Genomic DNA, 57,671 nt, shown 5'->3' on the forward strand with positions numbered 1-57,671 from the left:
ACGCCCTGGTGGGAAGCCATTGTGAAAAGTAAAGACCCATCAAATTTTTTGGTGTTGTTTGAAGATGGAGCCGCTGTTGCCGGCCTATTTATTGTGTTGATCTGTACGTTTTTAAACCATCATTATCATATGCCGGTGCTGGATGGTGTAGCCTCTATATTAGTAGGGTTGATATTAGTGGCTGTATCAGCTATCCTGGCACGTGAAAGCCGCAGCTTATTGATGGGCGAAGGTATTTCGCCCGAAACGAAAACCAGGATCTGTCAATTGGTTGAAAAAGACAAGGCCGTTACCAAGGTGATGCATATCCTGTCTACTTATCAATCGCCGGACGAGATCTTATTAATGCTGATCCTGAATTTTAATAATGATTTGGACACTGCCGAAATCAATAAAGCTATCGACCGGATTCGTGCAGATGTAAAGGCGCAATGGAATCTAGTTCGGTTTGTTATTATTCAACCGGAAACTATCGCGCATCAGGACACCTATATGGAATAAATTATTTTTAAAATTCTGTAAATATATCCATTATATACGACGTAATTGCTAATATTATTAGTAATTTTGATGGATATGGATGCAGAGAGGATTACGGAAAAGTTAAATATTTTAGCAGATGCGGCTAAATATGATGTTTCATGTTCATCAAGCGGCAGCAAGCGTAAAAATGAAAATAAAGGATTAGGTAATGTCAGTAATGGTATTTGCCATTCCTATACGGAAGACGGACGCTGTGTTTCGTTGCTTAAAATTTTGCTCACCAATCATTGCATTTTTGATTGCGCCTACTGTGTATCCCGAAAAACCAACGATATTAAAAGGGCTGCCTTCACTGTACAGGAAGTAGTTGATCTCACAATTAACTTTTATCGCCGCAATTATATCGAAGGGTTGTTTTTAAGCTCGGGTATTTTTAAAGACGCTGACTTTACAATGGAGCGGTTGGTACGGGTGGCAAAAAAACTCCGTACCGAGCACAACTTTAATGGCTATATTCATTTGAAATCTATCCCCGGTGCGAGTGATGAATTAATGAATGAAGCCGGGTTGTATGCCGACCGATTGAGCGTTAATTTAGAAATGCCTACAGAGGTTGGCTTAAAATTGCTGGCCCCGGATAAAAATCAGGCGGATATGATCAAGCCGATGGGTTACCTCAAAAATGCGATCCTTCAACGTACTGAAGAAAAAAAGCTCTTTAAAAAGGCGCCGATATTCGCGCCCGCCGGGCAAAGCACCCAGGTGATAATTGGTGCCACTCCTGAAAATGATAGTCAGGTATTGCAAGCCGCCAATTATTTCTATAAAAATTTTAATCTTAAAAGGGTTTATTACTCGGGTTATGTTCCTGTGTTGGCAGATAGCCGGCTGCCCGCGCTAAATACCGCAGTACCAATGGTGCGCGAGAACCGACTTTACCAGGCTGATTGGCTGATGCGTTTTTACGGTTTTAAAGTGAATGAAATTGTGAATAATCAGCAACCTTATCTGGATTTGGATATTGACCCTAAATTGGGTTGGGCCATCAGGAATATGCACGCCTTTCCGGTTGATATCAATAAAGCAGACTTGCAGATGATATTGCGTGTGCCGGGCGTGGGGTTACTATCTGCCCAAAAAATAGTAAGTGCCCGCAAATTTGGCAAACTTAATTGGGAGCAACTAAAAAAGATAGGAGTGAGCCTTAACCGTGCCAGATATTTTATAACCTGTAGCAGTAAAGAATTTGAACGCCGCGACCTCACCGGCAACAATATCAAACAATTTATACTGGCTACATCACAAAGCAAATATTTAAAAAACACCCAAACGCAGCTCAATTTATTTTAAATGATAACTACGCTGATTTATGATGGCACGTTCGAGGGGCTCCTGACGGCAGTGTTTGAGGTTTATGAGCATAAACTGGGGCTGGTGAACCTGGTCAAAACCGGCCATCACAATGCTGCGATGTTTGAGCAGGTTATTACAGTTGTTACCGAAGAAACACGTGCTGCCAGGGTTTTAAAAGGCTTAAAATTGAAATTATCTCCAATGGGGATACAGCGATTATATGCCGCGCATCTTTCGGAAATAGATGGAGAGGACAATAATTTGGTAGGGTATATTAGATACGCTTTTGATACAAATGAAAATATAGAAGAAGATTATGGAAACCGGTTGGTAATGCGCGTTTCTGAACTGGTGCGAATGATGAGACGTGAAAAGCACAGGATGGAAGCGTTTGTTAGGTTCCAGAAATTAAGTGACGGCAGCTTTTACGCGGCTGTTGAACCCGACTTTAATGTTCTGCCCTTACTTGTCAAGCATTTTAGAAGCCGTTATGCCGATCAACGCTGGATAATTTATGATCTTAAACGGAATTACGGAATTTACTACGATTTGCATAACACAGAATATATTACCCTGGATTTTGCAGAAAATAATAAACCGGGGCAGGCAATGGCTGCTTTTTGTGAAGACGAAGGCATTTATCAGCACCTTTGGAAAAATTATTTTAACAGTGTTAATATTAAATCGCGTAAAAATACTAAGCTGCACATACGTCACATTCCCAAAAGATATTGGCGGCATTTGACAGAAAAAATTTAATTTTTACAAATTGCGCGCTTTCAGGATTGCTGTTTGAGTTTTCTTAGTTTATAAATTGTTAATATCTCAATTGTTTATAAAGTGATTAAAGATTACTTTTTTATATCTGCATAAATGTAATTGGTGTGTTTATAACTATTAAATTGCTGTTAATAACGTGTTAAAAAGAAAACTCAAAAAGTACTTGACAGAAATGCATTTATGTTCCTATATTGTAATCAACAAGAACGACGTACTTTGACAGCCTTACAGGATAACAGAAACTTAATCGGGTGGACTTTCGGGCGAACTAAAGATAAGGGAAGTGCCTGAATTACATAAACAGAAACAAAATACGAAAGTAATTTACGAAGATGTTGTAATTAAAGAGGTATTATAAACGCTGCAAAATTCTATGGAAGAAGGCAGGTTTTATAATGACCTTGAAGCAATCGGCGTTAGCAAACAATGAGCAATCAGCATTCAATTGAATTTGATCAATCAGCGTTGCAAGGATAACGACAGAGTCGACTTCCCCTCGGGAGATCAACAATATCAGGTTCCGCAGATAACAATACTTAGTCAGTGTCCCGCAAGGGTAAGGATTAAGCAGCGTTGAACGGAATTGATGGAGTTACCTCCGCAAGGAGACAGGCAAAGTACGCAATTCATGTCAACATTTGGTTTCATCATTATTTAAATGAGTAAAGATCATCAGCGTTAGCAATTAACAAAGAAGAGATCAGGTCGGTTAATTTACACAAAACTTGTTAGCCTTTGAGTGGCTATGGTCAGTCAACAGGTCAGGAAACGGAAGTCAATTCGCAAGAGTAGGCTTCCGTTTTCCTATTTTAAGCCAATTTATAAAGATTTGTAAAGTACCACTTTACTGACTGACGGATAAATTACCCATCAACCTTTCCACACTCACCATTTTCCCAACATTTTTTATTACTCCCAATCAAAAAGCCTACTTTGTGTGCATGACTAAGGATACTGCAGATAAATTGGACCGGAAGAAAAAAATATTTGTACTGGATACCTCTGTTATCCTTTATGATCATAACGCTTTTGAAAACTTCCAGGAGCACGATGTGGCCATACCTATACAGGTATTGGAAGAATTGGATAACATGAAGAGCGGTAACGATACCCGTAACTTTGAGGCCCGCAGTTTTATCCGGTTGATGGATGATATGTCCAAAAACCGCCTTATCAATCAATGGATTCCGCTGAATGGGAAAAGTAAGGGAAGTTTCAAGGTGATTTTAGATGTCAAAAATAGCAGTGCCGATGCTGAACTGGTGTTCGGATCGGAGAAGTTAGATCACCGCATACTGAATGCTGCACTTGGGGTTCAGTTTGAAAATCCTGATAAAAAGGTGATTCTGGTATCTAAAGATATCTGTCTGCGCTTAAAAGCCAAGTCGTTAAACCTCAATGCCGAGGATTATGAAACGGGCAAAGTAAAAAACCTGGATGAACTTTACAGCGGCAAAACCGTGTTGAATAAAGTTACCGAAAAGCTGCTTGGCAAACTCAACAAAAACGATGTATTGCCGGGCAATGATTTTGAAATAGAACCCGGTGCAGGTAATCAATTTTACATATTAAACAGCAAGAGCGGCACCGCCGCTTCGGGGTTTTATAACTCGCAAAGCGGCCAGGTTGAAAAAGTTACCGATCAACCCGCACTAAATATTTACCCGCGCAACCCCGAGCAGGCTTTTGCTATCCACGCACTGCTGCATCCGGATATTAAGCTGGTTACCATACAGGGCAACGCCGGCACAGGTAAAACGTTACTGGCACTCGCAAGTGCATTGGAGCAGCGCAAGCATTACCGTCAAATATTTGTTACCCGGCCCATTGTGCCGTTAAGCAATAAAGATATTGGCTTTTTGCCGGGCGATGTAAAATCAAAAATAGATCCTTACATGGCGCCCATCTGGGATAACCTTAAGTTTATAAAAGACCAGTTTGCCGAAGACGAAAAAATGCAGGCCAAGATAGATGAGTTGGTAGCAAATGATAAAATATCGATCACGCCGCTTGCCTTTATTCGTGGCCGCACACTTAGTAAGATCTTTTTTATTGTAGATGAAGCACAAAATTTAACGCCACACGAAGTAAAGACGATCATTTCCCGAGCCGGGGAAAATAGCAAGTTTGTATTTACAGGCGATATTTATCAAATTGATACGCCATATTTGGATGCAGAGAGTAATGGCTTATCGTACCTGATAGATAAAGCCAAAGGGCACCCGCTTTATGCCCACATTACATTGCAAAAAGGCGAGCGAAGCGAACTGGCGAACCTCGCTAACGATTTGTTATAATACCGGTTATCTCATAGCATATTCTGTAACCTTGGCAATATCAATGCTGATCTTGTTGATAAAGCCAAGTTGCTCTTCCATCAGTATATCGTCTGCAGTCAACGGTATTTTTTCCGGTTCGGGTTTGATCGAATCCGTTTTTAAGTGCCCGGTTTGTGGAGGTTCCGGTAGGATTGATTCCCCTTTAAGTTTCTTGTTTGTATCACTTAAAACTGCAATGCTCCGTTTAACCAGTTTCAGTGTATCCATGTGTGGTTTTTGAGGGCCTGAGCGGATCAGTGCTGTAGCGATATTTGCAGTATAGGAAGACAGTATATGATTTAGCACAACAAATTTATGGATATCCTTAATATTTCGTTGTTTACTTTTCGGTTCAGATGTCATTCGCTCAAATGTGGCCGATAGGTTGGCCGAGTTTACGTACACATCTTTACGTGCAAGCTTGTAATCTGTTACGGTAACCTCTTTGCCGGCAATGCTTGCGGCTATCTTTTTTAAATAATTGATGTTGGCTGTTATAACTGACGACAATGTTTCTTTGATCTGCTCAAACTCCCAGGTTGGAAAGATGAGATAACTGGCAATAAACGCAATTGTCGACCCTATAAGCGTGTCAAGGATCCGCTCCTGAAAAATGTTGATCTGGCCCAAACCCAGGAATTTAAAGAGTATAAGCACGTAGGGCGTCATAAATATAACGCTCACGATATAATTAAGCCGCAAAAAGCTGTAAGTGCCGATCATCAATACAACCAGCAATACAAATTGTACCGTTTTATCTGGTATGAACGATAAGATAAAAATACCGATCACTCCGCCGCCAATTGTACCTATAAGCCGTTGATAGTTACGTTGTTTTGAAAGGCTAAAACCGGGTTTCAGAATTACAATTATAGTTAACAATACCCAATAGCTATGGCCGCCAAAGGATATGTATTTAGAAGTGATATAGCCCACCAAACATACCAACGAAACTCTGAACGCATGCTTAAATGTAGCAGACGCAAACGCCAGGTTGTCAAAAAAAATGTGAGGGGCATAATCCTGGTGGGTTACAAATTTTGAATACTCAACGTCGGCGCTATTGGTGTTCAATAAACTGTCGGATGCCTTAGAATGGTAGTATTTAAATAAATTGCTGATGCTTTTTGTCAAGTCTCGAAGGTTGATCAGGATCTTCTTTAACACAAGGTTGCTGGTCTCTTTGTCATCCAGCCCTATGGCATCTATTTTTAATTTTAATTGCTCAAGCCTAAATTCGAGATTACTCGTTTTTTCGGGACGTGAGTTGGCCAGTATTGCATAGCCGATGTTGTCCAATTCTGAAGCAACATGGTGCAGGTATTCAGCAATTTCTTCGAGTATACCTGTTTTTTCAAACCTTTCCCTTATCTGCGAATAATCGTAGTGAGTTGCCATGATCTGCTCAAACATATCAACCAGATCTATAAAGGTGAGCACTAAAATCCTGCTGGCTCCGGTAGATTCCTTTACCATCAAACGGCTTTTAAATAGCATCTCGCGTACGGCATCCTGATGGTTACTCACCTGAATTTGCTTCAATACAAGCTTGCGGTAGTTTTCGTCGATATCTACTTCATGCCGATAAAAATCAGCTTTTATCCGCAAAAATTTAGCTATATCCGCTACATTTTCACCAAGGGTTTGCTGCGCCGCCCTGTATGGCCGGATGCCAAAAAATATCAGGCTAAAGATCATGTACCAGATACCGCCAGCTAATATGGTTAAGCTATACTCCAATAACTCGGGTGGTGGTACTTCCTTGTCCATCATAAAGATCATCACCAAAACAGAACTTGTTCCAACAGAAGCTGCCCGGTTGCCATAGACATTGAACATGGAAAAGAGAAAGCTGAACAAAACGATCTCGAGACCCATTGTGTAAACATTAAGCCTGGCAAAACCGGTTATAACGGCAACCATAAACAATCCAAGATTACCAATAGCCATTGCATTGCGCTTATGCGACACCGGGCCCGGGCTGTCAATTGTACAGATACATAGCGCGCCAAGTGAAAGTGTTAAACCCAGGTTAAAATTACCCAATTGCAACATTACCAGCGAGGGGAGCAGAATGCCTGTAGAAATGCGTAAACCATCCGAAAAATATTGGCTGTAAAAAAAGCTTTTTATCTCTCGTTTATAGTTATTCATGCAGAAAGTAAGGTGGTGATTTGTAAGTGCAAATTTAAACAAATAAAGTTTGAAAGGGTTGTTATAACCAATATTGCATCAATATGGTTTAACTGTTATTAAATTTCCAGTTAAAAGCCTGATTTAAAATTTAGATAACTAAATTCACCGACTGAAGCCTGGTAAACGGGCCTTAAAATTGCTAAACCTGTATTTATTATGCCATCAACTCAAAGGCTTACTCAAAAAGAAACAACTTTTAACTATGAGGTTGTAAAACGTTTTGAATTATACAACAGCTTATTTCAAACTTTGCCCTTTTACCAGGTAAAGGATACCGGCATTCTGTTGCCATTTTTTAGTTCGCATTGCGAAAAAGAAGTGGCCGGTAACAACTCGCCGTCAGCTATAATCGAATCTTTTTTTAAGAAATACGCACCTGATATTGATCACCGTGAGCAATTAAATCGTTTATTTAGGTTCATCCAATACATTGAACGTCAGGTAGTTTTGTTTGACGCGATTGAAGATTCCTCATTTGGGAAAGTTGGCAGGTCGGATGATTCCGGCACACTCCAAAATCTTATCCAGCAGGCATCCGTAAGTGAACAGGCAAGGGCTAAAATTAGCGAGCAGTTAAAAGAGTTTTCCCTTAGGCTGGTGCTTACCGCACACCCAACCCAGTTTTATCCGGGCACGGTGTTAGGAATAATGACAGACCTTATTGAGGCGCTAAAAACTAACGACATTACCAGTATCGATGTTTTACTTCAACAGTTAGGTAAAACCCCGTTCTTTAATAAAACATCGCCAACACCTGTTGATGAGGCGGTAAGCCTTGTTTGGTTCCTGGAGAATATTTTTTACCATGCGCTATCGGGCATCCAGTCAAAATTGGAAGAAGAGTTTGAACTTGATGGCAGCCACCAGGTACTGGAATTAGGTTTTTGGCCGGGCGGCGACCGCGATGGCAACCCAAATGTTACAACCGAAACTACAAAAGAGATTGCAACATTGCTGAGGCAGACAATTTTCCGTTGCTACTACCGCGATTTCAGGGTGCTTAAAAGGCGCATTACTTTCAGAGGATTTGACGACGACCTGGCGACACTGGAGAAATTACTTTACGATAATGCATTCAATCCGCAAGAAAAGCCTAAAGACCTGCAGCCCGAATTGCTGAAATCGCTGCGATCAATGCGCGATACTTTACTTACCAGCCACGATGGCCTTTTTGTAAATATTGTAGATAACCTGATTCAAAAAGTACAACTATTCGGCTCATACTTTGCCACGTTAGATATCCGCCAGGACAGCCGCATCCTGCGTGATGTGTTTAAATATTGCACCACCAAGATCTACACAGGTGTACCTAAAGACTACCAAAATCAAACTGAAGAAGCCAAAATAAAAAGCCTTCCGTTTAATCAGGCGGATTATAAATGCCCGGAAACCGAAGACGATATGACCCGCGATACGCTGGACACCATCAGGCTGATGAAACAAATTCAGCATAACAACGGTGAAAAAGGAAGCCAGCGTTTTATAATTAGCAACTGCCAGCAAGCGACTGATATTTTGCAGCTTATTGATCTGTTTTTATGGAGCGGATGGGAAAAAGATAAGCTGAGCGTAGATTTTATGCCGCTTTTTGAAACCGTTAACGATCTTAAGCATGCAGGCGATGTGATGGAAAAGCTTTACACCCATTCGTTCTACAAATCACATTTAAAACGCCGTGGCAATAAACAAACCATTATGTTAGGCTTTAGTGACAGCACCAAAGATGGTGGCTACCTGATGGCTAATTGGAGTATTTATAAGGCCAAGGTTGAACTTACTGCCATGGCCCGCAAGTACGGAATTGCCCTTGCATTTTTCGATGGGAGGGGCGGACCGCCTGCCCGTGGCGGTGGTAAAACACACCGGTTCTATGCATCTATGGGTAAGGAGATTGCGAATGATAATATCCAGCTCACCATCCAGGGGCAAACCGTAAGTTCGCAGTATGGTTCCGTTGAAACAGCACGTTTCAATACAGAGCAGCTGATTAATGCGGGTATAACTTCAGCGCTGCACCCTAATCATCAGGATTTGTTAGACGACAGGCACAAGTCACTTATCTCTGAAATGGCTGAGGAAAGTCACCGTTTATTCCTGGCGTTAAGGGAAGATCCGCTATTTGTAGAGTATCTTGAAAAATTTAGTCCGCTTAAATTACTCTCACAGATCAATATCAGTAGCCGGCCAACCAAGCGAAACCCCGGCGCCAAGCTCAAACTGGAAGATCTGAGGGCTATTAGCTTTGTTACCTCATGGAGCCAGTTAAAACAGAGCATCCCGGGATTTTATGGCATGGGAACCGCCTTGAAAAAAATGAAAGACGGCGGGCACTGGCAGGAGGTAAAAGACCTGTATTACTCGTCGGGTTTTTTTAAAACCATGGTGGATAATTGTATGATGTCGATGTCTAAATCAGATTTTAGGGTAACGGGTTACCTGGAAGACGATGAACAGTTTGGAGAATTTTGGAAAGGCCTGCGTGATGAGTTTGAGCTTACCAAAAATTTATTATTAGAACTTACTGATACCGACTTGATAATGGAGGAATTCCCGGTTGAAAGAAGGTCTATAGCTATCCGTGAAAAAATAGTGCTGCCGCTGGTGATCATCCAGCATTACGCATTACAGCTTTTAAGTAAAACCGATGATGAAGAAATGACCGGCATTTACAATAAGCTGGTGATCCGTACGGTATATGGCATTATAAATGCTGGCCGCAACCTGGTCTGATAGTCAATCAATTTATAAAAAGCCGGACTGTTTATACAATCCGGCTTTTTGTGTTTAATAAGCGTTTGTTAACAATATCATTACATTGTAAAAATATAGTAAACCGTATGGTGTTAACTTTGTTGTAACACTATTATAAGCTTACTAATTACAAATGAAAAGATCATTCTGCATTGCTATAACATTGGTAGTATTGTTTGCGGCACAAGCCTGCAACGATACCCGTAAGGCTAAAAATTATAACGACAGGACACTGGTAGATGATACCGGCATCTCCCTGATAAAAGATGGCATAGAATCGGGCAACGCCGAAGTACAATTATCACAACTTGCTGAAAAGCAATCGCAAAACCCCAAGGTGCTGGAGTTTGCCAAAATGATGGTGAGCGATCATACTCAGGTAGGTAACGAGCTTAAAAAGTTAGCTACGGATAAAAGGGTAAACATAAGCGATTCATTAAATAACGATCACAAAACAATATTGGCCAGCCTTGCTTTAAAAACAGGAGTGGAGTTTGACAGGGCATATATGCAGGTGATGGTAGATGATCATCATAAGGCTATAGAAGTTTTCAAATCTGCTGCCAACAATACTGATAAGGCTGTGAATGACCTTGCAGGCAAAACAGTGCCGAAGTTGGAAGGTCACCTGGAAGAAGCGAATAAAATCTGCGCTGGTTTAAAATAATTTAAGCTGATGTTGTACAGGCGGTTTAGCTTTTCCAAAAACAGTCCGGCCGCCGTACATCCAAGATTCTGACCTTTCTTTTTCAACTACTTGATCAAAGTTGTCGTTTGATGTAAAACCCTGTTCGGCGGCCTGTGCAATATTGGTTAAGCGTTTAATGGCTTCCATTTTTTCAGCATTACCTAATTTCGCTTTATGAATAGCAGTTTGCAGTGTGCCAATTGTTTCATCATATACTTTAAGGGGAACAGGAAAGGGATGGCCATCCTTACCACCATGTGCAAAGGAAAACCTTGCCGGGTCCTTAAAACGTGATGGTGTGCCATGTATCACTTCACTTACCAGCGCCAAAGATTGTAAGGTTCGCGGCCCTAAACCTTGTAATAATATTAGTTCTTCAAAGTCTTTCGGTTGGGTTTCATGCGCCAGCCACAATACCGATCCTAACCGTTTTAAATCAATATCCTTAGCACGTACATCATGGTGATCGGGCATCACCAATTTTCTGATCTCTTTAAGCATTTTGTCCGGTTGTTCGGCAGCTATAGTCATTATTCCAGCACGGCTGTTTGAAGCCAGCTTATCAGCCATGTTTAAAATATATCCATTATTTTTACCGTAAATGCTGGTATGCGGGTCGTCTACAAAAGAGGTTAGCTGGTCGGAGTGCCAGTGGTAGCGTCTTGCCGTACTGCTCAGGTCGCTCATGCCTTGCTGAACTACCGCCCATTTACCGTTATCATTTACGATAAAGTTGTGCATGTACAACTGAAACCCGTCCTGTATTGCTGTATTATCTATTTTGGCGCTTAGCTTACTGCACTTTATCAGGTAGTTTCCGTTAAGTCCGGTTGCGTTGCATACGTTCATTAATTCTTCAGGTGTCCGTTTTGATGCCTTACCTTTACCGCCGCAAATGTAAATGCCTAATTCTCGGCTGCGTGGATTTACAGTTCGTTTCAACGCACCCATTACAGAGGTGGTGATGCCTGACGAATGCCAATCCATCCCCATCACAGCGCCCAAGCTTTGAAACCAAAAAGGGTCACTCAACCGGCGCAGCACTTCGTCCTGTCCATAATCCATTATGATGTTCTCAATTACAGCATTACCCAGCTTACCCATCCGTTCAGCAAGCCAAAGCGGTACATAGCCATGATGTAAAGGAAGATCGGCGCTGCCGGAACGTTTCATGCTAACAAATTTAGCAAATCTATTTCAAGAACAAAATCCGTATATCGGATGTTGACTAACCAACGTTATAGCCCTGATAAAGACGTTCATTAATTTATTTATGAAAAAAATACTTATCTCATTATTTGTAGCCGGTTTATTATTCGGCGCAACAACTACACAAGCGCAGTACCGCAAACAAAGCATGGAAGACCGCTTTTTTAACAAAGATATTTCCGGTGCAGCTTTATTGCAGGTTGGATACCGGCAAACGGATCTTAGCCAGTTAAACGGTTTTTTGGCTAATAACGGTATCCCCGCTATTTCTGACAATAATTACTGGATAAATGCAGCAATGCAAAAAACCTATAAAAAATGGGTAAACGAGCATGGCATCGGATTTAGCTTGCCAAATTCATCAGAAGCCAACGGCATAAAAGCGCGTTACTCTCAGGCGGCTTTGTTTGCCAGGACCGGTTACAACCTTTCTAACAGATCGGACATCCAGCTGTACCCGTTTGCAGGCATCAACCTTAACCTTGCCATGTTCAACATCAAGGATAAAACCGGTATTGAAAGCGTGTCGAACTTTTCGCAAGAGATTTTGAATAAAACGTCAAGTAAAACGTTTTATCAAACCAAATTTGGTATTGATCTGGGTATGGGTTTCGATTACCTGATTAAAGTAAAGTCTAAAGAACTTGAGCACGCTACTATCGAGCGCAGCATCCCGTTAGGTTTACGGCTGGGCTATCATATTGGCGTTGCACAAAGCGATTTTAAGGTTGATGGCCATGAGTTGGCTAATGGCCCAAGCGATAAAAACAGCGCTTTTTTTGCAACCGCAAGCTTTGGTTTGGGTTACCATATCGTAAAGAAATAATCTGTTAAGCGCCAAAAGCGAATTTAACATCGTTCCAAAATTCGTCCAGCAATATAATGCGGGGTTTAAAAAAGGAGATTAGCTGCGGCCAGTCTCCTTTTTGGTATATACTAACCGGCTGCAATTTGATGTAAATGCGGCTAATAGTTTTGCCATAATCATCACTATCATGTAATTGCCACTCCCATTGCTCATTAAGGGCGCTATTAAGTATGTTCTTATAAGCCTCGAATTGTTCAAAAAAAAGTTGCTGCAAGTCTAGATCGGGGTGGGCTATCTCTATGCCTATTGTGGCCTGCTTAGTATCTGCCTGCATCCGAAAGTACACGTGTTTTACACCAGTTTTATAGTTTACCCAATTGGTACGCATGCCTTCTGACGATAACACAGGTGCCATATACTGCCCGAATGCTGTCCAGAATTCTTGTTTTAATTGTGTTGCCTGGTCTTTACTATACATTAAGATACTGGTTGAAATTTACAGAGTAAGGTTAAAAGGCATAACAAGCTTTTCATCCTGTGAATTGCTGCCTAATACTAACCGATAGCTACCCGGGTAAGTTTTCCATTTGTGGGTCGCAAGGTCCCACTTTTGCAATTCGTTTACCGGTATTTTTATCGTGATGATTTGTTTACCACCCTTGACTACGTTAACACGTTTAAAAGCTTTCAATTCTGTTAAAGGCATGCGATCGCTTTGCGGATATTTGACGTAGGCTTGTACCACTTCATCGCCGTCCATGTTGCCGGTATTGTTAATATTTACGTTAACAGTGATGGTGTCACCAAGGTGGTAATCTGCTTTAAAACTTCCATCTGTACTGTACTTGAATGATGTGTAGCTGAGCCCGAATCCGAATGGGTATTGCACCGGACCGTTATAGTAGCGATAGGTACGGCCTTTCATATTATAGTCTTTATAGTCTGGCAGATTGTCGAGCGACTTGTAAAAAGTTAACGGCAAATGTCCCGATGGGGATACATCACCGAAGATCAGGTCTGCAAGTGCGTTACCGCCCTGCTCGCCCGGATACCACGCTAAAATTATGGCGTCGGCATATGGTGCTATGGCTTCTACATCTATATCGCTGCCTGCAGTTAATACCGCTATAATCGGTTTGTGTACCTCTTTTCTTAATTTTTTAAGATACTTGATATGGCTTTCAGGTAAGCTTAAATTCAGCCTGTCGCCGCCGCCTGCAGCAAGAAACGCATCACCTTCTTCACCTTCATTAACCGGCGACAGTCCCAAAACCGCCACGGTGACATCACTATTTTGCGCTGCCCATATCCCGCCAAAATGAGTAGTATCGCGGCTATCTGCACCCAGATCGTATTCTACCCGGGTGCCCGGGCCTACAGCCGCCGTAATTCCTTCTACAAAATTGATCACTTTGCTAACGCCGTGGTAATTGCCTAACATTGCATCGTACGATGTAGCGTTTGGCCCAACTACCATTATGCTGCTATACTTGTTTTTGTTTAAAGGGAGGATGCTGCCGTCGTTCTTCAGCATTACCATGCTTTGCTGCGCAACTTTACGCGCTAAGGCGATGTGACTAACGTTATTAACGCTATCAGCACCATACACATAGTAGGGTGTAGCAGTACGTTCGTCATAAAAACCTAATTTAAATTCGGTGCGAAGGATGGCAGATAATGCTTTATCTACCTCGGCCACCGTAAGCAACTTCATTTTAACGGCTTTCATCACTTCGGATTGCAACATTGTTGAGCAATCCAGATCTACGCCGGCTTTGATAGCGGCAGCTGCAACATGTACGGCATCAGGCATCACTTTGTGCCTTAAAAAAATATCGTCCAGTGCCCAGCAATCGGTTACCACATGGCCTTTAAACTGCCATTCTTTTAACAGGATGTTGCTGAGTAAGGTATTACTTGTACAGCATGGCTCTCCATTAACGCGGTTGTATGCGCACATTACACTTTCTACACCGCCATCAACAAGGTACTTAAAAGCGTAGAGGTATGTTTCGCGAAGGTCTTTTTCATCGATAATCGCATTGAACTCGTGCCGCCCTGCTTCCGGGCCGCTGTGGACGGCGTAGTGTTTTGCGGTGGCACTGGCTTTTAAATATTTTGGATCATCGCCTTGTAAACCCTTTACAAACGCTGCGCCCATGCGCGATGTCAGAAACGGATCTTCGCCATATGTTTCCTGCCCGCGGCCCCAACGTGGGTCGCGGAAAATGTTGATATTAGGTGTCCAGAAGGTAAGGCCCATATATTGCAGGTGCCTGTCTTGAGCTATAGCCAGGTTATATTTTGCCCTTGCTTCGGTTGATATAACCGTAGATACCTGCTTTATCAGCTCATCATTAAACGTTGCCGCCATACCGATTGCCTGCGGAAAGATGGTAGCTTCGCCGGCGCGCGCAACGCCGTGAAGGCCTTCGTTCCACCAGTTATAGGCGGGAATGCCAAGGCGGGGTACTGCCTTGCTGTTATAACCCAGCAGCGAGATTTTCTCTTCTAAAGTTAAGCGTGATACCAGGTCTTTAACACGTGTATTTAACGGCAACTTGTTGTTTTTATAAGCCGGAGCCTGTGCACACAGCAGGCCGGGCATTAATATCATTAACAGTGCGCAACGGATAATTTTCATAAGATGCTGATGGATGGTTAAACATAAAAAGAAAATTGCATTGTTGGTTTAAATAACGCGCCAATAAACTCAACCCGAATAATTACTTTAGCAAACCAATAGAACCGATTATGAAATATCTGCTGCTGTTTTTATTGCCGTTTATAGCTTTGTGTACCACTGCGCAACAAGCGCCCAAACCTTATGGGCCTGTACCTACAAAGGCACAGCTTGGCTGGCACGAAACAGAAATGTATTGCCTCATACACTGGGGGCCGGATACTTATACCGACAAAGAATGGGGGTATGGCGATGAAGATCCTCAACTGGTTAACCCAACCAGATTTAGTGCTCTGCAAATTGTTGGTGCAGCCAAGGCCGGCGGGTTCAAAGGAGTTATCGTTGTAGCCAAACACCACGATGGTTTTTGCCTGTGGCCTACAAAAACTACTGAACACAACATTTCAAAAAGCCCGTATAAAAAGGGCAAAGGGGATATTTTGAAAGTATACCGCGATGCCTGCAACAAGTTAGGTATGAAGATGGGCGTTTATTGCTCACCCTGGGACCGTAATAGCACGTTATACGGCAAACCTGAATATGTAACCAAAGTTTACAGGGAACAGTTAAAAGAACTTTACACTAATTACGGCCCGCTATTTATTTCATGGCACGATGGTGCCAACGGCGGCGATGGCTATTATGGCGGTGCCCGCGAGGTGCGTAAGATTGACCGGTCGAATTATTATGGATGGGATGAAACCTGGGGCATAACACGCAAAATGCAACCGGTAGCTGTGCTGTTTGGAGATGTTGGACCGGATGTTAGATGGGTAGGCAACGAACGTGGCATTGCCGGCGAAACCAGCTGGGCCACCTATACGCCACATGCTCCTGAACCGGGTAAAAGGCCTGGTAACGGTTATGTAAAAGATTATGAAGGCACGGAAGGACACCGCAATGGACAGTTTTGGATGCCTGCTGAATGTGATGTAGCATTGCGCCCCGGTTGGTTCTACCACAAAAGGCAGAATGATTCCGTTAAAACACCTGATCAGTTAATGGATCTTTATTTTAAAAGCGTTGGCCGCGGTGCAGACCTGGACCTGGGCTTAGCACCTAACAGGGATGGAGTGGTAAGCAAACAAGATGTAGCAACACTTGAAACATTTGGGCAGAGGTTAGCAGAAACATTTAAGGTAAACCGCGCTAACGGGGCTACATTAACGGCAAGCAATACACGGGGCAACAATAAATTAAAATTTGGGGCTGCCAATTTGCTTGGTAATGACAGATATAGCTATTGGGCGACGGATGACAAGGTTACCACCGCGAATTTAGTTTTTGATATGCATAAGCCTCAAAGCTTCGACGTTATCAGATTACGCGAAAATATCAAGCTGGGACAGCGTATTGAAGAGATAGCAGTAGACGCATGGCTGAAAGGAAAATGGAATCAAATTGCCGCCGCCACAAGTATCGGCCCTAACCGATTGATCAAACTGCCAGAAGTTGTACGAGCACAAAAAGTGAGATTAAGGATCACTAAATCGCCTGTTTGTATTGCGTTAAGTGATTTTGGTTTATATCAATTAAGTCGATAATGCCTGTAAACATCACCAAAGAAAACATCAGATAACAAATGAGGATTTGCAAAAGATTACCGGTACTTGCCTTGTTATGCTTTTTTATACCCAAGGTATATAGCCAAACGGCGTTATATGACACGTTAAATAAACCGCAACTTGTTTCCAGGCAATTTAAATTTACCGAAGGCCCGGCTGTTGACAGAAAAGGCAATGTATTTTTTACAGATCAGCCCGATAATAAGATATGGGAATATAGCGTTGATGGCAGGCTTTCCGTTTTTATGGACAATGCGGGGCGCGCTAACGGAATGTATTTTGATAAGAGGGGCAACCTGATCGTTTGTGCCGATGAACATGACCAATTATGGTCAGTTAGTCCGGATAAAAAGGTGAAAGTTTTAGTGAAAGATTTTAAAGGATTGTTATTGAACGGGCCAAATGATCTTTGGGTTCACCCTAACGGCAGCATTTATATGACTGACCCATATTACCAGCGCCCCTGGTGGTCGCGCACCAAACCAGACCTGCCCAATCAAAAGATATTTTTTCTTCCAAAGGGTGCCACCCAGCCGGTGGATCTGGACAGCACTTTGAAACGCCCAAATGGAATTGTAGGTACCCCTGATGGTAAAACCTTGTACGTTGCCGATATTGGAGATGGTAAGATTTACAAATACGCCATATTAGCAAACGGACGGTTAGCAGATAAAAAGCTGCATATTAACCAGGGGGCAGACGGAATAACGCTTGATGAAAGGGGTAATCTTTACCTGGCCGGCAAAGGTATTACCATATTTAATCCATCAGGAACACAGATAGGCCATATTGATATTCCGGAACCGTGGACTGCAAATCTTTGCTTTGGCGGTAAAAACCGGGATGTATTGTTTATTACAGCATCAACCGCTATTTACACCTTAAAAATGAATGTTAAAGGGATAGAATAGTTAAACTTTTCGCTGCGATTTTTCCCAGGCAACGCTTTGTGTCTTTTTAAAATACCGGATGATGCCCATTAAAACAGCATAATTCATCACGCAAAAATAGTAAGGTATAAATAGCGCCTTTACACGAAGCTGCCTTTTCTCTAATACGAAACCTAAAATGGCCGCAAGGTAAAACACCACCTGCCCGGCAAATAACACGCTGTAAAACCAGCCGTCGCCGGCAAACGCCAGGGCCAGGTTAGTAATAAAGGCAATGATCATAAAAAATGGTGTAACTGTCCACCTGAGCACCCGATGGCTTACGTATTGAAAAGACAGTACCGGATATTTGAAAGAAAAAAGCAGTGGCTTTAACCGCAATATCGACTGTATGCCGCCCGCGGCTATCCTAATCTTGCGTTTAAGTTCTTCGGTTACATTTTCAGACGCGTTTTCTAACGCGTAGGCATCTGGCTCGTAAATGATCCGGTATCCCTTCGCGGCAATTAGCATAGATATCATAAAATCATCAAGAATGGTATCAGGTTCCACGTCCTGATAAAGATTACGGCGAACGCTGAAAAGTTCGCCGGCGGCGCCTACAACCGAGTATAGTTCCGAATCCCATTTTTTCAATGCCGATTCATACTTCCAGTAAAAACCTTCGCCAGCCGCGCTTGCATCCGCATTTTCGTCTATCTGCACGCGCTTTTCGCCTGCAACGGCACCTACAGTAATGTCGCTGTAATGCCGGCAAATGCGCTCAATCGCTTCCGGGTTTAGAAAGGTGTTCGCGTCGGTAAACACGGCAACTTCGGTGGTTACAAATTCCATGGCGCGGTGTATTGCCGCAATTTTACCGGCACGCTCCGGCCTGTGCAACAGCTGGACTTCCGGATACTGACTAATTATTTCGGCCGTCCGGTCGTCAGACCCATCCGTAACAAATAAGAATTTAAGTTTACCGGTCGGATATTTCAACTGGAGGCAATTGGCTATTTTATTCACCATGTAATCCTGCTCATTATAAGCTGCTACTACCAATGTACAGGTTGGCAGCTCATCATCAGTAACCACCGGCAAAACCGGCTTCCCCCTAAAAGAGCGTTTGATTTTAATGATTATATATAGCAGGATTCCGTAGCCGACAAATGTGTAAAATGCTACGAAAAGACTTATCCAAAAGATAATTTTCATGAAGTTTTATTGAGATTGTATCCTAAATCTGTACTGGTTTTACTGTGTGTCACGTTCCACCAAATGCCACGCAACAGTAGTGAAATAAAGTTGTACCGTTTACCTTTAATGTAATTTATAATATTACGTGGTGACACAACCAGTGTGAAATAAATATAAAATATTAAGGCCTTAAGTGCAGGCGCATTCTTGCGTATGAACAATATACGATTGCGGTTCATAAAATATTCTTTCACAGGGCTGTTTTTACCCACACTAACGGACTCTTTATGATAAATAACGGCATCGCCGCGCACCCAGGCCTGGTAGCCTGCACGGTTAAAACGCTCACCCCAGTCAACCTCTTCAAAATATAAAAAGAAGTTTTCGGCCATTAAACCGGCTTTTTTCGTCGCCTCTCGCTTTACCATCATTGCCGCCCCATGGCAATATCCTGTTTGCCCTTTTAAATTATTAAATTGGCCATTATCCATCTGTCCTTTTCCTATGGCATTGTTACGGCCTGTGTAGTAATTTACAAGTGTAAAGCCTGCATATTGTATCAGATCGGGTTTAGTAAAATATTTGATCAGGGGCGATATCGCACCTACCTTAGGTTGGCTTTCCATCACTTCAGCCAACTTTTCGACCAGGCCGGGTGTAAATTCGGTATCGTTATTAACAAGGAAAAAATAATCACCTGTAGCGTTATTAATACCTAAATTATTGCCACCTGCGAAACCAAGGTTAACTTCTGAACGTATAAACTTAATATCCGGATATTTGGTTAACCAACCCGGTACAGGGTTGATTCTACTTGCGTTATCAACAACAATTATTTCCAGGTCATGATAAGTGTTGGTGGCCGCAATGGATTGCAGCAACTCTTCTGTTATTTGGGGATGATTAAAATTAACGGTTATAACAGAAACGCGGGCCATATTAATATCTGGTATATTTAAACGGTATAATTATAACAAAAGTTGGGCATTTAATTGCCATTTGCACATTGGAGAATAAACAAATTACCGAAGAAGCCGCCTTAATAGAGTTAAAAGCTGATGAGTTGGTGGCATTACTCCAAAAGGGTGTAATAGATAAGACCAAATCCCGCGCTATACAAGAGCGGATTTATCATGCGCTTGATAAAGAAAGCATTCCGCAAAGCATCGAGGCGTTTAAAGGATTAGATACCGTTGATGACCGGCTCGAACTGCTTAATGAGTTTGAATTTCTATTGTCTAACCATCAACTGGATAGCAAAACCACCAAAAGTTATTTATCGCAGGAGCGGCTTAAAAAAGCGGTTATCATTATTATAGGCGTCATAATGATCACACTGGGTATGGCCATGATCATAATGCCTGCGCCACCATACTTTGAAATGTTCACTATCTTTTACTTTAACCCTAATGACGGTGTTACATTAATGGACCTGATAGCCTTGCTTATTGTATTTACGGGTGTATATTTGTTTTTAAGCGCTGTTTTGAAAAAGCAGGCTGCATAACCGATGCCTGTATCAAAAAAAATTTTATTGGTTGATGATAACCGGCTGGTTTTAGAAATGATGGGCCGGGCGCTTAACAAGGAGGGCTTTTACTGCATGAAGGCCATCTCGGCTACTGAGGCCATGACCATGTTAAACCAGGAGCGACCGGATATCATCCTATCCGACTATCATATGCCCGATATAGACGGCTTTCAATTCCGGCAACAGCTAATAGATTCTATAACGTTTAAAGACATCCCTTTTATGTTTTTGACATCGGAGGTAGATAACGATCTGATGCTAAAGGGTATTAACCTGGATGCTGTTGATTACATCTTAAAAGATACCCCGGTGCCGGTTGTAGTATCAAAAATCAATAACTTTTTAAGCACCGTGCGCGAACAACATGAGCGCACATTACGGGAACTAAGTAAAGCTGCGGTATCACTTAATCTAAGTTCAGTGCCAAAGCGCGTCCCGATCATTAAAGGTTTCGAAATTGATTTTTGGCATAAGCCTTTTCAAAACTACCCTGGGGGAGATTTTATAGATTTCATAAGGATAGATGACCGCTACACATTTGTTGTTTTGGGCGATGTAATGGGCAAAAAATGGGGTGCCTGGTATTTTTCATTTGGGTTTTTAAGCTACATCAGGGCAGCGGTGCGCATCTGCATTTCTGAGGGGAATTTTTCTACCAAAAACATCTTGCAAAAAATAAATAGCGTGGTATACCATGACCCGGTTGTGAGCGATGTGCTTTCGAGTTTATCATTATTGATGATCGATAGCCAGGAATCTGTTGTGAAATATTCCGGTGCCGGAGATCTGCCTATATTGTATTATAACAGAGATATCAATCATACAGAACAGGTCACGTCATCAGGCATGTTGTTAGGACTGATGGCTGATGGCGATTTCGACGAAATCGTATTGAAGCTTACGGAAGGCGACCGCCTGTATATCCTTACAGACGGAATGATTGATTTTGAAGGAGATGATGGCAAAAGAACTGACTATAATACTTTTACTACGGCTGTAAAACCTTATCTGAACTTGCCTTTTGCAGCGTTTAAACAAAGTGAATTCCTTGCCGAAAAAATTGCTGCCCATATTGACGATTGCAGCTTAATTTATGTACAAAAAACCAACCCATGATACTATCTGCACACATCAACAATAATGCATTGATTGCTAATATTGAGATTAAAGAAGCAAACCTGACTGTTTCTGAAGAATTAAAGACCGAATTATTCAAACTGATAGACGCCGGTAACAAATTCATAGTGGTAAACTTTGCCGGCGTTGTTTATGTAGATAGTTCGTTTCTAGGGGCATTGGTATCTGGTTTAAAGTATGCTATTGCTAATCAGGCTGATATTGCAGTAGCAGGCCTCAATAAAGATATAGCCGGTTTATTCCAGCTGATCCGTTTAGACAAGGCATTCAAGATTTTCACTACTGCCGAAGAGGCCGCCGTAAGTAAATAATGAAACAAGGCACTGTGACTAAAAGGTTTGTGTTTAATAACCGGGCCGAAGATCTTTATAATGTTCATGTTGAAGTGATTGATTACCTGACAACAGAAGCGGGATTAGACGATAGTGCTAACTTTAAACTAAAGGTGGTTTTAACAGAACTGCTTACCAACGGCATCAAACATTCCGGTTGCGATAAGTCGATCATCGAAACCTGCATTCAACCGGATAGTATCCGCATAAAAAAAACTGACGCGGGTAATAGTTTTAGCGCATCTTTCAACGGCTGTAGCTACCGGTGGCCATTACCCGGCAGGCATTTTAACGACACAATTATCCACCTGTATGGAGACGATAATTACCTGCTTAAAGCTAAAAATCAAAACAATTACCGGCTAGTTTTTTTTATTGAGGAGCAACCCCAGTTGTCTGCAGGTAATGAGATCAATAATCTGTCGGAGCATTTCGGCCTGATGATCATTGCCCGGGCTTGTGATGGTTTTAGTTATGAGTTTGATATAGATACATGTAGCAACAATTTTACGGCAACTTTTAAGCGTTGAACTTAAGTTGTTGTACTATTACCGGCAAATAGTATGGATACTAAAGAAGCTGTTTTACCCCAAAAAAAACAGGTGTTTTTTGAAAATCTGGACGGGGTGCGTGCAATAGCCGTTCTACTTGTAGTTATTACCCATATCGAACTTCATAAAAAAACATTTGGTTTAAAAGCTGCCTTACCTTTTTCTCCTCATAACATAGGTAAAACAGGTGTAAGTACATTTTTTGCGTTGAGTGGCTTTTTGATCAGCTATCTTTTGTTAGAGGAGCGCGATAATTTCAAGAAAATTGATTTTACCGATTTTTATATCCGCCGCATTTTGCGCATTTGGCCGTTGTACTTCCTGGTAGTGATAGTTGGTTTTTTTATTTATCCGGCCGAAGGTTCCACCAATGCATTGCTGATGAGCGTTTTTTTGATGCCCAACGTAGCCTTTAGTTTGCTGTTGCTGCCCGCATTATTTGATCCCATCTGGTCTATCGGTACCGAAGAGCAATTTTATATATTTCATCCGCACATATTCCGTATTAAAAAGCTGGAGAACATTCTATATACTTTAATTGGCATTTTTGCAGGGTTACTTGTGGTCATCTTCATCATTCACCGATTTGAAGATAAGTCACCGTTCATGAGTGCGCTAAGCCAATTCTTCTACTTTGCTCGTTTTACCAATATGATGCTCGGGCAATCATGGCGGTACTTTATTACAATACCCGCCACGATGTTTTTAATTTTAAATATCAGCGTTTGTTTAACCTGTTGTTTAATCGCTACATGCAGGTGTTGATCTTACTATCGTTTTTAGGGTTCTTTACTATCTTCCAATTTATTGACGTCCCACAGGGCGATGTAGTGATCGCATTTTTTGCATCACTCGTCATCGTTAACCTTTGCGAACCTAAAACAAGTATAATCGGCTTAAAAAATAAGACTTTAAAGTACTGTGGTAAAATATCTTACAGTATTTATCTGCTTCATAAATTTCCATTGTATTTGGTTTTGTTTATTGCCGGCAAGTATTTGGCACATGCAGGACTTTTGTGGCAAAATGTTTTCATTTTCACGGCAACTATTGTGCTTGTCATAGCGTTAGGCACACTATCTTACTACGGGTATGAGCGCTATTTTCTAAAACTTAAAAACAGGTTCCAAAAGATCACAAGAATCAAAGCGCCTAAAACTATTGTAAATAATTAGCCGCGGTAAACAGTTTTTTATAAATTTAACTGATGACTGCAAGTAATTGGATAAGATACCGGTCTATAATTATCTATAGCGTTTCGCTGGCTGCGTTGCTGTTTCTTTTGAAGTGGCTTGAATGGCAATTTATTATTGTTAATTACGCAGTCGAGATCTACGCGGGTACAATCGCGGTATTATTTACCGCTCTTGGCATCTGGCTGGCGCTCAAGTTAAGCAAACCAAAGATTAACACGATATACGTGGACAGGGAAATACCCGTACCAGTCGATGCATCCTTTACGATGGACATTCAAGAAGCCGCCCGCAGAAATATCAGTAACCGCGAATTGGAAGTTTTGCAGCTTATGGCACAAGGCTTAAGCAATCAGCAAATTGCCGAGCAGTTATTTGTTTCGCTGAATACCATTAAAACCCATGCTGCGAAACTATTTGAAAAACTTGAAGTACAACGCCGTACACAAGCGGTAGAAGTAGGCAAACGGCTAAAACTTATAGCCTAAACCTAACAACCACGCTGGATCATTGGTGGATATTTTCAAAATCACCCTAAAGTATTACGATGATCTGAAGCTTAAAATTCAACTTTGCCTGGGTAAATTTTAAACACATGAAAAGAAATGTATTAGTATTTGGATTGATTAGCGGCCTGTTAATATCCGTGTTCCTGGTTTGCAGCATGTCGTGGTGTTATCGTACAGGCAGTTTTGAGGGTAACATGATTATGGGGTTCTCGGCCATGTTCCTGGCATTTTCCTTCATTTTCGTCGCCGTCAAAAATTATCGTTACAAGTACAACGGCGGGGTAATCACTTTTGGCAAAGCATTCACTACCGGGCTATTGATTACCCTTATCACTTCTACAATGTATGTGTTATCATGGGCCATTGAGTACCATTTTTTTATGCCCGACTGGCTGGAGATGTATAACGCTCATCAACTATCTACCTTAAAAGCAAGCGGCGCAAACGCGGCACAAATAGCAGCCAAGACAAAGGAAATTCAAACCATGACCGAATCTTATAGGAATCCGGTTTTGTTTGTGCTTTTTAGTTACATGGAAATTTTGCCGGTAGGCTTATTGGTTTCAATAGTTACCGCATTGATTTTGAAAAAGAAAATCCGCAAAATATAGCAACCGTTTAATTATGAAAATTACAGTTACAAGCGTGCTTGTCGACGACCAGGACAAAGCATTGCAATTTTACACCGATGTATTAGGGTTCGTAAAAAAACACGATATTCCTATGGGTAAATTCAGATGGCTCACGGTTACATCGCCGGACTCACCAGACGGGGTGGAATTAATTTTAGAGCCTGACGAAAACCCCGCCTCGAAAGCGTTCAAACAATCGTTATTTGAACAGGGGATACCTTTAACAATGTTTTATGTAGATGATATAGACACAGAACATGCAAGGCTCGCCGCTTTAGGTGTAGATTTTAAGATGGCGCCTACCGCCACGGGTAATGTGAAATTAGCCATTCTGAACGATACTTGCGGCAATTGGATCCAGATCTACCAGATGCAATAATCCGTTCAAATAAAAAGGCCGCTTGATTAAGCGGCCTTTCTATATTTGGTGTAACCAGCTTTAGTGTTTGCTGATCTGTTTGATAATATCGTTACCAAAGGCAAACACCATCAGCGATATCAGCAGTACAAAACCTACAATTTGCGCACGCTCCAAAAATTTGTCGCTTAACGGTTTTCCTTTAATCATTTCGATAAGCAGGAAAACGGTATGTCCGCCGTCAAGGCCGGGGATGGGTAGCAGGTTGGTTAGGGCTAACACCATTGAAAGGAAGCCTACAAGGCTCCAGAAACGAATCCAGTCTACATGGCTGCCAAACATAACCGCGATGCCTATCGGGCTTGAAATAGCCTTGCGTGCCTTAACCTGTCCTGTAAATATCTTACTGATGCCTTTAGCATTATCGGTAAACATACCCCAGGCTTTAGTGGCTCCTACAGGTAACGATCCGAAGAAACCATATTTTACGGTCGTATCTTTCGGCAGGTCTGTTTTTACAGAGATTCCGTAAGCACCTTTGCTCACATCCGCAAAGCCCAGCATTCCCTCTTTATTAACCTGCGCGGTTAACGGCACAGTATTACCGCTACGTTTTACGGTTAGGTTTACCGATTTATTTTTAAACTTTTTAAGCTCCTTCTGGAATTCATCATAGTAATGAACAGGGGCTGTGTTAACCGCAACTACGCTATCTCCCTTTTGCAGGCCGGCTTTAGCGGCATAACTGTTAGGAACAACCGTCGCTACCATAAAGGTGGTACGCGGTAACCGGCCAATAAATTCTTCAATCCCGTAATCAGACAGATCGTTAAGAATGGTAGGGGGTACCTTGATATCCAATTTTTGTTCGCCGCGTTGTACATTAAGCACCGTTTTATCCAACAACACTTTCGAGCTGATCAGGTCCTCAAACCTTTCAACAGGTTTATCATTAACGCCAACTATTTTATCACCGGCACGCAAGCCCATTTTTTGGCCTATAGTGCCCGGTACAATACCGTTTTTGATGTTAGCGTTGGGGATATAAGTTTCGCCGTAGCGAATGGTCATCACCCAGAAAATGAAGATACCAACTATAATATTTACAATGATACCGCCCAGCATTACAATTAACCGTTGCCATGCCGGTTTTGATCTGAATTCCCATGGCTGGGGCGGGCCGGCCAATTGATCGGTATCCATCGATTCATCTATCATACCGGCAATTTTAACATAGCCACCTAAGGGTAACCAGCCGATGCCGTACTCAACGCCTTTATAGTTAAATTTAAACAGACTGAAATTCCAGGCATCAAAAAACAGGTAAAACTTCTCTACTTTTATTCCGAAAGCGCGGGCCGCTAAAAAATGCCCGAACTCGTGCAGTATCACTAAAATTGAAAGACCAAGTATTAATTGGCCGGCCATTATCAAAACGCTCATTCCGTATTTATATATATTAAAATTGTAATGCCTTTAACGGCATTTGCTGTATTAAATTTTGCGCAAATATGCGTGTTTCTTTATCAGTATTCAAATAGTCGGTAAGGGAGGGCCTTTCTATAAAAACTATTTGCTGCATGCAGGTTTCAATTATATCGCTCATGGCTAAAAAGCCGGTTGTATTGCTTAAAAACGCAGCAACTGCAACCTCATTGGCCGCATTGATGATGCAGGGCATGTTACCGCCTTTGTCTAAAGCTTCATACGCGAGCTTTAAATTACGAAACGTTGCGGTATCCGGTTTCTCAAAGCTTAGGTTCGGGTACTCAACAAAGTTAAAACGTTTAAAATTGGTTTTTACACGACCAGGGTAGGTAAGCGCATACTGGATGGGTAATTTCATATCCGGCAGGCCCATTTGTGCTTTTATCGATCCATCCTCAAACTGTACCATCGAGTGGATAATAGATTGCGGATGCACGATCACATCTATCTGATCAGTCCGCAGATCGAACAGCCATTTTGCTTCGATTACCTCCAGGCCTTTGTTCATCAGGGATGCTGAGTCGATTGTGATCTTGGCACCCATTACCCAATTTGGGTGTTTTAGCGCCTGCTCACGGGTAACGTTGGTCAAAAAATCAGTTGTTTTACCACGAAAGGGGCCACCCGATGCGGTGATGATGATCTTCTCTATCCGGTTATCCTCTTCGCCGGCAAGGCATTGAAAAATGGCAGAATGTTCACTGTCTACCGGTAAAATCTTAACGTTATGTTTTTTTGCCAGGCCGGTAACTAACTCACCTGCAACTACCAATGTCTCTTTATTTGCTAACGCTATATCCTTACCGGCCTTAATTGCATTAATTGTAGGCTCTAATCCGGCAAACCCAACCATAGCGGTAAGTACAATGTCAATATCCGGATGGCTTACCATGTCCTTGATCTCATGATAGCCGGCAAGTACTTTTATGGGTAAATGCGCAAGCGCTTTTTTAATCTCCTGATGTTTGGTTTCATCACAAATGATCACATACTCCGGCAAAAATGCGATAGCCTGGCTAATGAGCAGGTATGCGTTAGAATGGGCCGTAAGCATAAATGCCCTGAACAGTGAGGGGTTATCTTTGATAACCTCTAATGTTTGTGTACCTATGCTACCTGTAGAGCCAAGGATGGCTACTTTTTTAATATTACTGTTGTTCAATTTATCGGTTTACTAATTGGCTTGCTTTGAACACGTTTGTCCATTTAAATACCTGAACGGTAGGGAACGTGCTCGATTTTAGCGCCACAAAATTAACGTATAGGGTCCTGTCGCCTTGCAGGGCAAAATAAAGCTGCGATTCGGGCTTAGGGCTGTTTTTAAACGTTGGGGATTCTACTTTGTAAATTATCCACTGGTGACCTGCTTTAACACCTTGCTCAAACACTGTTAATTTAGCCAACGGAGCATTCTTTTTAGCCGTTGCAAATAACATTTCCGGTACTTTGCTTATTACGGGCACCTTCATTTTTTTGTACGACATCATTGTTGCAATAATCGACCAATTGCTGAGCGTTTCATTACCAGGGATCAGTTCAATCATGTTAGCCGCGGCAGTTTTTTGGTTTGATCCTATCTTCCATTTGTATTCTGCAGGCCAGGCTATCTGCAGGTTTTCTGTTTTTTGTGCAAACAGAGCTGATGTGAAGCAGGTAATTAGTACCAGTAAAAATAATTTTTTCATGGTTGATGTGCTTTATATGATATAACCGGCTAACTCGTCGGCAATTTTACGGTCGTTAGCTAATCGCGGCACTTTATTTTGCCCGCCCAGTTTACCCTGGCTGCGCATATAGTTAATAAAGGTATCCTTTTTTAAACTTCTGACTATCAAAGGTTGCAATATGTTACCTTCTATAAGGTCAAAATAGTAAATATTTTTTTGCTGCAAGGCGTTATCTACCTTGGCTGCAAATGCAGCTAAGTCTGCCGGTTGCCTACTAAACTCTACAAACCACTCATGGTAAGGTAGTTGGCCCGGTGCGGGTGTTACCTGCGGTGCTACTGTAAATTCAATTACCTCAACATCTTCTTGTTTGGCTACACTCATGAGGGCATGTTCCACTTCTTCGCCTATAACATGTTCGCCAAAGGCCGATATGTAATGTTTGATACGACCGCTTACTACAATGCGATAAGGGTTTTTAGATACAAATCTAATTGTATCGCCCAGGCTGTAACCCCATAAACCGGCGCTGGTGTTTAAAATCAGCGCGTAATTTTTATTTAATTCAATATCCTTTAAATTTATACGGGTAGGGCGTTCGTTATAATACTCATCGGACGGAATGAACTCGTAGAAGATACCCGAGTCGACCATCAACAACAATCCTTTTTCTTTCTGCGAATCCTGGAACGCAATGAACCCTTCAGAAGCAGGGTAGGTTTCTATTGAATCGATTTTTGTCCCGATACTTTCTTCCATTCGGGCGCGGTAAGGCTCGTAATTTACGCCCCCATGCACAAACAACTTAAAATTGGGGAAAATTTCCCTGATCTTTTTACCCCCAGAAACTGCAGACAGCCTGTCGAAATACATTTGGCACCAGGGCGGTATGCCCGATATAAGGCGCATGTCTTCTTTTACCGTTTCTTTTACAATGGCGTCAACTTTCTCTTCCCAATCCTCAATGCAGTTGGTTTGGTAAGATGGCAGCCTGTTTTTTTGCAGATAGCCTGGTACATGGTGCGCCACAATGCCGGAGAGCCTGCCGGTAGAAATGCCATTTTTAATATCCAGGATAGGGCTGCCTTGCAGAAAAATCATTTTACCGTCTACAAAATCGGCCCTGCCCGTGTCATGTATATAACTTAACAAAGCATTACGCGCGGCTTTGATATGCTCGGGCATACTTTCTTTTGAAATGGGGATATATTTCACTCCGGATGTAGTGCCCGATGTTTTAGCGAGGTAGGCAGGCTTGCCGGGCCACATCACGTCAGCTTCGCCCTTTACAACGCGATCAATGTAAGGTCGCAGTTCTTCATAATCCCGAATGGGCACGTTGTTCTTAAAATCCTGATAGTTATTGATAGACCCGAAGTGGTGATCGACGCCGAAAGCCGTTCCTTTAGCGCGGTGTACCAGATCGCTGAAGGTTTTTTGCTGCAGCGCAACCGCGTTCCGGCGAACGACATTTAACTGCCGGTTTACAAACACAGCAAATATTTTACTTAGTGCAGCTTTTAAACCCATTGTTTAATTGGTCTCTGCAATATCATCATCCACATCCTGATGGCTGTAAATAAGCTTACGGTAGGTTACCGCCAGTATAATATTTACAAACGGGTAGGTAAATAATATTGTTAGAGATATAACCGGGTAATACTGCGCGAGTTTTGCAGGCAATGCAATTAATAAAATAATTATGCCAAGTATCAGCACAACTTTAAGCAAGTAACCGCGGGTAAGTTCAAAACTTTGCTTAAGTGATTCTATCGGGCCGGATGCGTCATCAACTATAAATGTATTAAAGAACATTATCCGCAATGCCAGGAACAACCCAAGGAGGCCTGCAACCACTTCCACAGCAAACTGCAGGTCTTCATTGTTGTCTAGGTAGTCTATCAGGATGGTTAAATTGGTAATTAAAAATGCAAATATGAACACCACAGCCAGGTAGCTCCAAACCATCTTAGCTTTTGGGATCACCTGTATAAACTCAAAGTCGTAATACTCACTATCAATTACCGTAAATATCAGCTTATAAAGGCCCAGGGTTGTGTAAGCCTGTAGCCAGATCAAGATAAATGTAACGATCATCGATCCCCAAAAATCTTTAGGGGAATAAATAAAGCCAATGATCAAGCCAAGTACACCCAGTAAAAAAAATGCGATAACCGAATAAACTATGATCGTTACAAAGTTCTTTTTAAAGATGTCCCACGATGATTTGATGGTCTCAGCTACAGAAAAAGGGTGGTACATGTTACGTATTTAAGATCTTTTTAAAATAACGCGTTTCCAGTAATCCTGCATAAAGCCTAACCCGTAGGCAACCAGTTGTGTGAAGGCAGCTATTATGCTCAAAAATGCAATTTTTGTTGATTTGTTTATCCACCATGAATGGAAAAATATTAACATAATGTAAATAGTTAACATTACATTACATAACAGGGCAATGCGCCAGTTAAACAGATTTGCCATAACAGTAAAAAGCATTGCTAAAGTTGCAAATGCAGGGAAAAAATGCACCAGTTTTAACTGCGAAGGGAAAAACTTGTAAATGTTAATGCGCGCCCTGCCAAAAAAGTGGATCTGCTTGTAAAACTTCAAAAAGTCGGTACGGCGCTTATGGTAAACAATGGCATCTGCTATCAGCCCGATCTTATAGCCTAAGGAATGGATCCGAATGCTGTATTCTATGTCTTCGCCAAGGCGGGTGATAATAAATCCGCCTGCTTTTTCCCATACCTGGCGCGAAATTCCCATGTTGAAGCTGCGGGGATGAAACTGGCCTATCCCTTTTTTACTTCCGCGGATACCGCCGGTAGTGAAAGGGGAGGTCATGGAGTAGCTGATAGCTTTTTGTAGTGGCGTAAAAGATTCATGCGCCCCGTCCGGGCCGCCATAAGCATCCAGCCAGTTTGCGCTGAGCGAATCATGAACTATTTGAAGATAATTTGAAGGGATAAGGCAATCTGAATCGAATATAATAAAGTAATCGCCCTTAGCGCGTTCAAAACCAAAGTTGCGGGTAAAGCCCTGACCTTCATTGGCTTTTTCGAAATACCGCAGATCAAGCTTATCCTGATATTTTTTTACTATATGATCGGCTTTGTTAACAGATCCATCTTCAATAACCAAAACCTCAAACGCCCGGTATGTTTGCAGCGTTAGAGTATGCAGCAACTCATCTATTTCTTGCGGGCGGTTATATAAAGGTATGATGATGGAAAAAAACATTCGAAATAGTGAGTGGTTGATTGAGTTGACTGCGTGAGTGGTTAAAATGGAACCCATAAACTACTCACATAGTCAACCAATAACTAAATTTTATCTTCAATTTGGTAATTATTGCGTTCTGATGCGCTGCGGGATACCAGCTCGGCTACAAAGCCGGTTAAAAACAATTGCGAGCCTAATATAATGGCCACCAGCGCAAAGTAAAACAATGGGTTATCCGTTGGTTGCCTGGCCACAATATGGTGTGACAGGTTATACAGCTTTTCGGCAATTAGCCAGATTGCCAGCACCGTCCCTGTAAAAAAGCTCAGCGTACCCATCATTCCGAAAAAGTGCATTGGGCGCTTACCAAATTTGCCCACAAAAAATATCGAAAGCAGATCTAAAAATCCGTTGATGAACCTGCTCCACCCGAATTTAGTTTTACCATATTTGCGCGGCCGGTGCTCAACCACCTGTTCGCCAATTTTTGTAAAACCCGCCCATTTGGCCAGCACCGGTATGTACCTGTGCATCTCGCCATAAACCTCAATATTTTTAACCACCGCTTTACGGTACGATTTAAGCCCGCAATTAAAATCATGCAGGTTAGATATACCGCTCATTTTACGTGTTGCCGCGTTAAAAAGCTTGGTAGGTAATGTTTTAGTTAAAGGGTCATAACGCTTTGCTTTCCAGCCGGATATCAAATCATAACCATCGTCGGTAATACGGCGGTAAAGGGCCGGGATCTCGTCAGGGCTATCCTGCAGGTCGGCATCCATAGTGATAATGACTTCGCCTTTAGCCGCCTCGAAACCGGTATTTAACGCGGCAGATTTACCGTAGTTGCGCCTGAACTTAATGCCCTTAATAAATGGATTGCCGGCTTTTAGTTTCACGATCATATCCCATGATCCATCCTTGCTGCCATCGTCAATCAGGATGATCTCGTACGTGTAATTATTATCGGCCATCACCCGGCTAATCCATGTGGTTAATTCGGGCAACGATTCTACTTCATCATAAAGCGGTACTACAACTGATATATCCATTTATCGGAGAACATGCCGGCGGGGTTAAACAAGCCACTGCATTATCTGCAAAAATATAAAAAATAGGGTATGGTTTAACTGTTAGTTTTGATTAGCCATAACAGAAGCCGTTTATATTGCAATTGTTAAAATATCATACTACCGTATCCACCATCTACTTTTCGGTTCTATTTTTTTACCTTTAGTTTATGCAACTGCAAGTAACAGCAAATACGTCGATACGCCAACAGGATATTACTGCAAAGTTTATTGCAGAACTGGATAAACACCTTGCCGACCTGAAAGCCGGGTTGCTTGATAAATCGATGGAGATAAACGACTTTGCCGATCTGCTTTTTATCACACCGGCGCACCTTAGCGACACCATTAAAGATGTGTTAGGCAAATCGCCCTGCGATGTTTATGAAGAAGGTATGGTAAGGATATCAAAAGAACTATTGTTGGATACTGCCAAATCAATAGGAGAGATAGCCGTTACCTTAACCTACGACCCATCCAACTTCACAAAGTTTTTTAAGCGCTATGCCGGGATGAAGCCCAAGGAATACAGAAACCAGCATGCCGGCAAATTAAAGCCGGAGCAATCGCTTGTTGCTTAAATCAAATCAGCCCTAAAACTTTACTTGTCCGTTCTCTTGTAGCATCAGCCAAAGCTTCGTCTTTAATCAGCGATTGCCCGTAAGAAGGGATCATCGTTTTTAACTTCTCCTGCCATGCGGTTGAATTTGCCTGCGCCCTAAAACAACGGCCTATCAGTTCAACCATGATAGGTACAGAGGTAGATGCGCCCGGAGATGCCCCCAACAACGCCGAAATAGAGCCATCTGCAGAGGTAACTACCTCCGTGCCGAACTCTAATACACCGGTATGTTTAGCGTCTTTTTTGATCACCTGAACGCGCTGGCCCGCATACTCCAGTTCCCAGTCATTTTCCTGCGCGCCCGGGAAATATTCCTGTAGGGCCTTTAACCGGTCAGCAGGCGACTGGATAACCTGGCTGATAAGGTATTTGGTTAATGCCCAGTTATCGCGGCCTACTGCAAGCAGGGGTAATATATTGTTAGCTTTTATAGAGCCGAAAAGGTCAAGTAATGAGCCCTTTTTAAGGAACCGGGTAGAAAAACCTGCGTATGGGCCAAATAACAAAGCTTTTTTACCCTCTATCATCCGGGTATCCAGGTGGGGTACAGACATTGGCGGCGAACCTACCGATGCTTTACCATAAACTTTAGCGTAATGTTTATTGATCACTTCCGGATTGTTGCAAACCAGCCACTGTCCGCTCACCGGGAAACCGCCAAATCCTTTGCTTTCTGCAATGCCCGATTTTTGAAGCAAAGGCAACGCACCGCCGCCTGCACCAACAAAAATAAATTTAGTGGTAATTTTACGCGATTGCCCTGTAAGCTTATCGCTTACTTTAACAGACCAAGAATTATCTTTATTTCGTTTAATGTCATTTACCTCGTGGTTCAGGTTCAGGTTAACACCCGGCTTTTGTTTAAGCTGATCGAGAAGGGTGCGGGTCAACGTGCCAAAATTTACATCGGTACCAATATCCATAAACGTTGCCGATACTTTATCAGCAGCGTTTCGGCCTTCCATAACCAACGGCGTCCATTTACGGATCTGGTCATGGTCTTCTGAATATTGCATATCCTTAAAAAAGTGGTGCTGCGTTAAGGCAGTACAACGCTTTTTTAGGTACTCAACATTGTCTGCGCCCCATACAAAACTCATGTGGGGTATTTTGCTGATGAAAGTTTGCGGTTTGCCTACGTAATTCTGCTCAACCAAAAACGACCAGAATTCTTTAGTGATCTCAAACTGCTCGGCAATTTTAATGGCTTTTGTAATTTCTATGCTGCCATCTTTTCGCTGTGGGGTGTAGTTTAACTCGCAAAAAGCCGAGTGGCCTGTACCCGCGTTATTCATCGCGTCCGAACTTTCGGCGGCAACGCTATCCAATCGTTCAAATATTTCGATGGTTAAGTCGGGTTGCAATTCCTTCAACATAACACCCAGTGTAGCGCTCATAATGCCTGCGCCTACTAAAACCACATCAACCGTTGTATTCGAAATTCTGTTGCCGTTATTCATGATAAAATTGAATGCTAAAGATACATTCAAATAACTATTTGAGGGATTAAACCTTACTGTTTACCCATTAAATGATAAAGATTTTACATTTTCCAGAATGCCAATGCAGCATTCGTTTATAAAACCCTTAGCGGATAAATCGGGCAATTTTAATAAATTTTAGCTGAAAATTTACTATCAGTAATGCGTAAATCTGCCAGTGATTGAATTATTTGTTGCTTAGTTAATAAAAGATAAGGCTAATTGTTTAAATCGACACAAAATATTTACATAGCTGTATATATAATGATAACCAATCGTAAAATATGAACAAGTCAGTATTATTTTTAGCTTCAGCAATTTTGATGGCAGTTGCAGCCTGCAACAACAATAAACCCAAGCCAACTTCAAATGATATTGTGAAGCAAACGGTAACGATTAACGGTAAAAAGGACAGCGTATTAAATAATGCCAGAAAAAATTACGGCAATGCCACAGTTTCCGAGCCGTGTGTAAGGTGCCTTATCCAGGCGGTACAGGCAACAGCCGAATACAAAAACGCCATTGTTAACGTTACTCCTGAAAAAATCTCCTACAATATCAACTGGGTAACCGGCGAAGGCAATGCTGATACAGTTAATACCAAAGGCGCGACAAACGCTTTGAAGGTAATTGTGTTAACCAAAGGAAGCGAAACGCATAAATTCCCATACTTTATTTACGATAATACCGCGGCAAAGCTTTTTGTCGCCGGTAATGGCACATCTGAGAAGAAAGAAGTGAAGATTGATGACCTTTTACTTAAAAAAATCAGAAATGCTTGCTATTGGGGTGTAGCCTCCGGTAAATAAAGCTATTCTGCACTAATAAAAAGCTATTCTGCACTAATAATAGGTGCTACAGTGTTTCCTGATCAAACTTATTTTCAAGTTATTATTGTAAATTCTATGCTTGCATAATGAATTGCAGCTTTTCAATCGATTTTCGAATCGATGTGTACCTTTTTTTATCAATTTTTTTAAATTTTATTAACATTACTATGAATTTTATAAAAATAAATTAAATTCGCAGTGTAGATGTTAGAAACCGACACATTAAACAACTATAGTTTAAACTAAATTACAAATCATTAAGAAAATGGCAACAAAACTCGAGTACATCTGGCTTGATGGCTACAAACCAACTCAAAGCTTGCGTAGTAAAACAAAAATTGTTAAATCTTTCAGCGGTAATGTAGAAGATTTGGATAACTGGAGCTTCGATGGTTCATCTACAGAACAGGCACCGGGTGGTTCATCTGACTGTGTACTGAAACCTGTTTTTGTTTGCCCTGATCCGCAACGCAGAGATGCTTACCTGGTTATGTGCGAAGTTTTAGATTCAAAAGGCGAAGCCCACGAGTCAAACGGCCGTGCGCTTATCCAGGATGATGATAACGATTTTTGGTTTGGTTTTGAGCAGGAATACTTTTTATGGGATCCTGAAACCAATAAACCGCTTGGTTTCCCTGCTGGTGGCTATCCCGGCCCGCAAGGCCCTTACTACTGCTCGGTAGGTGCTAATAACGCATTTGGCCGCGATATAGTTGAAGAGCACCTTGATGCTTGTTTAGACGCAGGCTTAAATGTTGAAGGTATTAATGCCGAAGTTGCTGCCGGCCAGTGGGAGTTCCAGATATTTGCTAAAGGCGCAAAAGAAGCTGGTGATCAGATCTGGGTTGCCCGTTACCTGTTAGAAAGAATTGGCGAGGCGCATGGCGTATCAATTAACTGGCATTGCAAACCGTTAGGTACTTTAGACTGGAACGGTTCTGGCATGCACGCAAACTTTTCAAACTCAACCCTGCGTAATGCAAACAGCAAAGAAACTTTCACTGCAATTTGCGAGGCATTCCGCCCGGCAGTTGATGAGTGTGTAGCTGTTTATGGTGCGCATAACGAATTGCGTTTAACCGGCAAACACGAAACCGCTTCTATAACCGACTTTAGCTACGGCGTGTCAGATCGTGGTGCATCTATCCGTATCCCGCTTTATACTGTAGACCATGATTGGAGCGGTTATCTGGAAGACCGTCGACCTAACTCTGCTGCCGATCCTTATAAAGTTGCAGCGGTGATTATCAAAACTGTAAAATCAGCAAAAGTTTAATACCCTATACCTCATTTCTCTGATCCTCCGGTTTCATAGTCCGGAGGATTTTTTTTGCGCCAGATATTTTAAATAATCGCCATCTGTAATAGTGGGAAAGCCGGCAGCCGGGCGGTTATAAACGTAAACCCAGGCTTGGATAGTTTCAACAGAAGCCTCTATCAAAAATAATTTTCTAAGATATAAATTAGGTTGTTCCTGCTCTGCGCCGAAGCCTTCGTAGTCGTCTATCAACGTCAGCGTTTCAGTGTCAATCTCGTATAGGTGCCCATAAACAAAGGTTGATACGTTACTTATTATCAGTCCCGGATAATCGCCGATATCATACAATGTGCCTTTCAACTTTCCGGGCTGCAGGGACGTGCAGTGCGTTTTTAAATAATAGGCCAACTTGTTATCGGCTTGTAAAAGTGTGCCGTAAACAAACAACGGGTGGTTCATCTTGTAAAGGTACTTGCGTTTTTAACCAGGTAATACACCGTCTTAAAATAAAATTTAATTTAAATTGGCATTTTATATCTCACAACCATGAACCAGCAGCAGGTAATTGAATACATTAAAAACAATAATATACAGAAGGTAAAATTTGCCTTCGCAGATATCGACGGTATTTTGCGGGGCAAGGTGATCAGCCAGAAAAAATTGTTAGATGGTATGCAGGCCGGTTACGGGTTTTGTGATGTGGTTTTCGGGTGGGACAGTACCGATGCAACATACGATAATGTACAGCTTACGGGCTGGCATAGTGGTTACCCGGACAAATTGTGTTTTATTGATCTGTCAACATTTCGTACAGTGTCCTGGCAAAACGATATCCCGTTTTTCCTGGCTGATTTCAGCGGGCCGGAGGGTAAAGAACTGCCCGCTTGTCCGCGCAGCCTGCTAAAACGTATTGCCAAACAAAGCGAAGATATGGGCTACCATGCCGAATTTGCACAAGAGTTTGAGTGGTTTAATTTTAAGGAGATACCGGAAACCTTACAGGCCAAAGGCTTTGCCAATATGCAGCCACTCTCCCAGGGCATGTTTGGCTATTCTATATTACGGACGTCGCAAAATAGCGAATTTTATTATGACCTGTTTGATTTGCTAACCAGTTTTGATATCCCGATTGAAGGCTTGCATACCGAAACCGGGCCTGGCGTTTACGAGGCCGCAATTATGCATGACGAAGTTTTAAAAGCCGCCGATAAAGCGGTTTTGTTTAAAACCGCAGTGAAGGAAATTGCCTCAAAACACGGCCTTACTGCTACCTTTATGGCTAAATGGAACGCCGACCTTCCCGGTTGCAGCGGCCACATTCATCAAAGCCTCTGGTCGAAAGATATGGCCCGCAACCTGTTTTTCGATGCGGCCGACCCGGATAAAATGAGCGAATTGCACAAGCAGTATCTTGCGGGACAATTGTATTGCATGCCGCATTTACTGCCCATGTACGCACCAACAATTAATAGCTACAAACGCCTGGTAGAAGGAGCATGGGCGCCTACAACCATTACCTGGGGAATAGATAACCGTACCACCGCGCTAAGGGTAATTAATACGAACGAAGGTTATACGCGTTTGGAAACACGTATCCCCGGGTCTGATACTAATCCGTACCTGGCAATCGCGGCCGCTTTGGCATCAGGGTTATACGGTATTAAAAATAAGCTTAAACTTAATATAGCAGCCACTGTTGGTAACGGTTATCAAAATAAAGCCAACGGCAGCCTGCATGCCAATCTGTTTGACGCTGCCACAGCCATGCAAAATTCTGATATCGCAAAAGAACTCTTCGGCGAGGGCTTTGTACAGCACTTTACCCAAACCCGGCTTTGGGAGCACCGCCAATATGCCAAAAGCGTAAGCGACTGGGAATTGAAAAGGTATTTTGAAATTATATAGCTGGATTAAATGGACTTTCACTTAATTATAAAATCGGCTTGGGAGGGGTATGACGCTTCAAAAACCATTAAGGATATTGAAGATATCAGTGCGATGGTTTCTACCAATCATGTGTACAGGATCACGTTTGATGATGAAGATATTATCATCGCCAAGCTTTCATTCTTTGGTAAGTATGAGCATTTTAAGGAAGATCACCGGATCATACAATCATTATCTAACAACCTTTTGTACCCGTTCGAAAACCTGTTGTCCAAGTCATTATTAAAAAACAACCGCGTTTATGTTTATCGTTATAAACAGGGTAAAACAGATGCTTGGGTAGTATTTTACAACCCAACCCGTATCATGAACAGGCTGCCGCGACGGTTAGATGAAGACATGATCAAAACTTTAGGTTCGCAGTTAGGCAAATTTCATAAGGCCTGCTCACGCATTAAAAATGTGCTGCCAAAATCGTCCAAGACTTTACGTACCGATATTTATGATCTGCAGCGGCAGCTGGATAAGAACGAACGCAAGTTCGGTACGGCGATGCAGGTTGACTTTTTAAAATACCATTGCGAGCAATTCCTCAAAAACCGTTCGAAATATAATATGAGCTCGTTTGAGATCATCCCCGTTTTTATTGATTGGAATATTGGTAATTTTTCGGTAACGCCTGATTTGGAGCTTTACTCACGGTGGGATTATGACTGGTTTAGAATGAGTTATCGCTTGCTTGATTTTTACTTTTTTAGCCGGGTAGTATCAGATGCAGGCGACAGGACGGTTTTTAGCTACGTGATAGGCCCGATGATGGAAGACCGCTTTATCATCTTCCTGAAAGAATACCATAAGGTAAACCCGGTTACGGCAGACGAGATCCGCTTTCTGAAGGAAGCTTACCGCTTTTTTATCCTTAATTATGTAATTAAAGATGGTAAATTTTTCTTCAACGAGCAGTATGCTAAAAAGCTGCAGGCCGAAGCGATGGAGATTTACCTGCCGTCGGTCGACCGGGATTTTGATGCTGAAGTTATTATTAAGGCACTGGGCCTCGAGTAAATTTAGGCTGAATAAATGCATGTGTATTCCTAAAAGGAGTGTTAACCCATGCTTTTTGTAAATAACTAATAATCAATATAATAGCCTCTATTTATCAAAAAAGTGTAAACCTTTGTTAACCTTTGTATCACTTTTTATCAACTTTATCACCTGTTAAAAATATGAAACGCATCGAAGATTTTAAATCTATAATTGACCGCTACGAGATCATATTTTTTGATGCATTTGGTGTGTTAAAAACCCATAGCGGTTTGCTGCCCGGCATTGAGCGGACATTTGCTTATTTGCAGGAGCAAAACAAGGAATATTACATCGTCACTAATGATGCGTCGCGCAGCCCTGTGCAATTAGCGGAATCGTATCATAAATTTGGCTTGCATGCGGTAACCGCCGACAGGATCATCTCATCCGGCATGCTTACCAAAGAATACCTGGATTTAAAGGTGAATGATGGCATTGTAGCCTACCTTGGCACCGATGATTCGGCCCATTACCTGGAAAGCGCCGGTTTGCATACCCTGCCTATCCGCGATATCGACAGCTCCAATATAGATAAAGTAAACGTGCTGGTATTTATGGATGACGAAGGGTTCGACTGGTGTAGCGATATTAATAAAACCGTTAACCTGCTGCGCAAGCGTACCATCCCATCCATAGTAGCCAATACAGACAAGGTATACCCGGTATCGCAAACCGACGTAGGTATAGCCATTGGCAGCCTTGCCGGCATGGTTGAAGATATTGTTGGGAAACAGTTTATCCGTTTTGGCAAGCCCGATTCGCAAATGTTTATGTTTGCTTATGATATGATTCGAGAATACCGTAACATCAGCAAAAAGGATATTGTGATGGTTGGCGATACCCTGCAAACAGATATCATAGGTGGTAATAAATTTGGCCTTGATACAGTGCTGGTACTATCAGGCAACACGCTCCCGGCAGATGCCGAAAACAGGATTACTGCAACGGGCATTGTGCCAACCTATATTTGCGACAGTGCCGTTCTGGGACCCGAGGCTTTAGGATTTTAACATGTATCATGAAAAAGATAACCATTAATATACTCTTGTTTTTTCTGCTTACCGCGGCGGCATTTGGCCAAAAGAAAACATTCACTAACCCGTTACTGCCCTCCGGGGCAGACCCCTGGGTGATCTATCAAAACGGGTATTACTACTACACGAACTCCATGCAGAACAGCCTGGTGATCTGGAAAACGAAAAGCCTGGCCGATCTAAGCACCGCTCAAAAGAAAACCGTCTGGACGCCGCCCGCCAATACCATGTACTCAAAGGAGCTGTGGGCACCCGAGTTGCACTATATCAATAAAAAGTGGTATTTGTATTTCGCTGCGGATGACGGCGACAATAATCACCACCGTTTATACGTATTGGAAAATTCTGCCGCCAACCCGCTTACCGGCGAGTGGACCTTTAAAGGTAAGATTGGCGACGCAACCGATAAATGGGCAATTGACGGTTCGGTTTATAAACACAAAGGCCAGCTCTACATGATATGGGCCGGGTGGGAAGGTGACGAAAATGGCCAGCAGGATATTTACATTGCCAAAATGAGTAACCCCTGGACAATTAGCGGTAACCGCGTTAAAATTTCGAGCCCGCTTTACGACTGGGAAAAATACGGCGACCTGCACAACGAGGGTAATCCGCCGCATGTTAATGTAAACGAAGGTCCGGAGATTTTAGCCCACGGCAACAAGCTGTTCCTGATCTATTCTGCAAGCGGCTGCTGGACGGATTTTTATGCTTTAGGCATGCTCACCGCGTCAGCTAACAGCAACTTGATGGATCCAGTGTCATGGAAAAAATCACCGCAACCGGTATTTAAAAGATCCGAAGAAAATGGTGTTTACGCTCCGGGCCACAATTCATTTTTTAAATCGCCGGACGGCCGCGAAGACTGGATCATTTATCATGCTAATTCAAAGCCGGGGCAGGAATGTGGTGGTTTCCGTTCGCCAAGGATGCAGAAATTTACCTGGAACAAAAACGGAACGCCGAATTTTGGGTTACCTGTAAAGGAAAACACGCCATTAGCCATACCATCACAAGCCCAATAACAAACCTCTAAAATATTATGCAAAGCTCTTTTAAAAAACCATCTTTAGCCATTGCAATTGCCTGCGGCGTATTTTTTGCAGCATGTAATCAATCGGCTAATAAAAGCACAACTACCATGACAGACAGCACAGCATCGAATACAACGGCGCCAAAATTGCCGCCCGCGTCTGCTTTTGAGAAAACTATCGACGGTAAACAAACACACTTGTACGTGCTTAAGAACAAGCATGGCATGGAGGCTGCTGTTACCAATTATGGAGGCCGCATTGTAAGCCTGTTAGTGCCTGATAAAAATGGCAAATTAACTGATGTTGTTTTAGGGTTTGAAAGTGTTGAAGGGTTCGAAAACTCAAAGGAGCCATACTACGGCGCAACCATCGGTAGGTTTGGTAACCGTATAGCAAAGGGCAAATTTAAGCTCGAGGGTAAAGAGTATTCATTATTTAAAAATAACGGGCCTAACACCCTGCACGCAGGCAAGCCGGGTTTCCAGGCGGTGGTTTGGGATGCAAAACAGGTAGACAGCGCTACGTTAGAATTAAGCTACGTGTCTAAAGACATGGAAGGCGGTTTCCCGGGCAATCTTAAGGTTAAGGTTACCTATACTATTACAGATGATAATGCTATGAAAGTTAGTTACGAGGCAACCACCGATAAAACTACGGTGGTGAACCTCACAAATCATGCTTTTTTTAATTTGAACGGCGAAGGAAGCGGTACCATCTTAGATCATTTGGTACAGATCCACGCGGATAATTACACCCCGGTTGACAGTACACTGATCCCTACAGGTAAGATCGAAGCTGTTGCAGGTACGCCATTTGATTTTAGTAAGCCAACAACTATCGGCGCAAGGATCAATACCGACAACCAGCAATTGAAGGATGGTAAAGGGTATGATCATAATTTTGTATTGAACAAGCATGATATAAGCACATCTGTAGCCACGGTTATTGGTGACAAAAGCGGCATCAAAATGGATGTTTATACTGAAGAACCGGCGTTGCAATTTTACAGCGGTAATTTTATGCAATCTCAAAACGTGATGAAGGGTGGCAAAAAAGATGAATTCCGTACATCATTTGCAATGGAAACCCAGCATTACCCGGATTCGCCAAATCAAATGTCGTTCCCGACCACGGTTTTAAATCCTGGTCAAACCTACCGCACTCAATCTATCTATAAATTTTCTGTAGCAAAATAAGGGTATTGAATTAAACAGTATTTAAACTCCTCATGGCGAATCAACCAAGAGGAGTTTATTTTTTACATTGTTAAGCCCAAAGCACTTACTTATTATCAGCCGTAAATTGTTTCCAGTCGGTTGGTGTATCAATGTCTATTGCACCTAAAGGGAATTCAATAGAAACCATATCGTCAGCATGCTGGTCTAGAAGTTTTTTTGCACCTTCGGTACCGTTCAACGCAAGTAAATAGGGAAAGTATTTGCGTTTGAAAAGGGCAGGGGCACCAACCGTGTTTTTGTATGCCGAAGCAACAATGCCTTTGTCAACCTTTAATGCGGAGTCTGCAAGCTGTTTAAGTAAAATGCTGTCGGCATGCGGCTGATCGCAAAGCATGATAGTGGCCGATGATACCTGTAGATAATCGTTACTGATTTTTTCGATAGCCAATCGAATGGATGATGCCATACCTTCCGGCCATTGAGGGTTGTAAAGGACTTCAATACTTTGGTCTTTAACCGAAAACTCGATATTTTCACGATTGGCTCCCAGAACCACCAAAACAGTTTTCGATACGCGTTTAGCCTGCGTTATAGCTGTTTGTAAGAGCGTTTCACCATTATAATTCAAGTTCTGCTTTGGCGTGCCCAACCGGCTGGATGCCCCGGCCGCTAAGATGATAATGGCGTTCATTGTATGGTTGGTTCTGTAGCAATAACTTGCTGGGCAATCTGGTCATCTGTCCGGTTATGAATGATTGCTTTATGCCTTAACGAAGCGCCATTGCGTTTGCGCAACACGGCCTGGATCTCTGAAACGATCGATAGCGCAATTTCTTCCGAATTCTCAGACCCGATATCCAAACCGGCAGGTCCGTAAATAGATTGCAACTGTTCTGTTGTGATGGTTAAACCCTCATCTTTTAATTCATCAAGCATCCTTACTAAACGCTTCTTAGGCCCTAAAGCACCGATATATACAGGCAACCGCTCTAGTAACTGTTTTAATATGGCCATATCGTAATTGTAGTTATGCGTCATCAGCACAAATACGGTGCGATTATCTATGAGGATATCAGCGAATGCCAAATCCGGTTTGGCATCAATCAATTTTTGAGCCTCTGGGAAACGTTCGCGCGACAAGTAGTTTGCGCGGCCATCAATTACGGTTACCTGCCAACCCAATACCGAAGCCAGGTTAGTCAATGGGATAGCATCATTACCCGCACCAACAACTACCAGTGAAACTGCCGGTTGCAGCAATTCTATGAAACAGGTAAATTTATCCTGATAAATGTATGTCTTGGTAACGGAGTTGCCGTATTTAAGTACATAACGTGCATCCACTAAAACGGCATCCTGTATCGTTCCGTCAGGAAAAACCCCGGCAACTTGCTCCTGATGATCCATCAAAGCACATGTGCCAGGTTGCGGTGCCTGTTTGTCATTTAACGAAAAAACGGTGATCAGCACCGCCGGTTGGCGACTGCTCAAAAAACGTTTAAAAAGGTCGATAGGGTTATTTATAGCCCCCGGAGTAATCGGCTCTATCAAAATATGGATAATGCCATTACAGCCTAAGCCAACGCCCAGCTTGGCGTCTTCGTCATCCGTAGTATCATAAGTTACCAGCATTGGCTTTTGCTGGGCCATAACCAGCCGGGCTTTGCGCAGCGCGTCGCCTTCTAAACAACCGCCGCTAATGGCACCGGTTAATTGTCCGTCGTCGGTAACCAGCATGCGGGCACCCGCCCGACGGTACGATGATCCTTCTACATGTACAACAGTAGCTAAAGCCGTTTGCTTACCGCCATTCTGGGCGTGTTCAAACGCCGCTATTATATCTTTTAACTCTTTCAATTAATTACCCAAATTTTGTAAATCAACAATTGCAGTTACTTTAGGTTCTGTTCGCTTTATAAATATATTGCTTTTGCATGTATAAAGCCACTTTATATCAGCTTTGTAATTCCTAACTTTACATTCAACTGCAAAACTTTGATTTGCGGATATTGTTATCAACACATACTTTAACGCACTTGCTTTTAGATAATCACGGAAGAAAAATTAATTACCTGCGCCTGGCCGTTACCGACCGGTGTAACCTACGCTGTTTTTACTGCATGCCCGAAGAGGGCCTTGATTGGTTATCCCGTAAGGAATTGATGACCTACGAAGAGATGTTGCAGGCTTGCGCTTTGTTGGTGAAAATGGGAATTGAAAAGATCCGGATTACTGGTGGCGAACCTTTTGTGCGTAAGGACATTATGAAGCTGCTTACTGCGCTATCTGAACTTGATGGTTTAAAGGAGTTAAGTATCACTACCAATGGTGTAATAACCGCGCCCCATGTTGCCCAATTGAAGAGCATTGGCGTTAAAGCCATAAATTTAAGCCTGGACACGCTTGACGCCAACCGTTTTTTTGCAATTACCCGTCGGGATGAATTTGCCAACGTAATGCAAACGATGGAACAATTGCTGCTGCATGATATTGAAGTAAAAATCAATACGGTAGTCATGACAGGCAAAAACACGCAGGATATTATCCCGCTGGTAGAACTCACCAAGGATTTACCAGTTAGTGTGCGTTTTATTGAAGAAATGCCTTTCAATGGCGAAGGCCACAGCTACAGTGGCATTGTTTGGGATTATGTAAGGATCTTTGATGAGATCCGACGGGTTTTCCCCACTATTCAAAAAGTTCCCGATCCTTTGTATTCCACATCCTACAACTATGAAATACCGGGCCACAAAGGCGGTATAGGTATTATTGCAGCTTACTCGCGTACGTTTTGCGGCACCTGTAACCGTATCCGAATTACACCGCAAGGCACTTTAAAAAATTGCCTGTATGATGATGGTGTGTTGAATATCAAAGATCTGATGCGTGCCGGCACCGATGATGTTTCACTTGAGGGGATATTGAGGAATGCGTTTAATAACCGCGAGAAAGACGGTTGGCAGGCCGAACGCAAACGCCTTGAAAATCCGGATTTCCATGAGTCGATGGCTACCATTGGCGGTTAACAATTTATAGTATGATTACCGTAGAACAAGCCGAGCAAATCATACTCGCCCAGATAGAAGATTACGGGACTGAAGAGGTCCCGTTTGAACAAGCCCTTGGCCGTGTATTAGCGAAAGACTTTCTTGCCGACCGCGATCTGCCGCCTTTTAACCGGGTGACAATGGACGGTATAGCGATCAAATATTCGGATATTGTAGATGGGGTAAATACGTTTAGAATTGCAGCAACCCAAGCCGCAGGAGATGAACCGATTGCGATTGAAACCAACAACGAATGCATCGAGATCATGACGGGAGCTGCGCTGTCAGGTGATTTGGATACTGTAATCCGTTACGAAGATGTAGAGATAACTAACGGCAATGCCCGGTTGCTGACTAATGATATTAAACAAGGACAAAATATTCACCTAAAGGGTAAGGATAAGGAATTAGGCAATGTAGTAGCAAGTTCAGGCCAACTGGTTACACCTGCTATCATTAGCCTGGCAGCATCGGTTGGCGCGGTGTTATTGACCGTCAAAAAACTACCCAGGGTGATGATCATATCATCGGGCGATGAGTTGGTAGATGTTAACGATACACCGTCTGATTACCAGATAAGGCGTTCGAATAGCTACACGATCAAAGCAGCGCTTAAAAATCATGGCCTGGATGCCGATACCATTCATATCCCCGATGATCCCGAGGTTACTAAAACTCAGATACAAAATTGCCTTCAAAATTATGATGTGTTGCTGCTCAGCGGCGGCATCTCTATGGGTAAATTCGATTATATACCGCAAGCCCTTGAAGATTTGCAGGTAAATAAGCTTTTTCATAAAGTTCAGCAGCGGCCGGGCAAGCCGTTTTGGTTTGGCAAACACGCAAAAGGAGCTGTGGTATTCGCATTTCCGGGTAACCCGGTAGCCACGTTTATGTGCCTGCACCGCTATTTTTTATCATGGTTACATGCAACTTTAGGTTTGCCAAAGCAAACTGCAATTTATGCGCAGTTAATTACTGACTTTAATTTTGCACCGCCGTTAACCTACTTTTTGCAGGTTAAGCTAAGTTACTCACAGCAGGCCGTATTGCAGGCGCAGCCCATTGAAGGCAATGGTTCTGGTGATTTTGCTAATTTAGCTGATACAGATGCATTTATAGAACTGCCTGCCAATCGAAATGAGTTTAAAAAAGGTGAAGTTTTCCCCGTGATCAAATTTTAAATATGCTTAGTCACTTAGACAATCAGAATAACCCGGCAATGGTCGATGTATCAGCAAAGGCGGTAACGTGGCGTACGGCAACAGCGCAAAGCATTGTGGTGCTACCTGCTGAAATTATGGAATTATTAAGCGGGGGGGAACTACAGACTAAAAAAGGAGCGGTTTTTCAAACGGCGATCATAGCCGGTATTATGGCAGCCAAAAAAACCGGTGATCTTATCCCGCTTTGTCATCCATTAGGGATGGAGAACTGCGTAGTAACCATTCGCGTTTCATCAGCTTACGAAGTGGTGATCCAATGCACGGCCAGCATTACGGCAAAAACGGGAATCGAGATGGAGGCCTTGGTCGGTGCATCAATGGCGGCGCTTACGGTTTATGATATGTGCAAAGCCATGAGCCATGATATTGTTATCAAGGAAACAAAGTTGATCGAGAAAACAGGAGGTAAGCGTGATTTCAAAAGAGCATAGCAAGCACGCAAACATTACCAGACCCTTAACAGGTAACTTTGGGCGCAATGAATGGGCTATTTTAGGCGGACACTGCACGGTGATAAAATTTTTGGCCGATCAGGTGATAACCGCGCTGTCTACCCGGTACAAATGCGCTTATGCGGACACCTCGCATCCAAACGACATTGTACAAGTGCCGGGCAAATTAGCTAACGGCGCTGTTTTAGAATATACAGATCAGATCAACTACAGCCAACTCAATTATAACGAACCATTAGACGCTTTTAAACAAAGGGAGTTGTTCTCGCAGATGGACTTGATTTTGGTAAATGGTAATCACCAGCAGGCCAAAGCTCAGGTTGTAATTATCGATCCTAATAAATATGCCTCACTGCAAAAACGGCTTGATCAATTAACAAATGTCGAATTGTTTTTACTTGCCGATAATACTGATGTGATCCCTGATTATATCCAAATCACTTTTCCTGAATGGCGAAAAGTGCCTGTGCTGCGTTTAAATGAAGATATTCAACAAATCATCAACTTCTTTGCAGAGCGTTTACAGCGGGCCACACCCGTTTTACATGGGCTGGTACTCGCAGGTGGTAAAAGTACCCGCATGGGATCGGACAAAGGGGCAATGAATTGGTTTGGTAAAGAACAGCGCTATTATATGGCCGACTTGCTAAAAAAACATTGCTCCAACGTGTTTATATCCTGCCGGGACGTAGACCAGCAACAGGAGATAGACCCTGATTATTCAAGCATCCCAGATAGCTTCACCGGCCTTGGGCCGTATGGTGCTATCTTATCGGCTTTCCGCCAGCAGCCTGATTGTGCATGGCTGGTTATTGCCTGTGATTTACCGCTGGTCGACGACGTAGTATTACAAACGCTGGTAGTTAACCGTAACCCGGCGAGCATCGCTACGGCATTTAAAAGTCAGCATAATGACTTTCCGGAACCGCTGATAACTATTTATGAACCAAAAGGTTATCCAAAGTTACTTCAATTTTTATCACAAGGATATTCCTGTCCTCGTAAGGTACTTATCAACAGTGACGTTACGCTACTTTCGCAATCGGATGAGAACGCACTGGCCAATGTTAACACACCGGAAGAAATGGAGCGCATAAAACTCATCCTTCATCAAAAAACAGCAACTAAAGATGCAAAATGATTGGGCAAGATATAGCTGCCAGATGGCGTTGCCCGGTTTTAACCAATCGGCGCAAGGCCTGTTGCAGCAGGCCAAAGTACTGATTGTCGGTGCAGGCGGTTTGGGTTGCCCTGCTGCGCAATACTTAACATCCAGTGGGGTAGGCACATTAGGCATAGCCGACTATGATAGGGTATCAGAAAGCAATTTGCACCGCCAGATCCTTTATACTCCGGATGACATTGGCTTGCTAAAGGCCGAAGTTGCACACGCACGGTTATCCGCACAAAATCCGGGCATACAAATAAACTTGCATACTACAAAGATCACATCTTATAATGTATTGCAAGTATTTGAGGATTACAATCTTGTACTTGATGGTACGGATAATTTCGAGACGCGATATCTGCTAAACGATGCCGCAGTTTTACAAAATAAGCCGTTGGTGTACGGGGCCATATACCAATACGAAGGCCAGGTGGCCGTTTGGAACCTGCCTAATGCCGATGGTACCCGCGGTCCTAACTACCGCGACTTATATCCGCAGGTAAATGCCGCACAGATCCCCAATTGTTCAGTAGGTGGGGTAATACCTACTCTGGCAGGTATGATCGGGTGTATGCAGGCAAACGAAGTTATTAAAATCATCACAGGCACCGGCGAGGTGCTTGCTGGTAAGGTGCTGCTTTTTGATGCGCAAAGCATGCAAAGCAGGATAATAGGATTGGGCAAAACCTCCAAAACAAACATTAGAACATTACAACCTACTGCTGAAATCCCAATCTTAACTGCTGCGGAAACCCGGCAGATGATAGCTGATGGTAAAGCAACACTGGTTGATGTGCGCACCGACCAGGAACGGGATGAATTTGATATCGGCGGGCTCCACTTTGAGCTTGATGAGGTGGCAGATAACCTTGATCTGTTTGAGGCGGGTAATATGTATATTTTTTACTGTTCATCGGGCAAGAGGAGCGGCGAAGCAGTAAAGTTGCTACAGCAGGAATTACCCCGTGTAAACGCCTTCTCTTTATCAGGTGGGTTAGGCGACTGGCTTAAAACCGATTAAAGCTAAACACTATGGGTGAGCGGCCACCCAAACCTCGCCATCTTCAAAAAACTCTTTTTTCCAGATAGGTACAGTTTGCTTTAGCGTATCTATAATATACCGGCAGGCCTCAAATGCGGCATCCCGGTGAGCTGCCGATACCGCTATCACAACAGGAACCTCGCCAATTTGTAATGAACCGGTGCGGTGATGTACCAGCACTTTCTTTAAAGGCCACATTTCGAACGCTTGTTCGGCAATTTTATTCATCTCTTTAATAGCCATCGGCTCGTAAGCCTCAAAATCGAGCTTTATTACCGTTTTACCTTTGGTAGCGTTGCGTACTGTGCCTATAAAAACGTCTATCCCACCAGAATCAGGCGACATGACCCAGTTGATGCAGGCCTGTATATCTAATGCCTCCGAATGAATTTCTATCTGTGTTTCCAACCGTGTAGTATATTGTTATCCGCCGCTCACGGGGGGTATAATGGCTATTTCGTCGCTTTCGTTTATTGTCAGGCCATCTGCCGCATATTCGTTATTTACAGCCACCATGTAACTGGCTAACTGTTTCAATTTTGGGTATCGGTTCTCGAGCGCGGTCTTAAGCAGCGCAGTATCTGCATTATCTGGTAAAGGTAGGTTTACAAACGCTGCCCCAAAAATATCTTTGGCAATCCCAAACGCAAGTATTTTGATCTCCATAAATTATTAATGCCACAAATATGCAACAATCTTGTTCATAACATCGAATACGCAATTAGGTTGTTGCAAAACAGCAACAATCGGTTTAGCGAATTGTATATTTGAGTATGCCCCCACAAGCCGTTCAAAACATACCAATAACCCGCGTAGCGGATGGTATAAGCACCACCGTTAATGATGCGATTGCCATTGAAGAGCCGCTGGAAATCAGGCTGGAACATGGCCCTGCTGACAGTCGCACGGTTCAAAATATTTCGGTTACCATGCGTACACCGGGCAACGACAGTGAACTTGCCATCGGATTTCTGTTTACCGAAGGCGTCATTACCTCAGCAAATGAAGTAGGGGAATCGAGTCACCAGTTTATTGCCTGTGCGGAAAATAAGGAGAACGTTATTGTTGTAAGCCTTGCCGAAGGTGCCGTTCCGCGATTGCAAAACACCGAACGGAACTTTTATACTACGTCCAGCTGCGGCGTGTGCGGAAAGGGGTCTATAAACGCCATACGCACGGTGAGTAATTATAGTAACGGGGATGATAGCGGTGTTACGATCAATACTGAAACGCTTATCAAGCTGCCCGATACGCTGCGCCGTATGCAACAGGTTTTTGAGGCCACCGGCGGGCTGCATGGTTGCGCTTTATTTACTACAGATGGTAAGCTGCTGCTGCTGCGTGAAGACGTTGGCCGCCACAATGCCCTCGACAAACTGATCGGTGCAGCCCTTAATCAAAACATTTTACCGCTTAACAACCATGTTTTGCTGCTTAGCGGCAGGGCCAGTTTTGAACTGGTGCAAAAAGCTGCTATGGCCGGTATATCAATAATTGCCGCGGTAGGTGCGCCATCGAGTTTGGCAGTGCAGCTGGCCCGGGAATTCAATATTACCCTAGTAGGTTTTTTGCGGGGTGAAAGGTTCAATATTTATAACGCGCCACAGCGCATCCAAATACCGGTTTATGAAGATTCGTATCAAAAGTAATTCATTAAGATACAGGCTTACCCGCAGCGAAGTTGAACGCTTTGCACATGATGGCCTGATAAAGGAAAAGATCCAGATAGGTGATGACGCACTTACGTATATTTTGCAAACAACCGCTCAGGATAAAGTTTCCGCATCGTTTCACAACAATATTATAACCCTGTTAGTACCACAAAAAATAGCAGCGCAGTGGACCGGAACAGAACTAGTTGGGTTTGACCATACCGAAAACGAACTGCATCTACTGGTAGAAAAAGATTTTACTTGTTTAGATACCGTTGACGAAGACCAGAGCGATAATTACCCAAACCCGTTAGCAGAGAAAAGCCATGAGCAAAGAAATTGATGAGCAGCCGGCTGCACAAAACCCGGAGAAGTTAGTGCACTTAAAAGTAACCAAGCCCGAAACATGGGCTGCCGGTATCCCTGCAGTAGCCGCTGCCTTTGCCGATATATTGGAGCAAACGGGTGCGGTACGTGGTCCTGGCGCACTCTTTAAAATGAACCAAAAGGACGGCTTTGATTGCAGCAGCTGTGCCTGGCCTGATCCGGATGATGACCGCTCGCCCATAGCAGAGTATTGTGAAAACGGAGCGAAGGCGTTGGCCGAAGAGGCGACGACCAAAAAACTTACAGCCGATTTTTTCGCTCAAAATTCTGTTGCAGGTCTGGCTTTATTAAGCGATATGGAGATCGGTAAAAAAGGCCGCATTGCACAGCCGGTTTACCTGCCCAAAGGTGGTACGCATTATCAGCCCATAAGCTGGCATGATGCTTTTCATAAAATTGGCGCTAAATTGAACAGTCTGGCATCACCAAACGAGGCGGTGTTTTATACATCAGGCCGTACAAGTAATGAGGCATCGTTTGTTTACCAGCTTTTTGTAAGAGAATACGGTACTAACAACATGCCCGATTGCTCAAATATGTGCCATGAATCAACCAGTGTAGCGCTGGCAGAATGTATAGGTATAGGTAAGGGCACCGTTACCCTTAATGACTTTTACGATACGGACGTGATCATTATAATGGGCCAAAATCCCGGTACCAATCACCCCAGGATGCTCACCGCGTTGGAAAAGGCTAAGAAAAAAGGATCCAAGATCATTGCAATAAACCCTTTGCATGAAGCAGGTTTAATGGCATTCAAAAATCCGCAATCGGCTAAGGGTATTATGGGTATCAGTACCCAACTGGCCGATTTGTACCTGCAGGTGCAGATAAACGGCGATATGGCACTTTTTAAGGCGATAGAAAAGCTGCTTTACGATGCCGAATTGCAGGAGCCCGGAAAGGTGTTCGATCAGGAATTTATTAACCAGAAAACTGTTGGTTACAACGAATTTATCGACAAGGTTAAACACTTTGATGTAGATGCCCTTTGTGCTGCAGCAGGCGTACCGGTAGCACAGGCGCAGCAAGCAGCGGACATGCTGAAGCACAAAAGCAGGATTATTATTTGCTGGGCAATGGGCATAACACAGCATAAGAACGGGGTTGATACTGTAAAGGAAATTGTGAACCTTACCCTATTAAAAGGCAGCATAGGCAAAGCCGGCGCCGGTTTATGCCCTGTACGCGGGCACAGTAATGTACAGGGTAACCGTACGATGCTGATATATGATAAGCCGCAGAAAAAGCAGCTGGAAAAGATTCAGGAGCTTTACGGTTTTAACCCGCCGCAAGAGCACGGGTTTGACGTAGTTGATTCGATAAAGGCAATGAATGAGGGCAAGCTCAAAGTGTTTTTTGCGATGGGTGGCAATTTCCTTTCGGCAACCCCCGACACTAATTTCACCGCCGCCGCAATGCGCAAATTGGAACTATCGGTACATGTATCTACCAAACTTAACCGCAGCCACCTGATACACGGTGAGGAAGCGATAATTTTGCCGACACTTGCCCGCAGCGATAACGACATAGTGGGCGGTGTAGAGCAGTTTATCAGCTGCGAAAACTCGATGGGGGTGGTGCAAATGTCTAAAGGGATACTCGAGCCGGTATCCACAGAGCTACTAAACGAAACACAAATAATATGTGAGCTGGCTAAAGCAACCCTGGCGAGACGCACTGTAGTTGATTGGGACAGGCTTGGCAACAGTTACGATGCGGTACGTGATGATATTGGCAAAGTGATCCCCGGCTTTGAAAACTACAATCAACGGGTAAGGTTGCCCGGAGGCTTTTACCTGCCTAATGCAGCGCGCGAGGGCAAGTTTGAAACGGAAGCATTTAAGGATAAAGCACCGTTTACAATTACGGAGATCCCGGATCATTCAATGGCGGATGATGAATACATTTTGACCACCATCCGCAGTCATGACCAGTTCAATACCACTATTTACGGTTTGGAAGATCGGTATCGCGGCATACATAATGAGCGCAGGGTGATTTTTATGAACCCGAAGGATATTGCTAAAGCAGGGTTTTTACAGGGTGATAAGGTTGATATTTTTAATTACTATGATGGAATTGAACGCGTAGCCCGGCTATTTGTGATTGTACCCTATGACATACCGGAACGCAACACTGCGGTATACTATCCTGAAGGTAATGTATTGGTTCCGATTAATAGTGTAGCAATAAAAAGCAATTGCCCTACCACCAAACTTATATTTGTAAAGATTAAAAAACACCAGCCACACGTATAATATAACATTACAAAAGACCCAAAATCATGTTAACCCACGTTTTTTGTAAATAGTTGATTGACAACTATTTATAAAATAAAATTGCAAAAAGTGTAAACCTTTGTTAATAGTTGTGTCGTTTTTTACCCCTTATAAGCTTTTAAAAGTTCATCTACTGCTATCCCGTTTACGGTCATGCCTGCGGTGTTACAATCCGTTATGGCAACACCCGACAGATCGCAGTTATGGATGCTACTGTTATTAAGGTCACAGTCCTCAAACCGTAAAGGGCGTTGCTTTTTATTGGGGTCATAAGCCGGGTGGCCCTCAGGCGGCATACCAATTTTGTGGATGTAGGCGCCGCCTAATTGCGCGCCTTCAATCTCCAGGTCGCTTAGGTTGGCATCGGCGATCTTTACATTCGTTGCCGAAATGTCGTTGAACGATGTACCATTAAGGCACACCATGTTGAAACTGCTGTTCAGCAGCATTGCTTCGGATGCAATGATCTGCTTTTCGGACTGTTTAATTTCTATCGTTTCCATCTTATTGAATTACACCCAAATTTAGCTGCAGGGCGGCAAACTACCATGGTGCTAATACGACAAATATCAGGGTAGATAACGACACTATTCGCCCCACGCAGTTATTACAAGCTTGCGGCTGCCGCCATGGTCACGGTGCTCACACAGATAAACGCCTTGCCAGGTACCCAAAGCAAGCCTTCCGTTAGTCACCGGTATGGTTACCGATGAGCCCAGCATCGCTGCTTTAAGGTGTGCAGGCATATCGTCAGAACCTTCATAATCGTGCTGGTAATCGGGGTCATTTTCGGGCACTGCCTTGTTAAAATACATCTCAAAATCCTGTCTAACGGTCGGATCGGCATTTTCATTGATCGTAAGCGATGCAGAAGTATGTTGGATGAACACCTGGCAAATGCCCGCCTTCAGTTCCCTGATTTGGGGCAGCGCACGCTCAATTTCTGATGTTATGATATGGAAGCCACGGCGTCTTTGGCCGAGACTTATTGTTTGCTGAAATATTTTCATGGGCGATGTAAATTATTCAACACGTATTGATGTAGCCTTGTTTTGCCCAGCAACGTAATTGGGCCAGTATCTCCTTCGACTTTACTTTATAACAGCATCTGTAGTGCCTTCGGGCGCAAGTGCTGTCTATCTATTTACAGGATGAGGTTACCACAAGGGTCATTTTTGAACGATCGCCGCTTGCTTCATCTGTTTAACGTGCCGGGGTTTATTGTAGTATTACCTGTATCTCAATTGGATACAAAAGGCTACATCTTGTTTCCCTGGAATTAGCCGGTAGATTATAACGAAGATTTTACAGAGTTTAATCAATAAGGCCTAATAGGAACATGATAGCGAAGCTATCAACCACCTACTAATCGCTGGAGGAACTAAAGATCTGTTTAATTCCAAAGTCCAAACGGGCCACAAGCATTTTTTTATACACGATATCGTGAAAATAATTGAGTGAATCACGTGCAGTTAAACTGCTAGATTTAGATAGGCGCAACAATCATAGATAGAACAGGCCGGTGATAATTGTCATGACTGCCGTATTGTATGAAAATAGATAATCAGGACTTGCATTGACACAGGATGGACGATTATATTATTAAACCTTTAGATTTTTACAATTTGTATTACAAATCTAGTTTCCGGAAAGGCAAATTATTAAAATGACAAAAATCATGGTTCATTATTTTTTTAAACACCTAATGATAAATATTTACAGTAAAGTACAGACCCCTATCTAAATGCAATACATTTGTTATGTAAGTGCTGCCACCGCCCCCTTAAGCGGTGAGGAGCTCAACAAAATTGTGAATACCAGCCGTACTAATAATAAACGAGATGGTATCACAGGTATAATGTTATACAGCGAAGGGACGTTTATGCAGGTTTTGGAAGGGGAGAAGAAAGATATAAACGCCGCATTCGAAAGAATTAACAAAGATAACCGCCATACCGGCGTTGTAAAGCTGGCTCAAGGCGAAATTTCCGAGCGCCATTTTGGCCAATGGCCTATGGCGTTTAAAAAAACCACTGCGAAAGAATTTTCTAAATTTAGTGATTTCTCCGAGACCGCTGATCCGGAGATTGCTGAAAGCGGGCTTCACCCATCGGTATTATTGCTAAAAGATTTTTTTGAAAAAACGGGAATGTACCTCGCTATGGGCCTGTTACTTAGTTTTGTCAAATAATGCTGTAATATTTCGTCAGTCAGGTTGTCTAAAGTTCAAAACTAAACTGTCATGACAACAAAAGAAACCTTTAGCCTGCACGGCGAAAACCTACTTAAAACAATCAAAGAGTTAATTGCCGAAGGTAACGTTACACGAATTACTATCAATGATAAATCATGCAGGGAGCTACTTTCGTTTCCGCTTACCATTGGTGTGGTGGCTGCAATATTCGCCCCGGTATTTGCTGCTGTTGGCGCATTGGCCGCCTTCGTTAGTGAATGCACAATTACAGTTGAGCGAGAGATTATTGAAGTTGCCGACAACGAAATCAAGTCAGATCACGTTTGAAAATGAAACAAGTTTAACACTTACTTGTCTGTTATTTAAAGGCTAAAATTTATGGTTGTTTTAAAAGTAAATCAAGGTACAACTAACGAGCGGGAAGTGGAAATAGTAACCGCAAGGGGACTATGGGAAACGGGAATTTATAAATTATTCAACGCCGATTTTTTAACCGATGACCACCGCGAGTTTATTGAACATGTGGACGAAAACGATCCGAATTTTTTGGGGGAGATGAATGTTAATAAAGAAAATGCCGACTGGGAATACCGTGGTAAACAATTATCTGCTGACGAACAAAAAGAAATAGCCGACTTTATCCTGGACTACCAACCACCCGATGGCGTTTATTAAATTGCTAACAATTCCTACACCTGGCTGGACTAACCCGTTTGTTTGAGTTGGCCTATTGGCTTTCTGGTTGATTTTATCACATTTGGCCTATTAGCTTACTTAAACCGGTTTATATGGCTTTGCAGAATATTGATTTTCAGCGCGAGTACTCACTGCCCACCGAAGAATTCATCGATGTGCTAAACCGTAGCACACTTGGCGAACGCCGCCCGGTAAACGATGTGGCCCGCATAGAATCAATGCTTAAAAATGCCAGCCTTATTATTACCGCCCGTAACAATGGCAAACTTCTCGGTGTGGCCCGATCGCTAACCGACTTTGCGTTTTGCACCTATCTGTCAGATCTGGCCGTTGATGTTCAATTTCAAAAATCAGGCATCGGTGTCCGCCTCATCCGCGAAACAAAATTACATACGCCGACTGCTAAACTGATACTGCTGGCTGCACCTGCCGCTATAGATTACTACCCAAAGACCGGCATGACTAAATTTTCGCATTGTTTTTTACTTGATGATGTAAATGCACTGGTGGTAAAGGGCTAGC

At 42.8% G+C, this 57,671-nt stretch carries 59 protein-coding genes; 38 read left to right on the forward strand and 21 right to left on the reverse strand.

Going from position 1 to position 57,671, the window contains the following annotated elements:
- From ACE5CV_RS06075 to ACE5CV_RS06090, 4 genes are all read left to right on the forward strand, one after another.
- Positions 1–501, forward strand: a 501-nt coding sequence (locus tag ACE5CV_RS06075; protein ID WP_374949275.1) for a cation diffusion facilitator family transporter, incomplete at its 5' end; no start/stop codon positions are given.
- Positions 502–576: 75 nt separating this feature from the next.
- Positions 577–1,833, forward strand: a complete 1,257-nt coding sequence (locus tag ACE5CV_RS06080; RefSeq protein ID WP_374949360.1) for a putative DNA modification/repair radical SAM protein — start codon at positions 577–579, stop codon at positions 1,831–1,833.
- Positions 1,834–2,595, forward strand: coding sequence for a TIGR03915 family putative DNA repair protein (locus ACE5CV_RS06085; RefSeq protein WP_374949276.1), 762 nt, complete (start codon positions 1,834–1,836; stop codon positions 2,593–2,595).
- Between the two features lie 962 nt (positions 2,596–3,557).
- Entirely contained in the window at positions 3,558–4,913 is a 1,356-nt protein-coding gene (locus ACE5CV_RS06090) for a PhoH family protein (protein ID WP_374949277.1), read from the forward strand.
- A 6-nt stretch (positions 4,914–4,919) separates the two neighbouring features.
- On the opposite strand, the gene ACE5CV_RS06095 is transcribed toward ACE5CV_RS06090, so the two are convergent.
- A complete protein-coding gene (locus tag ACE5CV_RS06095) occupies positions 4,920–7,088 on the reverse strand; it encodes an FUSC family membrane protein (protein WP_374949278.1) in 2,169 nt (722 codons plus the stop codon).
- A gap of 198 nt (positions 7,089–7,286) precedes the next feature.
- Between ACE5CV_RS06095 and ACE5CV_RS06100 the strand changes: the two genes are divergently transcribed.
- Together ACE5CV_RS06100 and ACE5CV_RS06105 are read left to right on the forward strand one after the other, a co-directional pair.
- Positions 7,287–9,860 (forward strand): phosphoenolpyruvate carboxylase, encoded by a 2,574-nt coding sequence (locus ACE5CV_RS06100; protein WP_374949279.1) that lies wholly within the window; start codon positions 7,287–7,289, stop codon positions 9,858–9,860.
- A gap of 154 nt (positions 9,861–10,014) precedes the next feature.
- Positions 10,015–10,548, forward strand: coding sequence for a DUF4142 domain-containing protein (locus ACE5CV_RS06105; RefSeq protein ID WP_374949280.1), 534 nt, complete (start codon positions 10,015–10,017; stop codon positions 10,546–10,548).
- Here ACE5CV_RS06105 and ACE5CV_RS06110 read toward each other — a convergent pair.
- Positions 10,540–11,742: a DUF763 domain-containing protein gene (locus ACE5CV_RS06110; protein ID WP_374949281.1), complete on the reverse strand. Its 1,203-nt coding sequence runs from the start codon at positions 11,740–11,742 to the stop codon at positions 10,540–10,542. The genes ACE5CV_RS06105 and ACE5CV_RS06110 overlap by 9 nt on opposite strands.
- A 100-nt stretch (positions 11,743–11,842) precedes the next feature.
- Between ACE5CV_RS06110 and ACE5CV_RS06115 the strand changes: the two genes are divergently transcribed.
- Positions 11,843–12,604, forward strand: a complete 762-nt coding sequence (locus tag ACE5CV_RS06115) for a hypothetical protein (protein WP_374949282.1) — start codon at positions 11,843–11,845, stop codon at positions 12,602–12,604.
- A 4-nt stretch (positions 12,605–12,608) separates the two neighbouring features.
- On the opposite strand, the gene ACE5CV_RS06120 is transcribed toward ACE5CV_RS06115, so the two are convergent.
- Together ACE5CV_RS06120 and ACE5CV_RS06125 are read right to left on the reverse strand one after the other, a co-directional pair.
- Positions 12,609–13,064, reverse strand: coding sequence for a DUF4268 domain-containing protein (locus ACE5CV_RS06120; RefSeq protein ID WP_374949283.1), 456 nt, complete (start codon positions 13,062–13,064; stop codon positions 12,609–12,611).
- A gap of 18 nt (positions 13,065–13,082) precedes the next feature.
- On the reverse strand, positions 13,083–15,230 hold the full coding sequence (locus ACE5CV_RS06125) for a glycoside hydrolase family 3 C-terminal domain-containing protein (RefSeq protein WP_374949284.1): 2,148 nt from the start codon (positions 15,228–15,230) through the stop codon (positions 13,083–13,085).
- Between the two features lie 110 nt (positions 15,231–15,340).
- On the opposite strand from ACE5CV_RS06125, the gene ACE5CV_RS06130 reads away from it, so the two are divergent.
- Both ACE5CV_RS06130 and ACE5CV_RS06135 read left to right on the forward strand, forming a co-directional pair.
- Positions 15,341–16,813, forward strand: a complete 1,473-nt coding sequence (locus ACE5CV_RS06130) for an alpha-L-fucosidase (protein ID WP_374949285.1) — start codon at positions 15,341–15,343, stop codon at positions 16,811–16,813.
- A gap of 38 nt (positions 16,814–16,851) precedes the next feature.
- Positions 16,852–17,745: an SMP-30/gluconolactonase/LRE family protein gene (locus ACE5CV_RS06135; protein ID WP_374949286.1), complete on the forward strand. Its 894-nt coding sequence runs from the start codon at positions 16,852–16,854 to the stop codon at positions 17,743–17,745.
- On the opposite strand, the gene ACE5CV_RS06140 is transcribed toward ACE5CV_RS06135, so the two are convergent.
- Entirely contained in the window at positions 17,746–18,921 is a 1,176-nt protein-coding gene (locus ACE5CV_RS06140) for a glycosyltransferase family 2 protein (protein WP_374949287.1), read from the reverse strand.
- Positions 18,918–19,841 carry a glycosyltransferase family 2 protein gene (locus ACE5CV_RS06145; protein WP_374949288.1) on the reverse strand — a complete coding sequence of 308 codons (924 nt, stop codon included), beginning with the start codon at positions 19,839–19,841 and terminating at the stop codon, positions 18,918–18,920. The genes ACE5CV_RS06140 and ACE5CV_RS06145 overlap by 4 nt, the downstream gene beginning before the upstream one ends.
- A 68-nt stretch (positions 19,842–19,909) precedes the next feature.
- On the opposite strand from ACE5CV_RS06145, the gene ACE5CV_RS06150 reads away from it, so the two are divergent.
- The 9 genes from ACE5CV_RS06150 (at position 19,910) to ACE5CV_RS06190 (ending at position 25,167) form a co-directional block, all read left to right on the forward strand.
- Positions 19,910–20,410, forward strand: a complete 501-nt coding sequence (locus ACE5CV_RS06150; RefSeq protein WP_374949289.1) for a hypothetical protein — start codon at positions 19,910–19,912, stop codon at positions 20,408–20,410.
- 3 nt (positions 20,411–20,413) lie between these two features.
- Positions 20,414–21,550 carry a SpoIIE family protein phosphatase gene (locus ACE5CV_RS06155; RefSeq protein ID WP_374949290.1) on the forward strand — a complete coding sequence of 379 codons (1,137 nt, stop codon included), beginning with the start codon at positions 20,414–20,416 and terminating at the stop codon, positions 21,548–21,550.
- Positions 21,547–21,882 carry an STAS domain-containing protein gene (locus ACE5CV_RS06160; RefSeq protein ID WP_374949291.1) on the forward strand — a complete coding sequence of 112 codons (336 nt, stop codon included), beginning with the start codon at positions 21,547–21,549 and terminating at the stop codon, positions 21,880–21,882. The genes ACE5CV_RS06155 and ACE5CV_RS06160 overlap by 4 nt, the downstream gene beginning before the upstream one ends.
- The gene (locus tag ACE5CV_RS06165) at positions 21,882–22,433 is read left to right on the forward strand and encodes an ATP-binding protein (protein ID WP_374949292.1); all 552 of its coding nucleotides are present in this window, start codon (positions 21,882–21,884) and stop codon (positions 22,431–22,433) included. The genes ACE5CV_RS06160 and ACE5CV_RS06165 overlap by 1 nt, the downstream gene beginning before the upstream one ends.
- A gap of 33 nt (positions 22,434–22,466) precedes the next feature.
- Positions 22,467–23,219 carry an acyltransferase family protein gene (locus ACE5CV_RS06170; RefSeq protein WP_374949293.1) on the forward strand — a complete coding sequence of 251 codons (753 nt, stop codon included), beginning with the start codon at positions 22,467–22,469 and terminating at the stop codon, positions 23,217–23,219.
- Positions 23,207–23,629, forward strand: a complete 423-nt coding sequence (locus ACE5CV_RS06175; protein WP_374949294.1) for an acyltransferase family protein — start codon at positions 23,207–23,209, stop codon at positions 23,627–23,629. Before ACE5CV_RS06170 ends, ACE5CV_RS06175 begins: the two co-directional genes overlap by 13 nt.
- A 32-nt stretch (positions 23,630–23,661) precedes the next feature.
- Complete coding sequence (locus tag ACE5CV_RS06180; protein WP_374949295.1) at positions 23,662–24,135, forward strand: response regulator transcription factor; 474 nt, start codon at positions 23,662–23,664, stop codon at positions 24,133–24,135.
- 107 nt (positions 24,136–24,242) lie between these two features.
- Entirely contained in the window at positions 24,243–24,767 is a 525-nt protein-coding gene (locus ACE5CV_RS06185) for a DUF4199 domain-containing protein (protein WP_374949296.1), read from the forward strand.
- 13 nt (positions 24,768–24,780) lie between these two features.
- Positions 24,781–25,167 carry a VOC family protein gene (locus ACE5CV_RS06190; protein ID WP_374949297.1) on the forward strand — a complete coding sequence of 129 codons (387 nt, stop codon included), beginning with the start codon at positions 24,781–24,783 and terminating at the stop codon, positions 25,165–25,167.
- Between the two features lie 60 nt (positions 25,168–25,227).
- On the opposite strand, the gene rseP is transcribed toward ACE5CV_RS06190, so the two are convergent.
- The 7 genes from rseP to ACE5CV_RS06225 all read right to left on the reverse strand — a co-directional run bounded on the left by rseP (position 25,228) and on the right by ACE5CV_RS06225 (position 32,575).
- Positions 25,228–26,589 (reverse strand): RIP metalloprotease RseP, encoded by a 1,362-nt coding sequence (gene rseP / locus ACE5CV_RS06195; protein ID WP_374949298.1) that lies wholly within the window; start codon positions 26,587–26,589, stop codon positions 25,228–25,230.
- 16 nt (positions 26,590–26,605) lie between these two features.
- Entirely contained in the window at positions 26,606–27,796 is a 1,191-nt protein-coding gene (locus tag ACE5CV_RS06200) for a 1-deoxy-D-xylulose-5-phosphate reductoisomerase (protein WP_374949299.1), read from the reverse strand.
- A gap of 1 nt (position 27,797) precedes the next feature.
- Entirely contained in the window at positions 27,798–28,319 is a 522-nt protein-coding gene (locus ACE5CV_RS06205) for a hypothetical protein (protein WP_374949300.1), read from the reverse strand.
- Positions 28,320–28,331: 12 nt separating this feature from the next.
- Positions 28,332–29,831, reverse strand: coding sequence for a GH3 auxin-responsive promoter family protein (locus ACE5CV_RS06210; protein ID WP_374949301.1), 1,500 nt, complete (start codon positions 29,829–29,831; stop codon positions 28,332–28,334).
- Between the two features lie 3 nt (positions 29,832–29,834).
- Positions 29,835–30,563: a hypothetical protein gene (locus ACE5CV_RS06215; RefSeq protein ID WP_374949302.1), complete on the reverse strand. Its 729-nt coding sequence runs from the start codon at positions 30,561–30,563 to the stop codon at positions 29,835–29,837.
- Positions 30,564–30,572: 9 nt separating this feature from the next.
- Positions 30,573–31,541, reverse strand: a complete 969-nt coding sequence (locus ACE5CV_RS06220; RefSeq protein WP_374949303.1) for a glycosyltransferase — start codon at positions 31,539–31,541, stop codon at positions 30,573–30,575.
- 83 nt (positions 31,542–31,624) lie between these two features.
- The gene (locus ACE5CV_RS06225; protein WP_374949304.1) at positions 31,625–32,575 is read right to left on the reverse strand and encodes a glycosyltransferase family 2 protein; all 951 of its coding nucleotides are present in this window, start codon (positions 32,573–32,575) and stop codon (positions 31,625–31,627) included.
- Positions 32,576–32,763: 188 nt separating this feature from the next.
- Here ACE5CV_RS06225 and ACE5CV_RS06230 point away from each other — a divergent pair, with 188 nt between their 5' ends.
- Positions 32,764–33,174 (forward strand): helix-turn-helix domain-containing protein, encoded by a 411-nt coding sequence (locus ACE5CV_RS06230; protein WP_374949305.1) that lies wholly within the window; start codon positions 32,764–32,766, stop codon positions 33,172–33,174.
- A 1-nt stretch (position 33,175) separates the two neighbouring features.
- Here ACE5CV_RS06230 and ACE5CV_RS06235 read toward each other — a convergent pair whose 3' ends face one another.
- The gene (locus ACE5CV_RS06235; protein WP_374949306.1) at positions 33,176–34,675 is read right to left on the reverse strand and encodes a malate:quinone oxidoreductase; all 1,500 of its coding nucleotides are present in this window, start codon (positions 34,673–34,675) and stop codon (positions 33,176–33,178) included.
- Positions 34,676–34,980: 305 nt separating this feature from the next.
- Between ACE5CV_RS06235 and ACE5CV_RS06240 the strand changes: the two genes are divergently transcribed.
- Positions 34,981–35,505 (forward strand): hypothetical protein, encoded by a 525-nt coding sequence (locus ACE5CV_RS06240; RefSeq protein ID WP_374949307.1) that lies wholly within the window; start codon positions 34,981–34,983, stop codon positions 35,503–35,505.
- A 286-nt stretch (positions 35,506–35,791) separates the two neighbouring features.
- A complete protein-coding gene (locus ACE5CV_RS06245) occupies positions 35,792–36,802 on the forward strand; it encodes a glutamine synthetase beta-grasp domain-containing protein (RefSeq protein WP_374949308.1) in 1,011 nt (336 codons plus the stop codon).
- Positions 36,803–36,835: 33 nt separating this feature from the next.
- Here ACE5CV_RS06245 and ACE5CV_RS06250 read toward each other — a convergent pair whose 3' ends face one another.
- Positions 36,836–37,243, reverse strand: coding sequence for a gamma-glutamylcyclotransferase (locus ACE5CV_RS06250; protein ID WP_374949309.1), 408 nt, complete (start codon positions 37,241–37,243; stop codon positions 36,836–36,838).
- A gap of 87 nt (positions 37,244–37,330) precedes the next feature.
- On the opposite strand from ACE5CV_RS06250, the gene ACE5CV_RS06255 reads away from it, so the two are divergent.
- The 5 genes from ACE5CV_RS06255 to ACE5CV_RS06275 all read left to right on the forward strand — a co-directional run bounded on the left by ACE5CV_RS06255 (position 37,331) and on the right by ACE5CV_RS06275 (position 43,021).
- Positions 37,331–38,689, forward strand: a complete 1,359-nt coding sequence (locus tag ACE5CV_RS06255) for a glutamine synthetase family protein (RefSeq protein WP_374949310.1) — start codon at positions 37,331–37,333, stop codon at positions 38,687–38,689.
- Positions 38,690–38,698: 9 nt separating this feature from the next.
- Positions 38,699–39,736: a hypothetical protein gene (locus tag ACE5CV_RS06260; RefSeq protein ID WP_374949311.1), complete on the forward strand. Its 1,038-nt coding sequence runs from the start codon at positions 38,699–38,701 to the stop codon at positions 39,734–39,736.
- Positions 39,737–39,897: 161 nt separating this feature from the next.
- Positions 39,898–40,767, forward strand: a complete 870-nt coding sequence (locus tag ACE5CV_RS06265) for an HAD-IIA family hydrolase (RefSeq protein WP_374949312.1) — start codon at positions 39,898–39,900, stop codon at positions 40,765–40,767.
- 8 nt (positions 40,768–40,775) lie between these two features.
- Positions 40,776–41,816 (forward strand): family 43 glycosylhydrolase, encoded by a 1,041-nt coding sequence (locus ACE5CV_RS06270; RefSeq protein ID WP_374949313.1) that lies wholly within the window; start codon positions 40,776–40,778, stop codon positions 41,814–41,816.
- A gap of 17 nt (positions 41,817–41,833) precedes the next feature.
- On the forward strand, positions 41,834–43,021 hold the full coding sequence (locus tag ACE5CV_RS06275; protein ID WP_374949314.1) for an aldose epimerase family protein: 1,188 nt from the start codon (positions 41,834–41,836) through the stop codon (positions 43,019–43,021).
- 85 nt (positions 43,022–43,106) lie between these two features.
- Here ACE5CV_RS06275 and ACE5CV_RS06280 read toward each other — a convergent pair whose 3' ends face one another.
- Both ACE5CV_RS06280 and ACE5CV_RS06285 read right to left on the reverse strand, forming a co-directional pair.
- Positions 43,107–43,694, reverse strand: coding sequence for an NTP transferase domain-containing protein (locus ACE5CV_RS06280; protein WP_374949315.1), 588 nt, complete (start codon positions 43,692–43,694; stop codon positions 43,107–43,109).
- Positions 43,691–44,860: an XdhC family protein gene (locus ACE5CV_RS06285; protein WP_374949316.1), complete on the reverse strand. Its 1,170-nt coding sequence runs from the start codon at positions 44,858–44,860 to the stop codon at positions 43,691–43,693. Before ACE5CV_RS06285 ends, ACE5CV_RS06280 begins: the two co-directional genes overlap by 4 nt.
- A 179-nt stretch (positions 44,861–45,039) precedes the next feature.
- On the opposite strand from ACE5CV_RS06285, the gene moaA reads away from it, so the two are divergent.
- From moaA to ACE5CV_RS06310, 5 genes are read left to right on the forward strand one after another with little or no spacing between them, the layout of a single operon-like run.
- Positions 45,040–46,029 (forward strand): GTP 3',8-cyclase MoaA, encoded by a 990-nt coding sequence (gene moaA / locus ACE5CV_RS06290; RefSeq protein ID WP_374949317.1) that lies wholly within the window; start codon positions 45,040–45,042, stop codon positions 46,027–46,029.
- Positions 46,030–46,040: 11 nt separating this feature from the next.
- Complete coding sequence (locus ACE5CV_RS06295; protein ID WP_374949318.1) at positions 46,041–47,234, forward strand: molybdopterin molybdotransferase MoeA; 1,194 nt, start codon at positions 46,041–46,043, stop codon at positions 47,232–47,234.
- 2 nt (positions 47,235–47,236) lie between these two features.
- Positions 47,237–47,707 (forward strand): cyclic pyranopterin monophosphate synthase MoaC, encoded by a 471-nt coding sequence (gene moaC / locus ACE5CV_RS06300; RefSeq protein ID WP_374949319.1) that lies wholly within the window; start codon positions 47,237–47,239, stop codon positions 47,705–47,707.
- The gene (locus ACE5CV_RS06305) at positions 47,688–48,869 is read left to right on the forward strand and encodes an NTP transferase domain-containing protein (protein WP_374949320.1); all 1,182 of its coding nucleotides are present in this window, start codon (positions 47,688–47,690) and stop codon (positions 48,867–48,869) included. The genes moaC and ACE5CV_RS06305 overlap by 20 nt, the downstream gene beginning before the upstream one ends.
- Positions 48,859–49,917, forward strand: a complete 1,059-nt coding sequence (locus ACE5CV_RS06310) for a ThiF family adenylyltransferase (RefSeq protein WP_374949321.1) — start codon at positions 48,859–48,861, stop codon at positions 49,915–49,917. The genes ACE5CV_RS06305 and ACE5CV_RS06310 overlap by 11 nt, the downstream gene beginning before the upstream one ends.
- A 9-nt stretch (positions 49,918–49,926) precedes the next feature.
- Here the strand turns inward: ACE5CV_RS06310 and ACE5CV_RS06315 are convergent, their stop codons facing one another.
- Both ACE5CV_RS06315 and ACE5CV_RS06320 read right to left on the reverse strand, forming a co-directional pair.
- Positions 49,927–50,346, reverse strand: coding sequence for a molybdenum cofactor biosynthesis protein MoaE (locus ACE5CV_RS06315; RefSeq protein ID WP_374949322.1), 420 nt, complete (start codon positions 50,344–50,346; stop codon positions 49,927–49,929).
- A 15-nt stretch (positions 50,347–50,361) separates the two neighbouring features.
- Complete coding sequence (locus ACE5CV_RS06320) at positions 50,362–50,604, reverse strand: MoaD/ThiS family protein (RefSeq protein WP_374949323.1); 243 nt, start codon at positions 50,602–50,604, stop codon at positions 50,362–50,364.
- 107 nt (positions 50,605–50,711) lie between these two features.
- On the opposite strand from ACE5CV_RS06320, the gene fdhD reads away from it, so the two are divergent.
- The 3 genes from fdhD to ACE5CV_RS06335 are packed head-to-tail and all read left to right on the forward strand — an operon-like array spanning position 50,712 to position 54,238.
- Positions 50,712–51,587, forward strand: coding sequence for a formate dehydrogenase accessory sulfurtransferase FdhD (gene fdhD, locus ACE5CV_RS06325; protein ID WP_374949324.1), 876 nt, complete (start codon positions 50,712–50,714; stop codon positions 51,585–51,587).
- Positions 51,565–51,933 (forward strand): hypothetical protein, encoded by a 369-nt coding sequence (locus ACE5CV_RS06330; RefSeq protein WP_374949325.1) that lies wholly within the window; start codon positions 51,565–51,567, stop codon positions 51,931–51,933. The genes fdhD and ACE5CV_RS06330 overlap by 23 nt, the downstream gene beginning before the upstream one ends.
- Positions 51,917–54,238, forward strand: coding sequence for an FdhF/YdeP family oxidoreductase (locus tag ACE5CV_RS06335; protein WP_374949326.1), 2,322 nt, complete (start codon positions 51,917–51,919; stop codon positions 54,236–54,238). The genes ACE5CV_RS06330 and ACE5CV_RS06335 overlap by 17 nt, the downstream gene beginning before the upstream one ends.
- A 122-nt stretch (positions 54,239–54,360) precedes the next feature.
- Here the strand turns inward: ACE5CV_RS06335 and ACE5CV_RS06340 are convergent, their stop codons facing one another.
- A complete protein-coding gene (locus ACE5CV_RS06340) occupies positions 54,361–54,762 on the reverse strand; it encodes a hypothetical protein (RefSeq protein WP_374949327.1) in 402 nt (133 codons plus the stop codon).
- An 84-nt stretch (positions 54,763–54,846) separates the two neighbouring features.
- Positions 54,847–55,269 carry a secondary thiamine-phosphate synthase enzyme YjbQ gene (locus ACE5CV_RS06345; RefSeq protein ID WP_374949328.1) on the reverse strand — a complete coding sequence of 141 codons (423 nt, stop codon included), beginning with the start codon at positions 55,267–55,269 and terminating at the stop codon, positions 54,847–54,849.
- 734 nt (positions 55,270–56,003) lie between these two features.
- On the opposite strand from ACE5CV_RS06345, the gene ACE5CV_RS06350 reads away from it, so the two are divergent.
- The 4 genes from ACE5CV_RS06350 to ACE5CV_RS06365 all read left to right on the forward strand — a co-directional run bounded on the left by ACE5CV_RS06350 (position 56,004) and on the right by ACE5CV_RS06365 (position 57,670).
- Complete coding sequence (locus ACE5CV_RS06350; protein ID WP_374949329.1) at positions 56,004–56,450, forward strand: BLUF domain-containing protein; 447 nt, start codon at positions 56,004–56,006, stop codon at positions 56,448–56,450.
- A gap of 51 nt (positions 56,451–56,501) precedes the next feature.
- Positions 56,502–56,780, forward strand: a complete 279-nt coding sequence (locus ACE5CV_RS06355) for a DUF4342 domain-containing protein (RefSeq protein ID WP_374949330.1) — start codon at positions 56,502–56,504, stop codon at positions 56,778–56,780.
- A 51-nt stretch (positions 56,781–56,831) separates the two neighbouring features.
- Positions 56,832–57,128 carry a hypothetical protein gene (locus ACE5CV_RS06360; RefSeq protein WP_374949331.1) on the forward strand — a complete coding sequence of 99 codons (297 nt, stop codon included), beginning with the start codon at positions 56,832–56,834 and terminating at the stop codon, positions 57,126–57,128.
- A 113-nt stretch (positions 57,129–57,241) separates the two neighbouring features.
- Positions 57,242–57,670: a GNAT family N-acetyltransferase gene (locus tag ACE5CV_RS06365; RefSeq protein ID WP_374949332.1), complete on the forward strand. Its 429-nt coding sequence runs from the start codon at positions 57,242–57,244 to the stop codon at positions 57,668–57,670.
- Position 57,671: the final 1 nt, after the last annotated feature.

This window comes from Mucilaginibacter sp., assembly GCF_964263795.1.
Classification (GTDB): Bacteria; Bacteroidota; Bacteroidia; order Sphingobacteriales; family Sphingobacteriaceae; genus Mucilaginibacter.

Coding starts and splice junctions, on each gene's coding strand:
- ACE5CV_RS06080 (WP_374949360.1), top strand. CDS start 577: ATGGATGCAGAGAGGATTACGGAAAAGTTAAATATTTTAGCAGATGCG.
- ACE5CV_RS06085 (WP_374949276.1), top strand. CDS start 1,834: ATGATAACTACGCTGATTTATGATGGCACGTTCGAGGGGCTCCTGACG.
- ACE5CV_RS06090 (WP_374949277.1), top strand. CDS start 3,558: ATGACTAAGGATACTGCAGATAAATTGGACCGGAAGAAAAAAATATTT.
- ACE5CV_RS06095 (WP_374949278.1), bottom strand. CDS start 7,088: ATGAATAACTATAAACGAGAGATAAAAAGCTTTTTTTACAGCCAATAT.
- ACE5CV_RS06100 (WP_374949279.1), top strand. CDS start 7,287: ATGCCATCAACTCAAAGGCTTACTCAAAAAGAAACAACTTTTAACTAT.
- ACE5CV_RS06105 (WP_374949280.1), top strand. CDS start 10,015: ATGAAAAGATCATTCTGCATTGCTATAACATTGGTAGTATTGTTTGCG.
- ACE5CV_RS06110 (WP_374949281.1), bottom strand. CDS start 11,742: ATGAAACGTTCCGGCAGCGCCGATCTTCCTTTACATCATGGCTATGTA.
- ACE5CV_RS06115 (WP_374949282.1), top strand. CDS start 11,843: ATGAAAAAAATACTTATCTCATTATTTGTAGCCGGTTTATTATTCGGC.
- ACE5CV_RS06120 (WP_374949283.1), bottom strand. CDS start 13,064: ATGTATAGTAAAGACCAGGCAACACAATTAAAACAAGAATTCTGGACA.
- ACE5CV_RS06125 (WP_374949284.1), bottom strand. CDS start 15,230: ATGAAAATTATCCGTTGCGCACTGTTAATGATATTAATGCCCGGCCTG.
- ACE5CV_RS06130 (WP_374949285.1), top strand. CDS start 15,341: ATGAAATATCTGCTGCTGTTTTTATTGCCGTTTATAGCTTTGTGTACC.
- ACE5CV_RS06135 (WP_374949286.1), top strand. CDS start 16,852: ATGAGGATTTGCAAAAGATTACCGGTACTTGCCTTGTTATGCTTTTTT.
- ACE5CV_RS06140 (WP_374949287.1), bottom strand. CDS start 18,921: ATGAAAATTATCTTTTGGATAAGTCTTTTCGTAGCATTTTACACATTT.
- ACE5CV_RS06145 (WP_374949288.1), bottom strand. CDS start 19,841: ATGGCCCGCGTTTCTGTTATAACCGTTAATTTTAATCATCCCCAAATA.
- ACE5CV_RS06155 (WP_374949290.1), top strand. CDS start 20,414: ATGCCTGTATCAAAAAAAATTTTATTGGTTGATGATAACCGGCTGGTT.
- ACE5CV_RS06160 (WP_374949291.1), top strand. CDS start 21,547: ATGATACTATCTGCACACATCAACAATAATGCATTGATTGCTAATATT.
- ACE5CV_RS06165 (WP_374949292.1), top strand. CDS start 21,882: ATGAAACAAGGCACTGTGACTAAAAGGTTTGTGTTTAATAACCGGGCC.
- ACE5CV_RS06170 (WP_374949293.1), top strand. CDS start 22,467: ATGGATACTAAAGAAGCTGTTTTACCCCAAAAAAAACAGGTGTTTTTT.
- ACE5CV_RS06175 (WP_374949294.1), top strand. CDS start 23,207: ATGCAGGTGTTGATCTTACTATCGTTTTTAGGGTTCTTTACTATCTTC.
- ACE5CV_RS06180 (WP_374949295.1), top strand. CDS start 23,662: ATGACTGCAAGTAATTGGATAAGATACCGGTCTATAATTATCTATAGC.
- ACE5CV_RS06185 (WP_374949296.1), top strand. CDS start 24,243: ATGAAAAGAAATGTATTAGTATTTGGATTGATTAGCGGCCTGTTAATA.
- ACE5CV_RS06190 (WP_374949297.1), top strand. CDS start 24,781: ATGAAAATTACAGTTACAAGCGTGCTTGTCGACGACCAGGACAAAGCA.
- rseP (WP_374949298.1), bottom strand. CDS start 26,589: ATGAGCGTTTTGATAATGGCCGGCCAATTAATACTTGGTCTTTCAATT.
- ACE5CV_RS06205 (WP_374949300.1), bottom strand. CDS start 28,319: ATGAAAAAATTATTTTTACTGGTACTAATTACCTGCTTCACATCAGCT.
- ACE5CV_RS06210 (WP_374949301.1), bottom strand. CDS start 29,831: ATGGGTTTAAAAGCTGCACTAAGTAAAATATTTGCTGTGTTTGTAAAC.
- ACE5CV_RS06215 (WP_374949302.1), bottom strand. CDS start 30,563: ATGTACCACCCTTTTTCTGTAGCTGAGACCATCAAATCATCGTGGGAC.
- ACE5CV_RS06220 (WP_374949303.1), bottom strand. CDS start 31,541: ATGTTTTTTTCCATCATCATACCTTTATATAACCGCCCGCAAGAAATA.
- ACE5CV_RS06225 (WP_374949304.1), bottom strand. CDS start 32,575: ATGGATATATCAGTTGTAGTACCGCTTTATGATGAAGTAGAATCGTTG.
- ACE5CV_RS06230 (WP_374949305.1), top strand. CDS start 32,764: ATGCAACTGCAAGTAACAGCAAATACGTCGATACGCCAACAGGATATT.
- ACE5CV_RS06235 (WP_374949306.1), bottom strand. CDS start 34,675: ATGAATAACGGCAACAGAATTTCGAATACAACGGTTGATGTGGTTTTA.
- ACE5CV_RS06240 (WP_374949307.1), top strand. CDS start 34,981: ATGAACAAGTCAGTATTATTTTTAGCTTCAGCAATTTTGATGGCAGTT.
- ACE5CV_RS06245 (WP_374949308.1), top strand. CDS start 35,792: ATGGCAACAAAACTCGAGTACATCTGGCTTGATGGCTACAAACCAACT.
- ACE5CV_RS06250 (WP_374949309.1), bottom strand. CDS start 37,243: ATGAACCACCCGTTGTTTGTTTACGGCACACTTTTACAAGCCGATAAC.
- ACE5CV_RS06255 (WP_374949310.1), top strand. CDS start 37,331: ATGAACCAGCAGCAGGTAATTGAATACATTAAAAACAATAATATACAG.
- ACE5CV_RS06260 (WP_374949311.1), top strand. CDS start 38,699: ATGGACTTTCACTTAATTATAAAATCGGCTTGGGAGGGGTATGACGCT.
- ACE5CV_RS06265 (WP_374949312.1), top strand. CDS start 39,898: ATGAAACGCATCGAAGATTTTAAATCTATAATTGACCGCTACGAGATC.
- ACE5CV_RS06270 (WP_374949313.1), top strand. CDS start 40,776: ATGAAAAAGATAACCATTAATATACTCTTGTTTTTTCTGCTTACCGCG.
- ACE5CV_RS06275 (WP_374949314.1), top strand. CDS start 41,834: ATGCAAAGCTCTTTTAAAAAACCATCTTTAGCCATTGCAATTGCCTGC.
- ACE5CV_RS06280 (WP_374949315.1), bottom strand. CDS start 43,694: ATGAACGCCATTATCATCTTAGCGGCCGGGGCATCCAGCCGGTTGGGC.
- ACE5CV_RS06295 (WP_374949318.1), top strand. CDS start 46,041: ATGATTACCGTAGAACAAGCCGAGCAAATCATACTCGCCCAGATAGAA.
- moaC (WP_374949319.1), top strand. CDS start 47,237: ATGCTTAGTCACTTAGACAATCAGAATAACCCGGCAATGGTCGATGTA.
- ACE5CV_RS06310 (WP_374949321.1), top strand. CDS start 48,859: ATGCAAAATGATTGGGCAAGATATAGCTGCCAGATGGCGTTGCCCGGT.
- ACE5CV_RS06320 (WP_374949323.1), bottom strand. CDS start 50,604: ATGGAGATCAAAATACTTGCGTTTGGGATTGCCAAAGATATTTTTGGG.
- fdhD (WP_374949324.1), top strand. CDS start 50,712: ATGCCCCCACAAGCCGTTCAAAACATACCAATAACCCGCGTAGCGGAT.
- ACE5CV_RS06330 (WP_374949325.1), top strand. CDS start 51,565: ATGAAGATTCGTATCAAAAGTAATTCATTAAGATACAGGCTTACCCGC.
- ACE5CV_RS06335 (WP_374949326.1), top strand. CDS start 51,917: ATGAGCAAAGAAATTGATGAGCAGCCGGCTGCACAAAACCCGGAGAAG.
- ACE5CV_RS06340 (WP_374949327.1), bottom strand. CDS start 54,762: ATGGAAACGATAGAAATTAAACAGTCCGAAAAGCAGATCATTGCATCC.
- ACE5CV_RS06345 (WP_374949328.1), bottom strand. CDS start 55,269: ATGAAAATATTTCAGCAAACAATAAGTCTCGGCCAAAGACGCCGTGGC.
- ACE5CV_RS06350 (WP_374949329.1), top strand. CDS start 56,004: ATGCAATACATTTGTTATGTAAGTGCTGCCACCGCCCCCTTAAGCGGT.
- ACE5CV_RS06355 (WP_374949330.1), top strand. CDS start 56,502: ATGACAACAAAAGAAACCTTTAGCCTGCACGGCGAAAACCTACTTAAA.
- ACE5CV_RS06360 (WP_374949331.1), top strand. CDS start 56,832: ATGGTTGTTTTAAAAGTAAATCAAGGTACAACTAACGAGCGGGAAGTG.
- ACE5CV_RS06365 (WP_374949332.1), top strand. CDS start 57,242: ATGGCTTTGCAGAATATTGATTTTCAGCGCGAGTACTCACTGCCCACC.